This window comes from Paraglaciecola arctica BSs20135 (genome assembly GCF_000314995.1).
In the GTDB taxonomy this organism is placed as follows: Bacteria; Pseudomonadota; Gammaproteobacteria; order Enterobacterales; family Alteromonadaceae; genus Paraglaciecola; species Paraglaciecola arctica.
On the sequence record NZ_BAEO01000060.1, the window covers coordinates 57672 to 115342 of the forward strand.

General features: G+C 39.4%; 54 protein-coding genes (1 of these 54 only partly in view). 38 read left to right on the forward strand and 16 right to left on the reverse strand.

Annotation, left to right across the window (positions count from 1 at the left end; genetic code table 11):
- Positions 1-119 precede the first annotated feature (119 nt).
- From GARC_RS19870 to GARC_RS19880, 3 genes are all read right to left on the reverse strand, one after another.
- Positions 120-1124, reverse strand: coding sequence for a YhdH/YhfP family quinone oxidoreductase (locus tag GARC_RS19870; RefSeq protein ID WP_007623660.1), 1005 nt, complete (start codon positions 1122-1124; stop codon positions 120-122).
- Positions 1125-1332: 208 nt separating this feature from the next.
- Complete coding sequence (locus tag GARC_RS19875; protein ID WP_007623662.1) at positions 1333-2661, reverse strand: MFS transporter; 1329 nt, start codon at positions 2659-2661, stop codon at positions 1333-1335.
- 431 nt (positions 2662-3092) lie between these two features.
- The gene (locus GARC_RS19880) at positions 3093-3452 is read right to left on the reverse strand and encodes a hypothetical protein (RefSeq protein WP_007623664.1); all 360 of its coding nucleotides are present in this window, start codon (positions 3450-3452) and stop codon (positions 3093-3095) included.
- A 113-nt stretch (positions 3453-3565) separates the two neighbouring features.
- On the opposite strand from GARC_RS19880, the gene GARC_RS19885 reads away from it, so the two are divergent.
- From GARC_RS19885 to GARC_RS19905, 8 genes are all read left to right on the forward strand, one after another.
- Complete coding sequence (locus GARC_RS19885; RefSeq protein WP_039990118.1) at positions 3566-4468, forward strand: LysR family transcriptional regulator; 903 nt, start codon at positions 3566-3568, stop codon at positions 4466-4468.
- Positions 4469-4621: 153 nt separating this feature from the next.
- Positions 4622-4936 (forward strand): DUF2956 domain-containing protein, encoded by a 315-nt coding sequence (locus tag GARC_RS19890; protein ID WP_007623669.1) that lies wholly within the window; start codon positions 4622-4624, stop codon positions 4934-4936.
- A gap of 166 nt (positions 4937-5102) precedes the next feature.
- Positions 5103-5279 carry a hypothetical protein gene (locus GARC_RS27060; protein WP_007623675.1) on the forward strand — a complete coding sequence of 59 codons (177 nt, stop codon included), beginning with the start codon at positions 5103-5105 and terminating at the stop codon, positions 5277-5279.
- Positions 5280-5327: 48 nt separating this feature from the next.
- Positions 5328-5450 (forward strand): hypothetical protein, encoded by a 123-nt coding sequence (locus tag GARC_RS27600; protein WP_007623676.1) that lies wholly within the window; start codon positions 5328-5330, stop codon positions 5448-5450.
- Between the two features lie 96 nt (positions 5451-5546).
- Entirely contained in the window at positions 5547-6143 is a 597-nt protein-coding gene (locus GARC_RS19895) for a helix-hairpin-helix domain-containing protein (RefSeq protein ID WP_007623677.1), read from the forward strand.
- A gap of 107 nt (positions 6144-6250) precedes the next feature.
- Positions 6251-6343 (forward strand): cold shock domain-containing protein, encoded by a 93-nt coding sequence (locus tag GARC_RS27430; protein WP_085948801.1) that lies wholly within the window; start codon positions 6251-6253, stop codon positions 6341-6343.
- 222 nt (positions 6344-6565) lie between these two features.
- Complete coding sequence (locus GARC_RS27435; protein ID WP_007623679.1) at positions 6566-6835, forward strand: DUF1294 domain-containing protein; 270 nt, start codon at positions 6566-6568, stop codon at positions 6833-6835.
- Between the two features lie 149 nt (positions 6836-6984).
- Positions 6985-7380, forward strand: coding sequence for a hypothetical protein (locus tag GARC_RS19905; RefSeq protein ID WP_007623680.1), 396 nt, complete (start codon positions 6985-6987; stop codon positions 7378-7380).
- Between the two features lie 64 nt (positions 7381-7444).
- Here the strand turns inward: GARC_RS19905 and GARC_RS27640 are convergent, their stop codons facing one another.
- Positions 7445-7951 (reverse strand): prepilin-type N-terminal cleavage/methylation domain-containing protein, encoded by a 507-nt coding sequence (locus GARC_RS27640; RefSeq protein WP_007623681.1) that lies wholly within the window; start codon positions 7949-7951, stop codon positions 7445-7447.
- Between the two features lie 235 nt (positions 7952-8186).
- On the opposite strand from GARC_RS27640, the gene GARC_RS19915 reads away from it, so the two are divergent.
- Positions 8187-9701, forward strand: a complete 1515-nt coding sequence (locus tag GARC_RS19915; protein WP_007623682.1) for an Hsp70 family protein — start codon at positions 8187-8189, stop codon at positions 9699-9701.
- A gap of 163 nt (positions 9702-9864) precedes the next feature.
- On the forward strand, positions 9865-10224 hold the full coding sequence (locus GARC_RS19920) for a DUF2750 domain-containing protein (RefSeq protein WP_007623683.1): 360 nt from the start codon (positions 9865-9867) through the stop codon (positions 10222-10224).
- Positions 10225-10405: 181 nt separating this feature from the next.
- Here GARC_RS19920 and GARC_RS19925 read toward each other — a convergent pair whose 3' ends face one another.
- From GARC_RS19925 to GARC_RS19940, 4 genes are all read right to left on the reverse strand, one after another.
- Positions 10406-11932, reverse strand: coding sequence for an alkaline phosphatase D family protein (locus GARC_RS19925; RefSeq protein ID WP_007623684.1), 1527 nt, complete (start codon positions 11930-11932; stop codon positions 10406-10408).
- A gap of 88 nt (positions 11933-12020) precedes the next feature.
- On the reverse strand, positions 12021-14609 hold the full coding sequence (locus GARC_RS19930) for a TonB-dependent receptor (RefSeq protein WP_039990120.1): 2589 nt from the start codon (positions 14607-14609) through the stop codon (positions 12021-12023).
- A gap of 152 nt (positions 14610-14761) precedes the next feature.
- The gene (locus GARC_RS19935) at positions 14762-15757 is read right to left on the reverse strand and encodes a FecR family protein (protein WP_007623686.1); all 996 of its coding nucleotides are present in this window, start codon (positions 15755-15757) and stop codon (positions 14762-14764) included.
- Positions 15754-16314, reverse strand: a complete 561-nt coding sequence (locus GARC_RS19940) for an RNA polymerase sigma factor (RefSeq protein ID WP_007623687.1) — start codon at positions 16312-16314, stop codon at positions 15754-15756. Before GARC_RS19940 ends, GARC_RS19935 begins: the two co-directional genes overlap by 4 nt.
- 543 nt (positions 16315-16857) lie before the next feature.
- On the opposite strand from GARC_RS19940, the gene GARC_RS19945 reads away from it, so the two are divergent.
- From GARC_RS19945 to GARC_RS19970, 6 genes are all read left to right on the forward strand, one after another.
- Entirely contained in the window at positions 16858-19554 is a 2697-nt protein-coding gene (locus tag GARC_RS19945) for a CHASE domain-containing protein (RefSeq protein ID WP_007623688.1), read from the forward strand.
- 95 nt (positions 19555-19649) lie between these two features.
- Entirely contained in the window at positions 19650-19841 is a 192-nt protein-coding gene (locus tag GARC_RS19950; protein WP_007623689.1) for a GFA family protein, read from the forward strand.
- A gap of 346 nt (positions 19842-20187) precedes the next feature.
- The gene (gene katG / locus GARC_RS19955; RefSeq protein WP_007623690.1) at positions 20188-22464 is read left to right on the forward strand and encodes a catalase/peroxidase HPI; all 2277 of its coding nucleotides are present in this window, start codon (positions 20188-20190) and stop codon (positions 22462-22464) included.
- Between the two features lie 194 nt (positions 22465-22658).
- Complete coding sequence (locus GARC_RS19960; RefSeq protein WP_007623692.1) at positions 22659-23594, forward strand: glutathione S-transferase family protein; 936 nt, start codon at positions 22659-22661, stop codon at positions 23592-23594.
- A gap of 180 nt (positions 23595-23774) precedes the next feature.
- The gene (locus GARC_RS27445) at positions 23775-24302 is read left to right on the forward strand and encodes a hypothetical protein (RefSeq protein ID WP_007623693.1); all 528 of its coding nucleotides are present in this window, start codon (positions 23775-23777) and stop codon (positions 24300-24302) included.
- Positions 24303-24358: 56 nt separating this feature from the next.
- Positions 24359-24766, forward strand: coding sequence for an ACT domain-containing protein (locus tag GARC_RS19970; protein ID WP_007623695.1), 408 nt, complete (start codon positions 24359-24361; stop codon positions 24764-24766).
- Positions 24767-24857: 91 nt separating this feature from the next.
- Here the strand turns inward: GARC_RS19970 and GARC_RS19975 are convergent, their stop codons facing one another.
- Positions 24858-26351, reverse strand: coding sequence for a CotH kinase family protein (locus GARC_RS19975; protein ID WP_007623697.1), 1494 nt, complete (start codon positions 26349-26351; stop codon positions 24858-24860).
- 285 nt (positions 26352-26636) lie between these two features.
- On the opposite strand from GARC_RS19975, the gene GARC_RS19980 reads away from it, so the two are divergent.
- Both GARC_RS19980 and GARC_RS19985 read left to right on the forward strand, forming a co-directional pair.
- Positions 26637-27548 (forward strand): M14 family metallopeptidase, encoded by a 912-nt coding sequence (locus GARC_RS19980; RefSeq protein ID WP_007623698.1) that lies wholly within the window; start codon positions 26637-26639, stop codon positions 27546-27548.
- A gap of 74 nt (positions 27549-27622) precedes the next feature.
- On the forward strand, positions 27623-28150 hold the full coding sequence (locus GARC_RS19985; RefSeq protein ID WP_007623700.1) for a hypothetical protein: 528 nt from the start codon (positions 27623-27625) through the stop codon (positions 28148-28150).
- A 43-nt stretch (positions 28151-28193) separates the two neighbouring features.
- Here the strand turns inward: GARC_RS19985 and GARC_RS19990 are convergent, their stop codons facing one another.
- Positions 28194-28721 carry a mechanosensitive ion channel family protein gene (locus tag GARC_RS19990; protein WP_007623702.1) on the reverse strand — a complete coding sequence of 176 codons (528 nt, stop codon included), beginning with the start codon at positions 28719-28721 and terminating at the stop codon, positions 28194-28196.
- A 200-nt stretch (positions 28722-28921) separates the two neighbouring features.
- Here GARC_RS19990 and GARC_RS19995 point away from each other — a divergent pair, with 200 nt between their 5' ends.
- The 4 genes from GARC_RS19995 to GARC_RS20015 all read left to right on the forward strand — a co-directional run bounded on the left by GARC_RS19995 (position 28922) and on the right by GARC_RS20015 (position 35914).
- Complete coding sequence (locus GARC_RS19995) at positions 28922-29137, forward strand: hypothetical protein (protein ID WP_039990121.1); 216 nt, start codon at positions 28922-28924, stop codon at positions 29135-29137.
- 337 nt (positions 29138-29474) lie between these two features.
- Positions 29475-33614, forward strand: a complete 4140-nt coding sequence (locus GARC_RS20005; RefSeq protein WP_039990125.1) for a hypothetical protein — start codon at positions 29475-29477, stop codon at positions 33612-33614.
- Between the two features lie 517 nt (positions 33615-34131).
- Positions 34132-34782, forward strand: coding sequence for a signal peptidase I (lepB, locus tag GARC_RS20010; RefSeq protein WP_007623717.1), 651 nt, complete (start codon positions 34132-34134; stop codon positions 34780-34782).
- Positions 34783-34933: 151 nt separating this feature from the next.
- Positions 34934-35914 (forward strand): SDR family oxidoreductase, encoded by a 981-nt coding sequence (locus GARC_RS20015; RefSeq protein WP_007623718.1) that lies wholly within the window; start codon positions 34934-34936, stop codon positions 35912-35914.
- Between the two features lie 98 nt (positions 35915-36012).
- Here the strand turns inward: GARC_RS20015 and GARC_RS20020 are convergent, their stop codons facing one another.
- Complete coding sequence (locus GARC_RS20020) at positions 36013-36852, reverse strand: DUF2797 domain-containing protein (protein ID WP_007623719.1); 840 nt, start codon at positions 36850-36852, stop codon at positions 36013-36015.
- A gap of 194 nt (positions 36853-37046) precedes the next feature.
- On the opposite strand from GARC_RS20020, the gene hpf reads away from it, so the two are divergent.
- The 7 genes from hpf to GARC_RS20055 all read left to right on the forward strand — a co-directional run bounded on the left by hpf (position 37047) and on the right by GARC_RS20055 (position 43643).
- On the forward strand, positions 37047-37403 hold the full coding sequence (gene hpf, locus GARC_RS20025; RefSeq protein ID WP_007623720.1) for a ribosome hibernation-promoting factor, HPF/YfiA family: 357 nt from the start codon (positions 37047-37049) through the stop codon (positions 37401-37403).
- A 198-nt stretch (positions 37404-37601) separates the two neighbouring features.
- The gene (locus GARC_RS26065) at positions 37602-37916 is read left to right on the forward strand and encodes an EF-hand domain-containing protein (RefSeq protein ID WP_007623722.1); all 315 of its coding nucleotides are present in this window, start codon (positions 37602-37604) and stop codon (positions 37914-37916) included.
- 92 nt (positions 37917-38008) lie between these two features.
- On the forward strand, positions 38009-39028 hold the full coding sequence (locus GARC_RS20035) for an oxidoreductase family protein (RefSeq protein WP_007623724.1): 1020 nt from the start codon (positions 38009-38011) through the stop codon (positions 39026-39028).
- Positions 39029-39706 (forward strand): hypothetical protein, encoded by a 678-nt coding sequence (locus GARC_RS20040; protein WP_007623726.1) that lies wholly within the window; start codon positions 39029-39031, stop codon positions 39704-39706.
- 169 nt (positions 39707-39875) lie between these two features.
- Positions 39876-41597: an ABC transporter transmembrane domain-containing protein gene (locus tag GARC_RS20045; protein ID WP_407636172.1), complete on the forward strand. Its 1722-nt coding sequence runs from the start codon at positions 39876-39878 to the stop codon at positions 41595-41597.
- 197 nt (positions 41598-41794) lie between these two features.
- The gene (gene def, locus GARC_RS20050; protein WP_007623733.1) at positions 41795-42313 is read left to right on the forward strand and encodes a peptide deformylase; all 519 of its coding nucleotides are present in this window, start codon (positions 41795-41797) and stop codon (positions 42311-42313) included.
- A gap of 67 nt (positions 42314-42380) precedes the next feature.
- On the forward strand, positions 42381-43643 hold the full coding sequence (locus GARC_RS20055; protein ID WP_007623734.1) for a lytic murein transglycosylase: 1263 nt from the start codon (positions 42381-42383) through the stop codon (positions 43641-43643).
- A 56-nt stretch (positions 43644-43699) separates the two neighbouring features.
- Here the strand turns inward: GARC_RS20055 and GARC_RS20060 are convergent, their stop codons facing one another.
- The 3 genes from GARC_RS20060 to GARC_RS20070 form a co-directional block, all read right to left on the reverse strand.
- A complete protein-coding gene (locus GARC_RS20060) occupies positions 43700-44872 on the reverse strand; it encodes an alpha/beta hydrolase-fold protein (protein ID WP_007623735.1) in 1173 nt (390 codons plus the stop codon).
- Positions 44873-45053: 181 nt separating this feature from the next.
- Positions 45054-46631, reverse strand: a complete 1578-nt coding sequence (locus GARC_RS20065) for a M56 family metallopeptidase (RefSeq protein ID WP_007623736.1) — start codon at positions 46629-46631, stop codon at positions 45054-45056.
- Positions 46632-46638: 7 nt separating this feature from the next.
- On the reverse strand, positions 46639-47028 hold the full coding sequence (locus tag GARC_RS20070) for a BlaI/MecI/CopY family transcriptional regulator (RefSeq protein WP_007623738.1): 390 nt from the start codon (positions 47026-47028) through the stop codon (positions 46639-46641).
- A gap of 170 nt (positions 47029-47198) precedes the next feature.
- On the opposite strand from GARC_RS20070, the gene GARC_RS20075 reads away from it, so the two are divergent.
- The 7 genes from GARC_RS20075 to GARC_RS20105 all read left to right on the forward strand — a co-directional run bounded on the left by GARC_RS20075 (position 47199) and on the right by GARC_RS20105 (position 52553).
- Positions 47199-47702 carry an RNA polymerase sigma factor gene (locus GARC_RS20075; protein ID WP_007623745.1) on the forward strand — a complete coding sequence of 168 codons (504 nt, stop codon included), beginning with the start codon at positions 47199-47201 and terminating at the stop codon, positions 47700-47702.
- Between the two features lie 2 nt (positions 47703-47704).
- Positions 47705-48151: an anti-sigma factor family protein gene (locus GARC_RS20080; RefSeq protein ID WP_007623753.1), complete on the forward strand. Its 447-nt coding sequence runs from the start codon at positions 47705-47707 to the stop codon at positions 48149-48151.
- Positions 48148-48486, forward strand: a complete 339-nt coding sequence (locus GARC_RS20085; RefSeq protein WP_007623755.1) for a YbjQ family protein — start codon at positions 48148-48150, stop codon at positions 48484-48486. Before GARC_RS20080 ends, GARC_RS20085 begins: the two co-directional genes overlap by 4 nt.
- A 13-nt stretch (positions 48487-48499) precedes the next feature.
- The gene (locus GARC_RS20090) at positions 48500-49276 is read left to right on the forward strand and encodes a CPBP family intramembrane glutamic endopeptidase (protein WP_007623757.1); all 777 of its coding nucleotides are present in this window, start codon (positions 48500-48502) and stop codon (positions 49274-49276) included.
- Between the two features lie 285 nt (positions 49277-49561).
- Complete coding sequence (locus GARC_RS20095) at positions 49562-50764, forward strand: porin (protein WP_007623759.1); 1203 nt, start codon at positions 49562-49564, stop codon at positions 50762-50764.
- Positions 50764-51192 (forward strand): hypothetical protein, encoded by a 429-nt coding sequence (locus GARC_RS20100; RefSeq protein ID WP_007623760.1) that lies wholly within the window; start codon positions 50764-50766, stop codon positions 51190-51192. Before GARC_RS20095 ends, GARC_RS20100 begins: the two co-directional genes overlap by 1 nt.
- Positions 51193-51317: 125 nt before the next feature.
- Entirely contained in the window at positions 51318-52553 is a 1236-nt protein-coding gene (locus tag GARC_RS20105) for a hypothetical protein (RefSeq protein WP_226989243.1), read from the forward strand.
- A gap of 87 nt (positions 52554-52640) precedes the next feature.
- On the opposite strand, the gene GARC_RS20110 is transcribed toward GARC_RS20105, so the two are convergent.
- Positions 52641-53846: an NnrS family protein gene (locus GARC_RS20110; protein WP_007623772.1), complete on the reverse strand. Its 1206-nt coding sequence runs from the start codon at positions 53844-53846 to the stop codon at positions 52641-52643.
- A gap of 16 nt (positions 53847-53862) precedes the next feature.
- The gene (locus GARC_RS20115) at positions 53863-54084 is read right to left on the reverse strand and encodes a hypothetical protein (RefSeq protein WP_007623774.1); all 222 of its coding nucleotides are present in this window, start codon (positions 54082-54084) and stop codon (positions 53863-53865) included.
- A gap of 108 nt (positions 54085-54192) precedes the next feature.
- Here GARC_RS20115 and GARC_RS20120 point away from each other — a divergent pair, with 108 nt between their 5' ends.
- Positions 54193-54630, forward strand: a complete 438-nt coding sequence (locus tag GARC_RS20120) for an Rrf2 family transcriptional regulator (RefSeq protein ID WP_007623776.1) — start codon at positions 54193-54195, stop codon at positions 54628-54630.
- Between the two features lie 456 nt (positions 54631-55086).
- A protein-coding gene (locus tag GARC_RS20125; protein ID WP_007623778.1) for a restriction endonuclease crosses the window boundary here: on the forward strand, positions 55087-57671 show its 5' portion. Its footprint extends 514 nt past the window's final position; 2585 of the gene's 3099 nt are visible here — the first part of the coding sequence; its start codon is at positions 55087-55089; its stop codon lies beyond the right edge, outside the window.

The window sequence follows — 57671 nt, forward strand, 5'->3', positions numbered from 1 at the left end:
AGCAGTTAATCATACTAAATTTGAGCCCATGGACTTGCCATGACACTATTTGTTGAAGGGCAGAACAGACTTAGGGTGTGAATATTCTGCTCTTCCCATAACAACCCGTTAAATTGTTTCTAACTTTTTAGATTGACCAAATACCGGCCCACAACCTTAGACTGCATAAAACGTTGCAGATATTCTGGGGTTTGTTCTAAGGTGATTTCTTCACATAGACTTTGCAGATTAGGGAGTTTCATATCACTAGCCACGCGTTGCCAAATATGTTGTTTATCACTAAGAGGGATATAAACCGAATCCACGCCCAGTAAAGACACGCCACGTATAATAAAAGGATATACAGAAGAAGAAAATGAATCAGAAGCTGCCAATCCACAGGCTGATACGCCGCCACCTGATTTAATTTGTTTTAATAGGTTACTCAGGTAGTCACCACCTAAGGTATCTATTCCATGAGCCCATCTTTCTTTACCCATTGGTAGATCAGCCACTTCATTGAGCACATCACGATGTAATACTTCATCAGCCCCCATTGCCTTTAAATGCTCAGTTTGTTCAGGTTTACCCGAAAAGGCCACCACGCTATAACCTAACTGCTTGAGCAGGGCAATACTGGTACTGCCGACTCCCCCAGTTGAACCCGTAACAGCAACAGGGCCATCTTCTGGACGTGCGCCCATCTTTTCCAGTTTTTGGATGCAAAGGGCCGCCGTTAAACCGCCAGTTCCATAGCTCATTGCTTCTTTTAGAGATAGGTTTTCTGGACGTTTTACTGCCCAGTTAGCGGGAATAGAAATCATCTGTCCTAAACCGCCAGGAGTATTCATGCCTAAATCATAACCAAAGATCACCACTTCATCTCCAGGGGAAAAAGTGCCGGATTTATCCCGCACAACCACGCCTGCAGCATCTATACCTGGAGTATGTGGAAAATGACTGCTAACCCGTTTATTGCCGCTAGCAGATAATGCATCTTTATAATTTAAGGATGAATAGTGAACGTTAACGAGTAAGTCATTGTCAGGTAAGTCACTTACCGAGCGATTGGCTATATTCAAGGTAAATTGTTTGTTTGCTGTTTCTTCAACTAGTAATGCTTTAAAAGTATTTTGCTCAGACATAGTTGCAAGTTTCCATGATTATTCGTATGTGTCATAACCTTAACAAATGGGGATTGTTACGGCCAGAATAGTTGAAGGGGCCTTTTACATAGGAGGTGTAGCTGATAGTTGACTCCGATACAGGATCCACAATGCCAAGGTGTTGAAAAAATCTAAGAGCAAAAGCTGATTTGAGCATGTAAAAGAAGGTTGTTACTCGCCTAAATCCTCAAATTGACTCAGGCTCATGTCGCTCACCACTAAGTTCTTCTGATGTAAGCGGAACTTCATCAGAAGTAGGGTGTACATCCAAAACCTCTTCAGATTCTGGATGCATAGGTAATACATTTTGCGATGTGCGTACCATGGCAACGTAATGACTTTCATGGTCGTCTGGTATCTCAACAATGCGCGAGCGAATTAGCTGCATGATGAGAACCAAGCTAGAGGTTGCCAAAACAACCAGATAATAGGCGGGTAGGGCGCTGGCCCCCATATGTTCCAGTGCAAATCCAGCAATAGTTGGTCCAACAAAAGATCCCAAACCGTAAATCATTAAAAGACTACTGGAACCTGCAACTAGATTATCTTTGCTTATACGATCCACTAGATGCACCACTGAAATAGGGTATATCGCCAGCACTATTCCGCAAAATATTGTTGATAGGGCTGTAATTAATCCTCGCTCAACGGGGTAGTATTTAGCGCATATAGCCATAGCGAATGCCAGTAAACTACTCAGTATAAAAGTAACTAAAATAACCCGTCGACGATCCATGCGATCAGACCAGCGGCCTACCGGATATTGGATGAAAGCACCGCCTAGTATAGAGAGCGAAATAAAGGTGGCCAGCTGATTTTCTGTATAACCTAAATCGTTTACAAACAAAGGCGTTAGCCCCCAAAATGGTCCCATGATTAATCCAGATACTAAGCAGCCTGTAACCGCTACTGGAGCTGCATCAAACACCTTCAAAATACTCATTGATGGCATATCAACATTCACATTGGGCTGTTGCAGTCTAGTCCAAGAAATTGGCATGATCGCAGCTGTGACAAGTAAACTGGCTATTATAAATAGGGTATAACCAGTGGCACTGTCGATAAGCAGAAGTTGTTGCGAAGCCGCAACGGCTAATAAGTTAATCAGGGTATATATGGAGAACACCCGGCTTCTATAGGCATCTTGTGTTTGACCATTTAGCCAACTTTCGACCACTGTATACATAGCAAAAACGCCAAAACCAGTCACAAAGCGAATGATTAGCCAAGCGTAGGGTGATATAGCCAATGTATAAGCAAGAGTGCAACAGCCGAGCAAGGCAGTACAAAAAGTAAAACAGCGGATGTGGCCCATGCGTTTGATCATTCTCGAAGCTAGCAGCGTGGCGACGAAGGCACCCAAAAAATAAACCGAAGTGAGTATACCTAAAAACTTACCTGAAAACCCCTCTGCAACCCCGCGTAAGATCAGTAATGTACTGAGTAAACTGTTGCCTAATAACAACAAAAAAATAGCCAAAAATAAGGCCGTAATAGAAACAAGAATTGAACGCATGGCGTTTCCAGCAATAAATGGGTTAAATGGGTAAAGTTGGCGGAATGGAGTATGCCATGGGAGCAATCTAACACAATGGATGATAACCACAAAGGTCCTAATGCGCTAGGCAAACAGCATCCGTTTTGTGCAAAAATCGCCTAGTCTTTGCTCGGCAAGTATAAAGGTTTGAGCGCTCAACCTTTATACTGCGCTGCTAGTCAGCCTAACACTCTAGTAACGCAAATGTGTTGAAGTAACGCATATGTGTTGAGGAAAACGCAGAATATACAATGTTGCACTTTAAATTTCAGTAAACTGCAGAAAAACAATGTACCCATGAATCGATCTCTGACTTTAATTCCAACCTGTAAGCAGTAATTAAGCATTGCAATCATAGGCTCAATATCTTTTTTGTATAACTGTTAAACGCTGTTAATAATTACCAGGCTTCATGTATCAGTGCGCTGCTCAGGAGTAAACATTGCAAGGAAATCTTGCGGTAATCTCGGCTCTGGTAATGCAAGGATATAGACTACGCGATCTTTAATCGCGCCTTCTGCATGAAGCTCTCCCATAGGCACAATAATTTTGTCCCCAGCACAGACCATTGTCTTTTTGTTGGTTTCAGCATCTAAAAAATCTGTTTCTCCTTGCATGATATATGCGTGTACTTCATCTTTATGCCAATGTACTGGCGCAGCTTCTGTGGCGCCTGATACAAAGGTGGTTGGCCAAGTATTATTTTTTTCTATATCTGCTAAAACTTCAGCCTTTGTTGTGAAAAACTGCTTATAAAACTTTAATCCCATTTGAAATACTCCATTTTCTAAGTTTGAGTTACTAACACCTTGCAAAGAATACAGCTGGTTACTTGCGCAGTAAATAGGCATATAATCATTGCATTAATGTAAGGAGTGCACGAATGGATTTGAACAATATCCAGTTATTTGTTGAAGTAGTGAAGCGAAACAGCTTTGCCGAGGTGGCGAGAATCCGAAATATTGACCCTTCATCAGTATCGCGGTCTATTCGGAAACTTGAAAATTCATTAGGTTTTCGACTGTTTCAGCGAACGACACGAAAGTTATCACCAACTGAGTCAGGAAAAGCCTATTTTAGGCAAGTAGAAGGACTGGTCGCCACATTTATACAAGCAGGAGAACGGGCTTTAGATCTATCCAATGAGCCTATCGGCAATCTCAGAGTGGCGGCTTGTACCTCTTTTGGACAAAAAAAGTTAGTTCCTTTATTGCCAGTAATGCGGAAAAAATATCCCAAATTGGCCATCGAATTGGTGCTGTCGGACAACCAAATAGATATTGTAGAGCAACAAATTGATGCCGCTATTCGTTTTGGAAAAAAACCTACTGATGATTTTATTTGTAAAGAGTTAGCACCCAGAAAATTTGTTGTTTGTGCCAGCCCCTCTTTTATCAAATCTAATTCTATTACAAAGAGTCCCCTATGTTTAAGTGAATTAGAATGTCTTAGGTTTTCAATTCCTGGATATCGAGAAGCTTGGAAGTTTCGGCAAGCTAATAAAAAAGAACTAGTTGTTCCCGTGACAGGACATTTACTGATCTCCCATGGCATGACTATGACAGCTAGTGCTGTTGCTGGCCTAGGCATAGCATTACTTCCTGATTGGTTGTGTCGAGATGAATTGGCCGATGGTAGCTTGGTGGATCTGTTCCCAGATTATGAATGTGCTGCAGCAGATTTTGGTACTTCTACCTGGTTAGTTTACCCTAGCAGAGATTACATGCCGTTAAAACTCAGTGCGTTTATCGATTGTTTGAAAAGTGAAATCCCAGAATTTGCTTAAACCAGTAAAAAAATTCTGGATCACCAGTACTTCTTTGAAAAAATGTACTAGGTATTACCTGATAGATAACTGCTCTCGGGTTCAGGTTAATTAATCCCATCTCGTTACTAAACTGCTAATATTCCAGCTACGTTTTAATATGTAAATTCAAAAATGAAAAATAAAGTATCACCTGAAGTTGAAATACAAGCGATGAAAATAGCTAAAGGCACCCAAAAAATGGGGCAAACTAAAGAGCAAACCAAGTTGATTGCTCAAGGTATTGAAAAGGGCATCGCTGAATTTAAAAAACAGCAAGGTAAAAAGTTACGAGAAATAGATAAACAGCGTAAACAAAAGATAAAACAACGAGAGCAAAAAGATACCGAAACAGTAGAAGAGGAATCGGTTAATAATCCTATGCCATACCTACCATGGATATTGCTGTTGTTAAGCTGGATAGGTTTTGTTGTTTTTATTGCCCTGTAATCTTTGGGCAAGGTACAAATAAATGTAGCGCGTAACTGGCCTTGAAACAAAAGGTTATATTTTCAACGGAATTTGACAGTGTTTATATTTTCGTATATTGTTTGTATATACGTTGCATAACATGTTGAGTGTTCCTAAATCTCTTCCTATCAAGCATATAAATTAAATGATTAAAAAACAGCGGAATAAGTTAGGAAAAAAAGATAGCCAATTGGTTATCCGTATCAATGGCGAAGAAAGAGACGAGTTTGTATCACTTTGTGAAGACTTGGACACTAGCGCTGCACGAGAATTAAGAAAATTTATTCGTCGCTTTGTGGCTGAACATAAAGCGGTAAGTTGAACAGTGCAACTATGCAATAATGCAGTTGCGCGCTTAGGAGAAAGTAAAATGGCTAAAGCATCAAAAAAAGTGACTAAAATCAAAGATGAAATCAAAGTAAGAAAATTGAAAATGAAAAAACAGGAAAGTAAAATTAAAAAACTTAAAAAGGCCTTAAAAAAGACTTCTTAAGTTTGTATTTTCTTAACTAACGATAAGGCAGAGTATCTCAGTATTTTTGTGACTCTGCTTTTTTGTTAATCCCTCATGCCTATTGAGAGCTTTGTAATGTCTAAAAAAACATCAAAAAAAGAAGCAAAAAAAACGTTTAAGAAATCCATAAGTGACGCGGCGTTAAAGAAGATTAACCGCAAACTTATTTCCACCAAAAATGCCCTAGAAAATCAAGTTGAAGATCTAAGTCTTCAAGTTAAAAAACTTGGCAAAAAATCAGGTAAAAAAGCATTAAAATTGTTTAATGAGTTAGACGCCAACTACCACAGAAAATTAGTTGATTTGCAGGATGAATTCGAGGAACGCTTAGCGTCATTATCTAGTATGCAAGACAAAGTAGTTGAACTTATGACTGAAAAAGTGACAACAACTAAAAGTGCAACTGCCAAATTATCTAAACCCGTAAAACCAACAAAGACTAAGCCTAAGTCAACACCTCAACCCAAAGCAGCTATTAAAACTGCAACTATTGCATCAATAAATAGTATTGGGCCAGTGATGCAAAAAAAGTTAGCTGAAAAAGGCATCACTACCCTTGATGATATTGCTAATACTCCAAAAGACAAAATTCAGATATTAAAGCAGTTTGAAAATGAACGAGGGTTTAGTACCTGGGAAGGACAAGCGAAAACACTTTTAGCTGATAGTTAAATTTGTAAAATGAATCGTTGCGGAGCTTATGGATTTTTGGGATAAACCCATAAGCAACAGTCTCCGGCTTTTAGGGAGCTAGTCTATTGAGATATAAATGAAAACTAATAAAATGGCATGTTGATAAAGCCTTCGGTTTTATTCAGCCAAACGAAGGTGGCGCAGATGTTTTTATGCATAAAACCGCATTATGTAAATAGAAAACGTACACCACAGATTAAAGACATTATTACTTTCTCAATTTCAAAAGATAAAAACGGCAGGAATAGCGCAATTGATGCCACTTTTTCGGGTGAAAAGCTAAAGGTTAAGAAATCCCCAAGAAACCATTAGTTTTCAGTTTATTTGTCATTGCTGTTTTAACAGTTATCACTGCGGCTTACTTCATTGGCCAATTTCCTCAAAAGTTACTATTTTGGTATTTGGGTTTCAGCGCCATTGCTTTTTTTGTTTATGCTTTTGATAAAGCAAAAGCGCAACGGGGAGTATGGCGAATTCAAGAAAGTACTTTGCATTTGTTTGCACTTTTAGGTGGCTGGCCAAGGGCAGCCGTAGCGCAACAATTATTAAGACACAAATCTAAAAAACGAGAGTTTCGGACTGTATTTTGGGGCACTGTAATTATTATTATCGCTGGTCTGTTATGGCTTTATTTAGAGTCAGATGGAGAATATCTTAGGTTCTTGTTTTAGATGTTATCAGCTGAGCTTAGCTGCTGGTAAAACAGACTTACTAGTGGGCAGTTATTACCTTTGCTCCAACGCTTTGTAAAGTTGACGCAACGAGCTGGAAGGTTTAACGTCACTATTTAAACTCTATAATTAGTTTAGAGGTAGTATTTTTGTCTAAGTCCATTCCTACTAAATTTTTCGATATGTTGCCGCTACCTATTGTAGTTTTAGAGATTGTTGAAGAAACGCAAAATCAACCTCTTGTTTATTTAAATGCAAGTTTTAGTCAAGTCATTGGCTGGAACCTCGAAGAAATCCCAGATTTAGAAAATTGGTGGAAAACTGCATACCCAGATCCACAATATCAAAAAGTGGTTAAAAGACTTTGGAATATCAGTATGGAATCTCAAGGTACCTACAACGATAATTTTGTTATTGTGACGGTTAATATTATGACAAAGCACGATGGCATTAAGCGCTTTAAAGTATACACCGAACTGAAGAGTGCACTATTGGATGGATATAATGTTGTGGCTTTTGAAGAAATCAGTGAACCCGTATTGTAACTTACGACAGATTACATTAAATACAATTGGGTGTAGTTAAACTAAAACTGTGGCAAATTTTTTATTAACAGTCTACTGTCACTATTTCAACGGTGCAGTTAGGGAAGCCAAAGGAATCATAAATCAGGTAACACCCTTCAGTAGTAGGTGTGCCCGAACTAGGAATTTGATAGCCAATTAAGGTATATTGATTATCAACACGAGTTTCAAAATCATCCGAGATATCCAAAAAATCAAGCATATCTAACTTATCTCCTCCCTCTCCCTGACTCTCAGGGCATAGATTGCGCCAATCAATTTCGACACTGCCAAACCCAAAATCAACTATATAGTCTGTCTGTATCCCATTAGGGTTGGTAGCTGCAGTTTTTAGCCCTTTCACTCTTGCTTTCATTTGTACTAGAGTTATGGTTGACTTGAATTGGCCACTTAATGAGTTAAGTACTGCTATTTTTGCATCAGAAGAAATGTCGATAAATTTTGGAGCCGCAACAACAGCCAAAATACCTAAAATGACAATGACAATGATAAGCTCAATTAATGTGAAACCTTTATTTTTATTTTTACTCACAGTACAACCGCCTAATTTTTACTTTATATTATTAAAAATAATCAGTGTGTGTTTATTTAAACAAATTTCATCTAGAGCATGAGTCTATAAATATAAACGCAATAAATCAAAGCTTTAGATCCATTAAAATCAATTCGTCATTCCGCCGTATGAATTGGGATCAAAACAAGTAATGAACTAGCAGGCCTTTTACATTACAATCCTCGGCCTTATTTTTAGGTGACGAACGGCGGATATGGCAGCAATAGGTATAGATTATGGGACTTCGAACTCCGAGGTGGTGTATTTTGATGGCCAACAGCATCATTTTGTTAAACTCGATCCAAGTCTAGAAGCAGCAAACAAAATTCGGTCCTCGGTTTTTATCTATTATAAAGAAGAACTGCCTAGACCTCCTATCCCAATGATTGAAGCTAAAATAGCGCAATTAAAGCGTGCTATTTCTGACCAAATTGAAAAAGCCAAAGAAGGCTATTATGAAGCGCCAGACCCAAGAGAACAGCGAATACACAGCAATAGGATAGATGAGCTGCGCGCTGAATTTCATAACCTACCCGTTTTACAAGAACGAGCTATTGAGCTTTTGTTAGAAAACATGACTGTGCAAGATTTACCATTGCAACAGCTAGTTGCAACGGGCGAGTTTGCCTTTGGTGAAGAAGGTTTTAGACGTTATTTGAAAACCCCTGAAAAAGGGCGGCTGATTTATTCACCGAAAAACTTTTTGGGTGCCAACTTGGTGGCAGGTCAACAAGAGGCCTTTGTAGGATTGATTGCCAAACAATTAGAATTCTTTCGTTTAAGTGCTGAGCAGCAATTAGGCCAGTCTGTGGATACCGCTGTAATTGGTCGCCCGGTGCGGTTTCATGGCACCAGAGGGCAAGATGGCAACAAGCAAGCTATCGATATTATGACCCAAGCGGCAACGATGGCAGGTTTTAGCAAGGTTGATTTCCTCGAAGAGCCTATAGCCGCAGCATATAAGATTGAACGCACCCTAGATAAACACACTAACGTGTTAGTGGTCGATATTGGCGGTGGTACCACCGATATTTGCTGTATTAAGTTGTCACCAGAAAAACTGGCGAATGTAGACCGTCAACAAGATGTGATGTCGGTCACAGGCACGCGCTTAGGTGGTATGGAGTGCGACAAAAATCTGATCATAAAATCTATTGCGCCGACTATGGGTCAAGGTTTATTGATGTATAACGGTTTGCCTGTACCACCCGCCTATTATTCTGATATGTGTGCGGTAGATGATATTCCGAAGCTCAACCGATTTTTTTCAGATGACTATTGGTTGGATATTTCTAATACCAAGTCTTTGCTCAAAGAGCCCAAGTTGTTAGAACGATTGTTAGAAGTACAAGAAGAAAAACTCTCAGCTAGGCTAGTAAACTCATCACGATTAGCCAAGGAGTTACTTTCTTCAAAAGATGAAATTATTTTACCTCTGCATTATATCGAGGAAGACTACGACGTTAAGCTGAATGTTGATGAGCTTAAGCGCTCTATGCAATCTTGGTTAGCCAGAGTGAAAAGTTTAGTGACCGAATGTTTAGAAAACAGCTCCGAGCCACCAGAAATGTTGTTTATTACTGGCGGTATGAGCTTGTCACCTATAGTCAAAAAAGAGCTATTAGACTTGTTACCTGGTTTGCCTGTTATGGAGGGCGACGCATTTAACTCTGTATGCGAAGGTTTGGGTATTCAAGCGGCCAAATTATCTAATAGTATTCCCTCCTAACAATTGCCCACTTACAACCCCCTAGCTGATTGATAAGCTAGGGGGTTGTTATTAAAATAACCGCATTACTAATCATAGCTGCTTACAAACTTAAATTTAGCGTTGTTCCTAATTGGCGAACTCCGTATGATTGCCTGTACATATAGACAAGGTAATACTTACCATGACAGATACCAATCCTGCACCCGCTGATTTTATGGCGCAAGTTCAAGCCACCCAAACATTATGGGCATTACAAGACCAAGCCAGCGAAGGTTGGGTAGTCCTCGATTCCGTTAATTTTGAAAACACCGACGTAATGCCAGTTTGGTCAAGCATTGAACTAGCCAAAAGCCATTGTATCGATGAATGGGAAGATTATGTGCCTAAAGCTATTACCATAGGCGATTGGTTGGAATTCTGGGTAGAAGACTTAGCCGAAGACAATGTACTCATAGGTGTGGAATGGCGTGACGGCGGAGAATACCTAGAGCTAGAGCTAGCAGAATTTAGTCAGATAATAGCTAAGATAGAAATGCTTTAATATGTGAATTTAAAGGGGCTGATTGATTGGCCCCGAGAGTTTAAATTAAAATGAAGCCACGGGCTAAACAGTATATGTTGAATTAATCTATATCCTATAAGCCAATGGTTATTTGCATCCGTGTTACCTAGCGATGCAAGTTGATATCATTACCGAACCCCCTGTATCTTTTTGTAAAGAACTAACCTAAAGGTTGTAGTTTGGTTGACCACAGCTTTATTCCTTGGCGATTATAATGACTGACTTGAAGCTCCTCGGTTACACCATCAATATCTATCTGCCCAAAAAACTGATAATTATCCGAAGGGGGAGAGCTAGGTTCTAGATCGTCAGGCACACCACAAAATACCACCTGAGGGCCAAAGGTATTATCCATGCTATTAGAGCTAAAAGTGCCTGCGTGTAAAGGGCCACTGACAAACTCCCAAAATGGTTTAAAGTGTGTGTATTGCGCTTTATTTGGATCATAGAAGTGCGATGCGCAGTAATGTACGTCAGCAGTAATAAAGTGCACATTGTCTATATCATTGTCTTTAATAAAACTCAGTAAATCAACAAACTCTAACTCTCGTCCAAGGGGCGGCCCGTCGATATTTGCCATATTGTCAGCAATATTTGTCCCCCAATCGGTGACTTTTACACCTATTGGCATATCAGCTGCGATTATCTTCCATGTTGCCTTTGACTGTTGCAGTGCGTTCTTTAACCAAAGGAGTTGTGCGTTGCCTAAAAAGTGTGTTTTTTTAGTTTCTAGGTTATCTGTGTTTGGTCCGCGAAAACTTCGCATATCTAACATAAAGATATCTAATAATGGACCGTATTCTATCTGCCGGTAAAGTTGCTTTTGAGTAAAACCGAAACTGATTGGGTTACAATCCTGCATGGCTTTTTTAGAATGTTCAGCTAACCAGGTAACTTCAGTGTATTTGTATCGACTGTCATCAATAATCTGCCCTGGATACCAGTTGTTTTTTACCTCATGATCATCCCATTGTTGATAGGTCACAACATTTCGGTGTAAAGCTGCAAGGTGTTGATCAAGAAAATTGTAATAATAACGCTCCCTAAATTCCTGAATACTTTCTGCTACTTTGCTCACTGAGTTATGCTGAATATTGCGCCACACAGTGCCATCGGCGAGTGTTTTTGTTGCAGAAATAGGGCCATCAGCATAAATCAAATCACCACAATGTATGAAAAAGTCGGGCTGTTGTTCCAATATCGCACAATATGTCAACATGCCGTCTCGGCTAGGATCTATGCCATAACCTTGGCCTGCAGTATCTCCAGACCAACAAAAACGGATGTTATCTTTAAGTGTTGGTGTGGTTTTAAATTTTCCTGCCACTTTTGCACTAAAAATGCCTCTAGTAACTAAATCTTCAAAAAATACTCGGTAGTACCAAGTTTGCCCTGGTAGTAATCCACTGAGAATTGTTTTTGCATTATAATCTGTTGGGGCTAAAGCGTAACCTCCAGTAAATTGAGTTGTATGATGAAAGAGAGGATCAGAACTGACCTCTACATGCATAATCGCTGGGCGATCACATCGACTCCAAATAATAGCTCCGTCAACCGATGCTTCCCCAGAACTGATCCCAGTAATGACATTGATGTTTTTAGTGTTGCCAATGAATTGATTTGGTAATGGGCTGCAGGCAGACCCCGCAATCGCAAGGCCACTTAAAATGAAATCTCTTCTTTTCACAATTGATCCTATATAAATGAATGCTTTACTAACAGGTTTATTAAGTTCCCCCTTGCTAGAAAGTAAGGGGGAGAGATTTTGTTATGGGTTAAAAGTTATAACGGCCTTTGAGAGTAATTATTCTTGGCGATAAATATTGGTCGCTGGTAAAGCCCAAGCCGAAGGTGTCGGTATGACGTGAAGCTATAGCTACTTTATCAAATAGGTTTTGAACATTAACTGCAACATTCCATTTTTCACTATATGGTGTGTAGCTTAAATTCAAATTATACAAGTGATAACTTGGCACAATATCCCTTTGCGATGAATTAAACACTCTAGAGAAATATTCGTCTCGGAAGGTGTATCCTAGGCTAGTTTCAAAAAGACCATTATTCATCTCAATAAAGTGATTTAAACGAATATTAGCGGCCGTTTTAGGTATTTTAGCTAACTTATTTCCTGTTAAATCTTGCGCTGTTGATTCTCTAATGGCATTGATTTCATCACTGCTGGCGCCATCAATAATTAGACCAACTGTTAAATTTTCTGCTACAGCGCGATCGATGGCTTCTCGACCTTCAATGATTTTTGAATCCATCATGCTGAGGCTGACATTTAACGTTAAATTGTCATGTATGATTATTTCAGATTCCATCTCAATTCCATAAACCTCTGCCTTAGGAATATTAGAAGCACCTGAATCAAAGCGACCGATACCACTAGATTCAAATAAATAATCTTTATAATCATAATAAAAACCTGCAACGTTAAGTCTTACTTTTTTATCAAAAAGGTCGGATTTATTACCTATTTCATATGCAACAAGGGTTTCTTGCTCAAACACTTCAGGGAAAAAGCGTATATCAACACTGCTATTTGAGCCCGCAGGTTTGATCCCATTTGCTAAGGTGAAATAAGTCATGTTCTGTTGCGACCACCTATAATCAAGACCAAATTTACCTGTGAGATTGTTATTTGATTCACTGGGATTACTCGATATTGGCTCCCTGGTTGGAACACAATTATAGGAACAGCGCTCATCTTCGAATTGATTTTTGGTATAGCGTAATCCCGCAGTGATATTCAAATCTTCTATCAAAGGGTAACTAAGTTGACCGAATAGGGCGTGAGATTTAAAATTACGAAAATCAGAGTTGATGAAATCGATATCCGCATTGTTGGCAAACACGTTTGGCCCTGCAATGGTTTCGTTTAAAGGTTGCCCATCACGACCATCGTCTACAAAATTAGAAGTGCGACTGAAAATCTGAGTATCCAACCAGAAAGCCCCAACTACCCATTCTATGCCCGATTCATTTGGTTCAGAAACGAGGTTGATTTCTGCCGTATTAGAGTGATCAATTTGTCGAAGGTTACCCACAAATTGTGGAATAGGAGCTTCACCAAGTAGGTCTAATACACCTGTCATTTGAAGCGGTGCGGGATCATTAGCCGTAAGATCCGAACGGTCAATGTCAAACTTGCGGCCCATGTCATATTTTTGTTTACTAAAAATGCTATTGAGTTTTGCAAAATCTAAGGTCCAATCAAGGTGTAGGCTGGTTACAGCTGTACTTAGATTGTAAAATTCTGCTGTATCATGATAAACCACCCTGGGGTCGGTCGATTTAGTATCAAAACCTCCCTTTAAAGCGGGCCCATGAGTATCACTTTTGAAGTACTGATGTTGCAATAATAAGGATAAGTTGTCATCTGGTTGCCAACTTACTTGCGCCCTGAATGTTTGATTGTCTACATCATCGAGGCGATAGTTATCTAAGGCTAAGTTTTCGGTATACCCTTCATTTTCACGATGCGACACAGCCACTCTGGTGGCTATAGTGTTACTCAAGGGCAAGTTGAGCATCGCTTTGAGTTCTCTTTGCTGATAACTGCCCATTGCCGCTTCTGCAAAACCATAAGTTTCCGACAACTCCGGGCGTTTAGTTATCACATTCAAAGCGCCACCTGTGGAACTATTACCATATACAGTGCCATCAGGTCCGCGAGTTAATTCTACTCTTTCTATATCTTGTAAATCTGCTAATAATGCATAGTCATTGACCATGAATACGCCATCTACATGATAAGCAACGGCTTGTTTGGTACCCGCATTATCTGGAATTTCATTTCCCACACCTCTAATGCTGATTGTAGGTCGATACCCTTGTACACTCGATACAACAAAGCTTGGTATTTTGTCACTCATGTTGAATACATTATTGATGTTGTTACGTGAGAGGTTATCGCCACTTAACACTGAGATGGATGTGGCTAAGTCTTGCATACTCTTATCTGACTTATGGGCTGTGACCACTATTTTCTCAATGCCAGCTCCCTCTTTGTTTAATGTTTTACCCTGTAGATTGGATGGCAGTTCGTCGGTGACAACTTTTTCAATAACGATAGTATTTTGTATATTTTCTGTCGCTTGGTAGCCACTGCCCGCCAGTGACGCATTTAAAGCATTTAAGACACTGTCAAAGCCGCTAACCACTTTTAGAGTAATACTTTTATTACCCAGATCACGAACAATAATCACTTTGCCGTATTGCTTAGATAAAGTATCAACGGCTTCTTGAATACTTATTTTATCTATTCCAATATTGCCTTGTTGTGCCTGTACAACCGAGCTCATTACTAAACCCAAAGCAATGCCCTTTACCAGCTTACTGAGACTGAAATTCGTGTGCATAAAATACCCTATAGTCTTAAAATTTTAGTTAAACGTGACGAACAAAATCGTTACTCTACAAAGACGTTTGGTATAATAGGATTTTCCAGAAAACAGCTAGGTTTCATAAAAGCTTCATATAACTTAACTTAAAGTTTCGGCCATTAGCGATGCTAAAAAGAGATTTCAGACTCGTTAGTTTTAATATGTATGTTTCCGTACACATCTTTATGCCAGCTAAAATTATGTATGCTGGATAAACTATTTAATAACTGTTCAAGTTGATTTAGCTGAAAAGCGGCGGTAATGGGGATGTCACCTAAACTAGGATCATCAATGTAAATGATGCTTTTATAATATCGATTCAACTTATGAAGCACGTCTTTTAATTGAGTATTAACAAAGTGAAATCTTTTTGAACGCCATTGTGCAAACGACTCGGGGTTAATCTTGGAAGGCAATGGTAATACTTTGTTTTTCTCGAAATGAATCGATTCATTCATCTCAAGGTATCGATATTGATTTTGAGCGGCAACACGTACTTTACCTTTCGCTACTTTTACGAGTATTCCTGAATTCCTTTTTTGCACTTCAAATATAGTACCTAATACTTTGATGTCAGCATCACCCGCCTGTACATAAAAAGGTAATTGTGGGTTTGGGTTAATGTCAAACATCGCTTCCCCTATTAGCAATTGAGTATGGCGCGACGATGACCCTAGCTTAACCAGTAACCGGCTCCCAGCACCAAGCCAAACTTTTGATCCATCAAGGAGAGTAAATTGCCTAATTTCATCTTTAGCCGTACGCAGCTCCAACGTAGATACTATTTCAGCTTCTGAAGGCGCTGTAGGTTGTTCAAGCTCGGGCATCAAGGTAATGAACATACATATCACCAAACTGGCAGCTACTGCATACCAACTGTTTATTTGCCTCTTTTTTCGAAGCTTCTTTTCCGGTTCAAGTAATTTTGGCTGTTCAGATAAGGTGGGAGCATAAGCTAGCGTTCGCCACAATAAAGATGCTTTTCGAAATGCTTTATGGTTATCATCTGATGCTTTCAGCCATATTTTAAAATTTTGTATATCGGCTTCAGAAAGTCGACCAGAATTTGTTTTAATCAACCAAAACAACGATTGCTGTTCCGTATCACTTGTTACTTTCTTCATACTCGCTTCCTACTTAAACTGGCGTTCGTTGAGTATTGGTCTGCTAGGCTCTCTTGTTCCAAAAAATCAGAAGTCAATTTTTCAATCGTTAGATGAAGTGTTCTGCAAATATCGGAGACTGAATAACCTGTTTGCTCAGAAATTTGTTGGTAGGTTAATCCTTCAATTCTACTTGCACGCAACAGTATCTTTTGCTTTTGATTGAGGCTATTCACAAACTCATCAAGCTGTGTGAGGGTTTCGTCTCTTAACATGATAGTTTCTGCTGAAACCTGTTCAATGGCATCTAAGTTGGCTTCTAAAAATATGCTATCGACTAATTTTTCATGGCGAGACTGTTTACGAAAATGATCAATACAAAGATTTTTAGCGAGAGAAAAAAGAAATGCCTTAGGATTAGCGATAGGCTTTTGCAGTTGAAGTTCTGAAACCTTCATAAAGGTTTGTTGAACAATGTCTTCAGGATCGGGGGGCCCAGAGCCAAAATGATTTCTAACTTTTTGGCATAGCTCTAGTCTGTAGCCCTTAAAAAGCGAGTCCAATAACAGAGAATTCATGACTATATTGCCAATACAACAAAATAATAATTTTAATCTGTGTTTATTACAAAAATATGAATGCTGCTCGTTAAATGAGTGAACTCAATTACCAGGTTTAAGCTCGCATGATCAGTTCTTAATACGCGCACAAATAGTACCGTGTCACCTAAACCAGATCTTGTTGCATTGACTGGTGGTTATCGTAAAACACCCGTACTGCAGCATAAAAATCATATCAGTATAATATGGTGATGAGCTCTTTATTAGGGATCTTTAGAGACACTGCTAATGTTGTTTTTATATCCCAATAGACGTTTTATCGAATATATCTTCGCAGGTTTCTACCAATAATATTTGGGCTTAAGTTTTTTATCCTAGATTGTGACCTAGTGAATTTAATTTACATAAAGATATATCAACAGTTTCTGGTATCGTCTAAATCCATACTGCTCTACTATCTAAATGAAAAACATTGTATTTGTAATGTGCCACATAAGCGCTGACGAAAGGTGGCTATGTAAATTTTAAAACTACTCATCTATATGAAAATAAGGGAAATTAATGCAAGAAATTAAGCAAACTGCATTTAATTCTAAGCAACTAAAGCCAAAATTAATTTGGGTGCCATTGACTATTTTTATAATTGGGCTCTTAGTTGCAGTCTATTTAGATAAACAGCAAACGCTTGAAAACCAAAAACATATTCAAACTAAGTTAGATTCCAGACTTGATCAAATTGGTGAAGCCGTAGTAGAAACTTTAACTCTTTATCAGTACGGTCTTAGAGGATTGAGAGGCGCTATTTTGGCTAATAATTTGAATGAGTTTAATTATGCCAAAATGCAAGCCTACAGTTTGTCACGAGACATCGATAAAGAATTTCCTGGTGCTAGAGGTTTTGGTTTAATTCGTCATGTTACGCCACAACAGCAAGATGATTTTGTTGAGCAAGTACGGCAAGATAGGCCAGATAAAACATTTGCAATACAACAATTAGCCTCCCACCAAGATCATTTATTTGTTATTCAATACATTGAGCCTGAGAAACAAAACAATAAAGCAATTGGCTTGGATATTGGTTCAGAATCGGTGCGTCGACTCGCGGCAATGGAGTCGGCTAAATATAATGAAATTAGGCTAACCGCACCTATAACCTTGGTTCAGGCTAGTAACAAAATACGCCATGGATTCTTAATCATGATGCCTATTTATGGAACTCATCCAGTCCCGCAAAACATTGATGAAAGGATGGCCAGTCTCCAAGGCTGGAGTTATGCGCCTATATTAGTAGACGAAGTGTTAAATACTATCAGTGTTATTCAAAACGATGTGGTTTTTAGCATTAAGGATAATGACTCAGATGCCTCTACTACTTTTTATCAATTTGGTGTGTTGGATCAGCAAACTTCTGATTATCGGGCTAACCAATCAATCAACATTTTTGGTCGTAATTGGATTTTACAGCTTACTGCTAAACATTCCTTTATTGAGTCGCTTTTGCTTCCTACAAAACATCAAGTTTTTCTTGTTGCTATGGCCGTCACTATTTTACTCATGTTGATTGTTTTTAGTATTCTATTAACTATGGCCAAAAGGGATCAAGTGTCTGCGCATAAAGCTGAGTTATCCCAAGTAACTGAGAAAGCCCTTAAACAGGCTAATCAGCAACTCGAACAAGAGGTGACGAAAAGAATCAAACAAATATCTCAAGTTAGTGTGTTGCAGCGAAGTATTTTAGAAAGTGCAGGTTACGCTATTATTGCAACTGATGAGAATGGCAATATTACTGTTTTTAACCCCGCCGCTGAGAAGCTCTTAGGATATAAAGCCGAGGAGTTGATAGGCAAGGTTACTGCAGCGATATTTCATGTTGCTGATGAAGTGATAGCCAGAGCAGAAATTCTATCCAAGGAAATGGGCTACAAAATTGAACCAGGATTTGAAGTGTTTGTAGCAAAAGTACGTCTCGGCGGATCTGATATTTATTTATGGAATTACGTACATAAGAGTGGACGGCATATTCCGGTTCGCTTAAATGTTAGTAGCTTACTCGATAACGAGGGAAAACTGTTTGGGTTTTTGGGCATCGCTTATGATTTAACGGAACAACTTGAACATGAAAGTATGTTAGCTGAAGCGTTAGAACAGGCAGAGCAAGCCAATCAGGCTAAATCAATGTTCTTAGCCAATATGAGTCATGAAATTCGCACACCGTTAAACGGCATCTATGGTGCTTTACAGATTATTAAAAAAGAAATCATCACTGCACAAAGCCATAATTTGTTGGATAAAGCGCTGTATTCTACAAAAAATCTGAATATCATCATTAATGACATTCTTGATTTTTCGAAAATTGAAGCTGGCAAGTTAGAGTTAGAAAAAACCGCGTTTAATTTAGCCGAGCTAGTTGAACATTTACGTTCGGACTTGTCTGTATTGGCTAGTCAAAAAAACATAATATTTTATCTATCGAATCAAGTCGATCATCTATTTTGGCAGGGCGATCCTACAAGGATACGGCAGATAATGCTAAATCTCGGTTCGAATGCTATCAAATTTACCGAGCTGGGTAGCGTGACATTTACTGTTAGCTTTGATGAGACTCAAGGTTATTTGATCTTCATAATGAAAGATACCGGTATTGGCATGGATCAGAAACAACAACAACGACTGTTTCAACGCTTTGAACAAGCGGATAGCTCTACCACTCGCAATTTCGGAGGTACCGGATTGGGATTGTCTATTACCCATTCTTTAGTCACACTTATGGGCGGTAATATAACAGTTGAAAGTGACGTCGGGCTGGGCACCATTGTTACCGTAAACTTGCCATTGGATAGTGCAGTTGCTCCAGTGGTTGAGCGGAAAAATTATCAGGCTGATGCAATCAACTTTGCAGGAAAGACGATTCTGGTAGCTGAAGATAATGAAATAAACAGAATGGTAGTTGAAGCCATGCTTGAGCCCACTCAAGCTAATATTATATTCGCCGTTAATGGACTTGAAGCAATAGAAGCACACAAGGTCAATTCTCCAGATGTCATTTTAATGGATATTCAAATGCCAAAAATGGATGGAATAGAAGCGTGCCGACAAATAAAATTCACTCATCCTAATACACCTATTATCGCCCTTACAGCAAACGCCATGAGTGAAGACGTTAAGCGATATCAACGCGAAGGATTTGATGGGCATCTTGCAAAGCCCGTTGAGTTATCGATACTTTTGGAAAAATTGCAGAACATCTTGTTAAGCTAGAACCAATAGGCCATCTTTAAAAGATGGTGTAGTGAATTTTTATATATCAACATAGTAACGAAACACGCCAAATATTAATTGGCGCTAGTCTGAAATTGGTGGTTACTCTTGATAATTCTGACCAACTCCCAGCAGATGTGCATATCTTTACCACAACTAAACAACCTTGGGTAAAATCACCTGAAAATGCCACTGTCTTCGAAGTATTTTATGATTATGTAAAAACATGGAGCAAAGAAAATAAAGCTCATCGGAAACATCTATTAGCTAATATTATTGATATTTAAAGGCCAATTAAAGCTAGTGCATTTATTGAGTCAAAACTACCCCTCCATTTAAGCTCTCTGAACGGTTTCTCTACAAATCCATTCTGAATTTAGTGTTCAAAAATACATCTCCTCACCTTTAGTTTTGGGCTCTTTTCTAAGCATATTTCTTCAAATTCTCTTTTTTCGATTAACCGAATCGTTTTTATGAACTCACTTTTTACATTTCGTTAACTAAACTATGTAGCAAGTTGGCTGATTCATTCATCCAATTATTAACTCGTTTTTAAGATGCGAGTCAGTCGTGGCATTTATCTGGGTCGTCAACATATTGATGGCTCTCTACCGCAGAGTATGGGGAAATAAAATGAACAAAAAACCGATATTTATTAAAACCACATTAGCTGCTTTTGTGAGTGTATTTTGTCTGTCTAGCGTGGCTCTTGCTGGAGAGGAAAAATCTACCGAAATGAGCAAACCTAATGGGCCTGTTGGAATGGGGAAAGTAGTTGAGGGGCAACCTAGGTCCAACAAGTTTTGGTGGCCGGATCAGTTGGATTTATCAGCGCTAAGAGATCATGATGCTAAATCTAACCCTTATGGTGCGAACTTTGACTACGGAAAGGCATTTAATACCCTTAATTTGGATGCCGTTAAAGCAGATATCGATAAATTGCTGACAACCTCACAAGATTGGTGGCCGGCGGATTTTGGTAATTATGGACCATTTTTCATTCGTATGACATGGCATAGCGCAGGTACTTATAGAACGCTCGATGGCCGTGGTGGAGCTGGTGGTGGACAACAACGTTTTGACCCTCTTAATAGTTGGCCAGATAACGGTAACTTAGATAAAGCCAGACGTTTATTATGGCCAATCAAACAAAAATATGGTGAAGCACTTTCTTGGTCAGACTTAATTGTTTTGGCTGGCAATGTAGCACTGGATAACATGGGCTTTAAAACTTATGGTTTTGCTGGTGGTAGGGCTGATGATTGGGAGCCTGACATAGTGTATTGGGGGCCAGAAGTGGAAATGTTGGCTAGTGATCGTGAAGACAGCGGCGGCAAACTGCAGCGTCCCTTGGGTGCGACACATATGGGTTTAATTTATGTTAATCCAGAAGGTCCTAAAGGCAAACCTGACCCATTAGGTTCAGCCAAAAACATTCGAGTAGCCTTTGAACGTATGGCCATGAATGATGAAGAAACCTTAGCTCTAATTGCTGGTGGTCATACATTTGGCAAAATGCATGGCGCGCGAAAACCAGCAGAGTGTCTGGAGCCAGAGCCAGCCGCAGCAGGTATTGAAGAGCAAGGCCTAGGTTGGAAAAATAAATGTGGTAAAGGTCATTCCGAAGATACCACTACTAGTGGACTTGAAGGAGCATGGTCTCAAGCACCAACACGTTGGACGTCTCTTTATTTGAGTAACTTATTAAACTTTGAATGGAAACAAACCCGCAGCCCAGCAGGTGCTATTCAATGGATACCTACAGATGAGTCGTTGCATAAGGTGGTACCAGATGCCCATATTGAAGGTAAATTTAATCCTCCTGTGATGACCACTGCTGACTTGGCATTGAAGTTTGACCCGGCATACAAAAAAATTGCTGAGCGATTTTTGGCCGACCCAGAAGAGTATCGTTTAGCTTTTGCTAAAGCTTGGTACAAATTAACCCATAGAGATATGGGGCCTCCGCGTAATTTCCTTGGTAAAGATGTGCCAAAGGTTATACATATTTGGCAAGATCCTATTTCCCAGAACAGTCAATCAACTATCGATGCAGACGATGTAAAAGAATTAAAAGCTAAGATCTTAGATTCAGGACTTACTCCTGCTGAATTAGTCCGAGTGGCCTGGGCCGCTGCTGCAAGTTATCGTGATACCGATATGCGCGGTGGTGCTAATGGCGCGCGTATCGCGCTTGCTCCGCAAAAAGATTGGCAAGTCAATAATCCTGCAGAAGTCGCTAAAGTGTTAAAAGTCCTAAAAGACATTCAAAAAGATGCTACTAGTGGTTTTTTGAATAATGACAAAGTGTCATTGGCTGACTTGATTGTACTGGGTGGGTCAACTGCTATTGAAAAAGCAGCAAAAGACGCGGGATTTGACGTCAAGGTACCCTTTATTCCGGGCAGAGGTGACGCGACTCAAGCACAAACTGATGTGAATTCATTTAGCCTGCTAGAGCCCAACTCAGATGGTTTCCGCAACTACTTTAACCCTGAGGCTAGCTATAAGTCGCCTACAGAGATGTTGGTTGATAAGGCTGATCAGCTCACCCTTACCGTGCCAGAAATGACAGTGCTAATTGGTGGTTTACGCGTGATGAATGCTAATCATAGTCAAACAACACATGGTGTTTTAACGGACAATCCCGGCACATTAAGTAATGACTTTTTTGTAAACTTACTTGATATGTCTACTATCTGGAAACAATCAGAGACTGAAGGTGTATTTCAGGGCGTTGATCGCAAAACGAAACAAGGCAAATGGACAGCCACTTCTGTTGATTTAATCTTTGGCTCTAATTCAGAACTTCGCGCTGTTGCAGAGGTTTATGCATTTGATACGTCTAAGGAAAAATTTGTAAACGACTTTGTTAAAGCTTGGACTAAGGTGATGAATTTAGATAGATAATTTAGATTTTTATGGGGTTATGGTTAAAGGAGTTAACCATAACTTAATATTTTGTTCACCATCACCATCACCATCACCAATAGCAATAATCCATTATTCAATGTTTAAATGAGAGTTCACAGAATGCTCAGGTTATAGTCAAACACAAATTTAGCATTTTGCTAACTGCTAGAACCTCCATAAGGATGCCATCGATGGAAGATTTCATTTTACACCACTATGACAACTCTCCCTTCGCGGAAAAAATCCGTGCGCTTTTAGGTTATAAAAACGCCCACTATAAAGTGGTTAAAATTCCCATTATTATGCCCAAACCAGATCTTGTGGCGCTAACCGGTGGTTTTCGTAAAACCCCAGTGTTGCAACAAAACAATCATATCTATTGTGATACGCGTTTAATGGCTAGAGTGATTGACGAACAATTTTCCGAAGACAGTATTTTTCCTGCTAATTTATCTCTGACCGCCAATGTTACTGCTCAGTGGGCTGACCAGCATTTGTTTAGTGTTGCCGTGGCGCTGGCGTTTTCTCCAGCTGGTTTTGCGGCTTTTCGTCAAGCGGTACCAGAAAAGTTTGTTGAAGCCTTTGTAAACGACCGAGCAAAAATGAGTGAAGGCGCTAGTGGATTATCTATGGAAGCTAATACCGCGTTTCAGCTTTTACCTATTTACCTAGAACAAATAGAGCAGCAGCTTAAAAGTGTAGGCCCTTTTATTTGCGGCGAACAAATTACAATTGCAGATTTTTCAATTTATCACTGTCTCTGGTTTATTAACAATAATCCCGGTGTGAGTGCATTATTGGATGGTTACCCAAAACTGAATCAGTGGTTTGAAACTATAAAGGCAATAGGGCACGGTTCGCAAACAAGTATTGATGCAGCAGCTGCAATTGATATTGCACATTCAGCTAAGAAGACGTTATTTACCAAGGATGGCTTTTTAGTGGTTAACGACTTTAAATTTGGTGACCTTGTTGAAATTGTACCCACAGACTATGGCATTACACCTGTAACAGGTGAATTGGTGGTTTCTAAGACGGATGAAATCGCCATTAAACGAATCGATGAAAAAGCTGGAGAAGTATACGTACACTTCCCCCGTGTTGGTTACAAAATTACCGCAGCATAATATAACCAAGAATGTGATCCTTGGGCTAAATTCATAAGAAGAATGTACTCATTAGCTATTTTTCGAGTGGATAGCCCAAGATATATGCCCCATTGACTAGATTCTATGTATAATTTTAGTTCACAATCCTTTTAGATTATTCAAAACAACACTCCCGCCTTATAAAATTGAGATACAACAATGAAAACGTTATTCGCACTAAGCTTAATATTTTTCTGTGCCCAAGGTGTCAATGCCCAAAGTGTGACTGACCAGTTGATAGTGGCTTTAGTGGATAAACACTTGCCCCAAGTTCTGCACCAAGAAAAAGCGACACCTTGGCAAATGGGGACTTATGATTTGATAGTACATAAAACGGCTGGCGCAAAGTTCTCTAGTACCCATAAATACTTAAGCCTGACGGTGCCAATTAAAGTCATAATGACGGGGCAGGTTAATAAAGAGTTTTTAGGCCAAAAAATCCTACTTAATTGTTCATCTGAGTTTGTGACTGAAGCTAGATTGGATATTGAACCTGTAATCAATCCACCTGAATCTAAGGCCGATGTTGAAGTATCGGTGCCTGTGCCCGAGGCTAATTTAAATTGTGATGGCTTAATATTGCCTATCAAGCCATTGCTTGAGCAATTGGTCGCAACTAAAAAGCAACAGTGGCAGCAGCAGCTTGAAAAAGACATTGTTATTATGTTTAAACAAGTAGGAATATAAGTTTTGGATTACGAGTTACTTAGCGTTCTTGAAAATTAAGTATGGGAAGAATAATTATGTCAGGTGAAACAGATTTAAATAAACTGCTTGGCTCAATGCAGCCAGTTTTGAGTGAGTCAGAGTATGTGTTTGCTTCATTGCAAAAAGATAGTCCGGTTTCTGTTACTGAGTTAGCGCCCCTTGGTACTTTCTACGAAAAAGAAGGCTTGACGGTTATAGTGTCTAAAACTAATGCGGATATTTCAGGCCTTGCTTATGAAGGTGTATTTCAGTGCATCACACTCAATGTGCATTCTAGTCTTGACGCAGTTGGGTTAACGGCTGCGGTATCAACTGCACTTACGGGGCAAAATATCAGCGCCAATGTTGTTGCGGCTTATTATCACGACCATATATTTGTGCCTATTGCTAAGGCGAGTCAAGCCTTGTCCTGCCTGCAAAAATTGGCCAATGATAGTAAGTAACCTAAGTTAAACAAAAGTAACAAAAAAAGCCAACTGTTGAGTTACGGTTGGCTTTTGAATTGCTAATTTTGATTGCTAAGTAATGGTTATATTACTGATTGTTTAAATAATCACTGACCGCTTCTGCCCTTTGCTCAGCATGTTGATCCAGTGCTTCAACCTCTTGGTAAAAGTCATTGTCACTTGTTAGGAATGAATAACCTGTCACTTCTGATGTTGCTTCGGGTTCGATCAGTGCCGAATATTGATCGTAAGTTGCTTGAATACTATTGGTTTCAAAGGCACTACTTATGACTTCTAATAACAATTCGTTGTAGCGTGCTTGGTATACTTCGTCAGCATAAATTTTGCCAATTAGTGGCCAGCTGTCAGAGTTTAAGCCAGAAAAATCTAGTGCTAACGCGCCGCCTTGTTTACCTGTTTGTAACGCTTCATTGTTATCCCAAGGGATCCACGTTAGTAAGCCTGTATCAGGATCGTTGTACAGATAATAATTGTGGGGCATACGACCGTAAGTGTCCCAGTTTTGGATGATACCGTTTACCGCTAAATAAGTGAGGAAAACATCTACATCAAAAACGGCTTCAAGGTTGGCTCTCCAAGTCGCGGGATCGCTAGTTCTTGTGTCATCATGTAGTGCATCAAAAAGTGCAAGTATGTCAGACCAATCTTCATCATCTTCGTTGGTCTTTTTCTCGAAACTTTCTTGACTGAAACTACCTTCGGCAAAGGTTGCACCATCATCTTCTGGTTTATATAAATTACCATCATTATCGTTGAACTGAGTATCTATCACAGTGTCATCTATCTCTTCGACAAGTGTATATAGACCAAAATATTCTGGGCCGTTTCCGTGATCCACATACAATGAATAGAAAGCGGTATTTGATATCGCCATACCGGCATTTCTGAATACATCGGCTGCCACTTTTTCGCGCATCAGTGATGCATCGTCATAGTTGTTTTTTAGACTAAATTTTTTGAATCCATAAAACCGCTGGTTATCAATTTGCGGATAGTCGTCTTCAAATTCGTCGAAGTCTAATTTAAATGACAACTTGAGTATGCCTGCTTGCCAGCTTGTTTGAAGCGATGAGTTGCCCTTAAACCGAATACCTACGCGATACCACTGGGTGCCGTTGTAGAAAACTTCGGCAGGCACAAAAATAGGATCTTCGTCAGTATCTAATAATGTGTTGCCTGATCTTTGACCAAAGGTGCTATATAATCCTGTCATATCATCGAGCATACTTTGCCAGCGATCTTCGGTAACCACAAAATCCAAACGTTTTACTTGGTTATCGTCAAACACTTCGGCGAAGTCTGGATCGGCACTTTTACTATGTGTCGCGTCAGTCCAGTCGGTGGCTTCAAAGTCTGCATCTGTGACTTCGTTAGAATCGTTGTCTGGATCACTCTGCTCTTCTACTATAACTTCCTCTGAAATGACTTCTTCAATATCACTGTCGCTGCTGCCACCGCAGGCACTGAGAGTTAAAAACGCGCAGAACGGCACGATGAATGTAAATTGTTTTATCACTTGGCTAACTCTTTTTGTTGCTTGAGTATCAATTCGATTTTGCATAGAAAACCCTATAGTCCTGTTATTGAAAAAGTACTTGTTGGAAAATGTAAGTACTCGAAACATGGCTAATCTTAGGCAGTAAATGTGCAAATAATGAGGAAGGAATGTGGAAGTAATGCGCAACGAAGTTGCAATAAATACGGGAGCAGAGAATGATCGGTCATAACGTAAACTATTTGACACTGCCTATAAAAAATACCCAGCAAAGAGTGAAAGCAAGAGGTTGAATTTCAACTAGCTGAGCGACATAATTCCGCCACACAATTTGATATAAAGAGCTAATACATGACAAACACCCACTCATACCCAATTGGTCAAGCTGGACAAAAATGGCAGGATGCTGAAAAAGCCCAGTGGTTGGCAGTGCAAAATGTTAAACGTTCTTATGCTGATGATGTGCTAAGTCAGGTGGATGTATTGGCTAACCATTTTGATATTGAACAATATGCAAGTTTGAATTACGCCTCGGGTACTTTTCCGCTGTTTACCTTGAAGAGCCTGAATTGGGATAAGTCAAAGCCCAATGTGTTGATAACGGGCGGTGTTCACGGTTATGAAACCAGTGGGGTGTTTGGCGCACTGAGGTTTGCTGCTACAGCTGCGCAAGACTATCAGGACAAATTTAATTTTTTGATCGTGCCTTGTGTCAGCCCTTGGGCTTATGAAACCATCAACCGTTGGAATCCTGAAGCTATAGATCCTAATCGTTCTTTCTATGCCAATAGCCCCGCACAAGAGTCTGCTGCTTTAATGCAATTAGTCGCAGACGTAGAATTTCTCATGCACATTGATTTACATGAAACCACAGATACAGACAACTCGGAATTTAGACCTGCACTAGGTGCAAGAGATGCGGTAGAGCACAAAGAATGGGCCATTCCAGATGGTTTTTATACTGTGGGGGACACTCTAAAACCTAGCCCTGAATTACAGAAAGCCATTATTGAGTCTGTTGAAAAAGTCACACATATCGCTCCAGCTGACGAGAGCGGCAGACTTATTGGAGAGGTTTTACAGCAAAAAGGCGTGATTAACTATGCCACCAAAGAGTTAGGTTTATGCGCAGGGGTAACCGATGCCAAGTTTGTGAGTACCACAGAAGTGTACCCAGATAGTCCTAAGGTGAGCGCAGAAAACTGTATACAAGCACAAGTTGCTGCCATCACAGGCGCGTTAAACTTTGTTTATAAAAATTAGTTTTAGACAAATGAATCCTTTCGGACCTTTTAGCCGTATATAAGTGTAATTAACTAATCTAAATGAAGGGTAAGATGAAACAATTTTCTATAGGTTTACTGTTGGTATTGCTTTTAAATAGCTGTGCTAATTATGAGTACCCTAGCCAAGTTTCGATTGGCGACAAGATGATTGAAGCCACAGGTGAGAGTTTGGAAGGGAAAACTGTGGTTATGCCACAAGAATTTTCCGGTCAAGAAACCTTATTGCTATTTGGTTATAAACAAGACTCGCAGTTTGACATTGATCGTTGGTTAATTGGTTTAGATATGACCCAAACTCAAGTGGCAGCATATGAAATTCCTACCATTCAAGGCATGTTACCACGGATGTTTAGTGGCTTTATCGACAGCGGTATGCGTAAAGGAATTCCAAAAGAATTGTGGAAAGGTGTGGTCACCGTTTATGCCGATGGCGATAAAATTCAGCGTTTTACAGGCAACCTAAACCCTAATAATGCTCGTGTAATGTTACTCAATAAAGAGGGGACTATTGTTTATTTTTACGATCAAGGCTTTTCTGTAGAAGCCTTGAATGAGGTCCGTGAAGCATTAGAAAACTAAGCATTAATCTGAGTTGGCATTGACTGTCGCCAACTCAGACTGTTTATTCGTTATGTTCCTCTTCTTCTTTTGGAGCCTTCAAATGTTTGGTTTTTAATTTAATCACTGGCGTTTGCAAAATAAGACTGTTCGGATAAGTAATCAGGTCGCCATCAGCATGTCTAATAAGCACATGAAAAGTCGTTATTTCTTCAATCATACCGGTTAAGTCAAAGTCTTTATTGGCGATCCGCACTGTGTCACCCACCCGGTATGGAAAATTAAAGAAAATTAAAATTCCAGCGGTTATGTTACTCAATATTGACCACTGGGCAAATAAAGCTATACCTAAGACCGCAAAGGCTGAAGATAGAAATACTGTAAATTTTCCGTAATCTATACCTAATGTAATGGAGCCGATAATTAGAAAAACCACAAGATGAATTACCAACAGAATTTGTCGCACCATCAACTTGCGTTTTAAGGTTGCTTTTTTATTTTTAACAACACGTTTAAAAGCTGACTCTACCCATTTTCTCGTGATTATAAATAGAACAATTATTAAACCTAATAAAAGCCAGTTGTTTGTCATCAAAATTGTCCTTTATCCATTTAAGTGGTGGAATTAGCTGCGTTAACCGTTAGCATTAAAAAAGCAATCATCAGGCAATTTTTGCTGTACGGCAAGTAAATCTCTAGCTAAGTGATTATAGGCCCTTGACTCTTTAACAAAATTCCTCAAACTGCCCAACCATTAAAAACTGCATTATTGAAGGAATGCTGAATAATATTATGCAAACAGAAATTTGTTATCGTTTTGAACGAGCACCATTAGCCAATCGATTTTTAAACGAACTCAAACATTGGTCAGTGGCAGAGGTGAAAGCCAAATTATTTAATGGTACAGATTCAGTAAAAATAACCTATGAATTTGATGGCAAAGGCTTTGATTATACTTGCTCTGAATTGGACGATTTGGCGAGTAAGTATGGCGGTGAAGAGGTGTGATATTTCTACCCTAATTGCTTTAATAATGCTGTGATGCAAATAGGTTAAAATGGCAGGCGCTGGTGCTCAAACCAAGAATTAAGCTAATGGGTTTAGAGGTGAAATGGCAACCCAAGGTTGTCCAACCTGTAAATCTGAAATATACAGTAACCGCTATTTTGGCTAACACCCATCTACCCCAAAAAACTAATAGTTATAAACCAAAAGCCGCTATTATTGCGTTTTTTCTATCTATCTCGTCAAACCCCTCCTTTTTCAGACAATTATTTGCAATCCTTGCATATTGTACAATAACTATACATAGGTAAATTAAAGTAACGGATGCAAGTACCTTCAAATGGAACCTACGGAGCAAGTTAAACGGCCGCCTCGATTCGCAAAAATTTGGGTCATTGTTATCATTGGCTTACTGGCCGGTGGAACCTATTTGTATTACCAGTACAGCGTGGAACAAAACAAATTCTCCAACGCCAATTTTTTCAGAATTTTGTCTGAGTCGGCCTCGCGGTCCCACGAAAATTTACTGCAATTGGAGCAGTTACTTACACACGGCAATAGTGAATCCTCTATCCGCGCCATTTTTCCGAGTTATGAGCAAAATCTCTGTAAGGGAGATCGCAAAAATGTAAATAATCCAGAATCCGAATGTGTAGACGAGAATGAGAAGGTATTTTTTGATTTAGAAGGCGATTATTTTCAAATTTATTTAGCAACAGCAAAAATTGACCTGCAAGATCTTAGAAAGAATAAAAAACCCTATGCAAAAGTCAAAATAACGGACATTTTGGAAACTCCAAATAATGGTTTTAAATTACACCTATATATAAATAACAACAATGAAGTGGTTGCCAGTATTGGTGATAAGTCCGTTTTGTCTATTGTTAATGTCAATAACATTAGCCAAATAATTGCGTCCCAACAAAATTTAGATTGGAGCAGTTTAACCTCTAAAGGTAGCCCATCTACTAGCAGCAAATCTGAACCCCTACCGGGTTATAGTAATTATGTTGATTTTAAACTCACGTCTCATGACTACCGCTTATTTATTTACCCTATACAGCTCAATAGCAAATTAAATTTCCTGAATGAGAAGGAGGTAAGTAACGCAAATAACGTATTTATCATAGGGGTTTTACCCAAAACTTTATTGAATACCCAAGCTAATCAGCGCTGGAATATTAGTTTGCTGGCAATAGTGCTGATATTACTGCTCTTTGCCTGGATGATGTTACGCCTATTTTTATTGTCAAATCATCAACCGGTTGGCAAGTTATTCTTTTGTTGCACAATGTTTTGTAGCTACATGTTATTTGTGATGATGGTTTCATTTTATATTGCACTAAATGAAAAAAGTATTGAGCAAGAAAACAAAACTTCGTTAGCTGGGGAGTTAATGAAAAGTGTTAGCTCGCAACTAGAACAAGAGTTATGGGACATTCAACAACAAATTGAATCTTATCATCACTATTACGGTAACTTGTTAGACTTGGAGCAACAAAACACTGCTCATGACATAACTAATGCACTAGTAACTTTCCCAGTTTCTGACAATTCATCGAGCTGTGATGTTCCGTCTGTGTATAGCACATTGATTAATGGCTATTATACAACCAATCTCATTGGTACAAGTATTGCTGATTCAGCTTTAATAAATGATTCTAGCTCTATTAACTTATTCTCACGTCACGCTCGTAACAAAAGTAACAAAAGTAACAACAGTTATGACATTTGGTTTGATTACGACCGAGTAAACTCGGACTCATATATACTCAGCACATTGTTGTTAGATGATAAAGGTAAGCAGCTATTTCCCAGATTATATAATATAGAAAGTAATAAAAAACCTAAGTCGCAGACACTAGCCAATCGTGAATATTTTAAACATGTTCGTGATCAACAAGGCTGGAAGGTCGGTTTAAGATGCTTTTATTGCACTTGTCCTACAGACTCTCATCACATTGACTTAATAGAAAATTATGAAGTAAGTAATTTTTATATTCAGCGCTTGCGCAATATTGGCGACGGGACTAAAGGCACAACTATTGCCTTACCCTTAGCGGTGAGTGAATTGCCTGCACTTAGTGACACACAATACATTTTTACCGCAGATATCGAACTCCCGTCGTTAAATCTAATGGAAATAGATGAGGGTAAACTACAAGACTTCAGTTTAATGGTGGTGAATCGAGACAACGGCAATGTACTTTTCCATTTGGACGAGAATCGCTCTTTGATTGAAAATCTTTTTGAATTTGGTCAGGGTACTGAAAAGATTGCCCACAGGATACGCACTGGAATTAGCAACAAAAATAGCTGGATAGACGGTTTTTATCATGGTGTCGCTGGGCAATTTGGATTACAAAAATTAGTTATTGATCAGTGGGTATTGGTGATATTTATCCCTGATGAAAGTTTGAACACCTATATGACTAATATTTTTATGTTTAATACGATTAGCATTTCAACTTGTTTACTGGGCATATTTTTAGTTCTATGGTTATTACAACGATTTAATGCCACTTACAAACTGAAAAATTGGTTAGATATCCCACTAACCATAGACTTACGCAAAGTCATGGTTTTTAATTCCGTTTTCATTAGCACTATCTTTATCGGGTATTGGCTCGGACAAGCACTTGACCGAGGGAGTAATCACTCACAATTTCAATTATTCGATTTACATAGCTCTTTTTTACTTAGCAGTGCCTTTGCAATACTGTGCTTACTCTGGGGTTTTGGCGAATATCGACGATTTTATGTTAATTCTCGGCAGGCTCAAAAACGCCCTATCAACATAGCCAACGGTGCTAAGGTACTAGTGTTATTACATCTGTTTATTGGTGGTTTATGTTATTCGTATTTAGACTCGGTAGGCATGACCTCAGCCTCTGGTCTTAAGTGGTATTATGAAAAAAACGTATACCCTGCGCGACTTAATAATGAATATATAGAGCTAAATAAAATTGCCTTAAGTCGTTATCCGAATACCATTACTCAACATAAAACTAATGCCCTTGATTTACTTCCTATTTCACCTGAGTGGAGAGAAAGACTCAGTACTGAAAAGCGTAAAGCCTATACTAGTCCCGTTGATGTTAAGAGTTACAGTCACCTTATCAGTACAGGCAATGCGCAAAGTTGGTTTAATCGCTATTTGTTTAAGTCTACGGCTAATACATCCAAGCTAAAACGGCTCCAAGCAGTAACATTCAGTAGCATAGCGCTACCCATGCTTACATTTATCCTCTTGTGTTTTGTTTGGGTTCGTTTTAACCGACGAATATTATCAGTACGTTTGTACGGCTCCCCACAATATTTGCGACATTTGTATCAAATGGCAAAAACACCAAGCAGCCAATTTAAACCTTCTGAAAACTTGGTAATGAATTTAGTGGAAGAGCCTGAAGGCGGACATAATCTAGCTATGCTGTTGCAGCTATATAACTGTGACTCTGAACAACTTCCAAAAGAATTTGCTACCTTGTTTAATGCTAGTCCGTTATTTAAAGAGCTCGCCAAAGAGCAAAGAGAAACAAAAACAGACTTACTGCCCAATATGAAAATTTCTATGCAAACGTTGAAATCAGCTAATCATATTAAACTTTGGGATATAGAGATCAGTCTGCAACAAGTTAAACACCGCGCGGTATTGTTGCGTATTCTAAATCACTGCAAATCACTGCTGCTGTCTGGCCACTTAAAATCATTGACCCTCTTTGGTGGTTTCCATAGTCTGCAACGTTTATGTATAAAGGACAGTATGCTCACTCAGGATTTATTGCCGGTGCGACAAATGGACGCGGGTGAATATTTCGCCTGGGCGGAATGTCTGATGGATTTTTCGGTAGAAATTCCAAATCAGCTAACTCAGCAGCTCGATATCAATTTTATTCAGAATGAAATTAAAGCCTTTCCCATGTTGGCATTTATGCAAAAAGATTTAGGTGATACACAAGATCAAAATCCCTATGATTTTGCACGCTGGCTTGACCTAAAAGAATGGCAAAAAAGCCATCAAGAATGGGCTTCCATCAACTATATTTTACTAAAAGCTGAAGCCCTGTATCGGTTCAAATGGGAGTCCTGTTCTTCTGCCGAAAAATTAACCCTTTATCATTTAGCACTCAATAAACGCATCAATCCAGCCAATGTACAAATGTACGAACATCTCGCACTAAATGGACTAATTGTTGTAAAACGGGGCAGAATACGCATTGTAAATCAAAGTTTTGCGTACTTTGTTAGATACGCCGAAGATAAAGAAACACTCAAAAAACTGATCAGTCGTGGCGATGTGGGTAAATGGCAGGAATACCGACTACCCATTACCTTATCCATATTAGCCATAATTGGTGGAATTGCCCTCACATCAGGCAATTCACTCTATATGATAGTGGCTTCGGCTATGGGAGTATTAGGCACTATTGGCAGTTTAACTAATAGCGCCAGTTTGATACGCAGCAATTTACAAAAATGAATATTATTAGGTAAACCTAAGTTCGACATAAGTTGTGCCACTCAATACTGCTACGTATTTATCTATCTTCGTTTGGCTTTATAGTATTAGCTCGCTATCACGTACAAAAACCAGTCTCTATAAACCCAAAAATTTCGATCTTGAGTCACACTAGGGCATTTTAATGAAAAAGGTTGTGATTATAGCTTGTGCTGAATTGGATAATTTGGCGAGTAAATATAGAGTGAGGAGACGTAACCTTGGTTACTTATTTGTCAGCTGGCATTTCATACAAAAAAAGAGACCCTCAGGTCTCTAAAAGTGTTCCAGGGAAGGAACCACACACATCAACATAAAATGAGAATATATCAATTCACGAGAAGTATCTTAACGATAAGATATTGCAGTCTTATTACAAAAAGATAAAAACTGACACCTATTGTTTCGCAAAGTGCTGACACATAGGGTTACAAACTGCATCTAAACTTAGCGGTATTATCTTGGTCTTAAGTCGAGTTACTTTTACAAGGATTAAACTATGAATATCAAAATTTCAATTAACAAATTCCTAAAAGAAAACTGGGGGATTGTGCTTTTTACTTTAGTATTATTTGCCTCACGTAGCAGTTTTGCTGATTGGTATGTGGTGCCTACTGGGTCTATGTTGCCAACCATAGTTGAGGGCGACAGAATATTTGTTGATAAGATGGCGTATCGCTTAGAAGTGCCTTTTACTGATATTGAAATTATGCAAACTGGTCAGCCAAAACGGGGTGATATAGTAGTTTTTAATTCTGAAAAAGCTGGTAATAGACTAGTTAAAAGATTGATTGGTGAGCCTGGCGATAGTATAGCTATGTTTGATAATAAGCTGATTATCAATGGTGAACCCATCCTCTATCAAGATAGTAAAAATGCACTTCGAAAAACTGAGTTTCTGGGTAACGTAGCGCATTTTGTGCAATTTATTCCTATGGCTGAAGCCCGTGATAATTTTGCTGAAGTGATAGTGCCAGAGGGGCATTATTTAGTTTTGGGTGACAACAGAAATAATAGTGCTGATTCTCGATATTATGGGTTTGTACCTGCCATTGAAATTCAAGGTAAGGCCAATAAAGTATTAGTATCACTTGATCCCGAAAATTATTATTTACCTCGTAAAGAGCGTTTCAATGAGCCGTTGATTTAGAAAACGGCAACTAGCCTAAAATAGCTATTGCTAATGTTTGCCAATAGTAGATGTAAATGTAGCAAGGCCGTTCGTTGTCATATACTGATAGCGATTACGGCTAATTGGGTCGAATAATCCATCCTAAATATTAAACCAAAAAGGGATCTCCATGAGACGACTCACAATTTTCTTAGTTAGCTTGACTTTATTCATCAGTTTTAATGGGCACAGCGCTCATCACAGTGAAGCAAAGGCACATCAAAAAGCTGTATTAGTAACTGGCTCCAGCTCAGGTCTTGGATTAAAAATGACCCAAGAATTAAGTGAAAACGGCTTCTTTGTTTACGCCGGTGTTTTACATAAAGACGAAATGCAGGCCATGAATGCGATGGAAAATGTTACCGCCGTGCAATTTGATGTGCGTGATCAAAAGCAGATAAACGCTGCTGCAAAATTTGTTAAAGAACAAGGCAGAGGTCTGTATGGTTTGATTAACAATGCCGGTGTAGCTGTGTTTGGTCCTATGATCGAACTGCCCGCTGAGCAACTGCAATATCAATTTGATGTCAATGTACTTGGGCCTTTTAAAGTCACCCAGGCTTTTGCACCGATGATCATCGAAAGTAAGGGGCGTATTGCTACCACAGGCTCTATTGCAGGTATTCTTTCAAGCTCAATGTTTGGAGCTTACAGTATGAGTAAACATGCTATTGAAGCCTATACCGATGCATTGTCTCAAGAAATGAGCCGTTTTGGGGTAAGTGTACATGTGATTGAACCAGGAAATTATGCTTCCAACATTGGAAATGCTGCCAACAAATTGATGAGTGATACCAAATATTGGAAAGATGACAGTCAATATAAAAAAGAACGTGATGGGTTAGTTGCAGGACTAACTCAGGTAGAAAAAGGCAATGATCCCATAGACGTTGCACTTGCCGCACTACACATTATGCAAAGTGACACACCTAAGTCTCGTTATATGGTTACCGCTACTGTTGAGCAAGCTGATGCCACTGTTCGTCGTCAAATTAGCAAAATGTTAGAACTTAACAATGGCCAAGTTCATCAGTTTGATCGCGCTAGGTTGATTGAAATATTGGATGAAGAAATCGACAAGGTTTCAGAGAATAAACTAGTAAAAAAATAACCAATAATAGTAACAGTAACAACCTTATTCCTAATTGCGCGCATACTTAATTTAGTATGTCGCGCAGTAGCAATAGATACTTAAATAGAGTTGTTTTTTTAGGCGGTTTCAATCTGCAAATTATAACCAGAGTATTTACGCATATTGATCACTCGGTCGCCGTCTAACATCAGATACTGACCTTTGATACCCAATAGGGTGCCTTCAAAGGCTAAGTCTTTATCTAAGTTGATCGATTTTACTTTTTCGGGGTATTGCTCAACAGGGTAATGAATATCAATGGCTGGGGAATCAGTAATATCAATCGCCTGAAATCCGTACTCTTCAATAATTTCGTCTAGATCACCTTCTACTTGTTCCAATAACGATTCTTTTAGTGCCACTAAGTCCACTTGTTCAGGTTGGCTTTTGAGCATAGTGCGCCAATTGGTTTTGTCGGCAATGTGTTCTTTAAACGCCATTTCAACCAAACCACTGGTTAACCTATTTTGCACGCGCATAATAGCAATGGCTTGAGTGGCACCTTGATCTATCCAGCGGCTAGACACCCCATCTGTTACATGGCGAGTAATACCAACTTTTATGGTACCTGTGTTGGCTAGATACACAAAATGGTCTGACAGGCAGTTAGCTTCGCCCCAAGCTGGTTCGCGGCACGTGCCTTGTTCGTAATGACATAGTTCAGGTTTAATTATACAAGTATCACACTGTGCCAATTTCATTAAACAGCGGTAGCAGTATCCTTGATTAAAGCTCTTTTTGGTTTTTGTGGCGCAGTGTATACAATGTATTTCGCCACCATAATTAACCTTTAGTGATTGGCCAATCAAAGCATTCATATTGATTTGGTTATCGCCAATGGGCAGAGCATATTGAGCTATATTGTCTGAATTCGTACTTACTCGCATCTTGCGAGTATTGCCTTGGTACAAGGTCATAATATTTTATCCAAGAATGGTCACATAAATATGTCGCAAATTTAGCACAGAATTGCGCTGGTTTACCTTTATGTAGGGAAAAATATCAAAGCGTATGAGTTTTTATATTGGATGTTCCTTGTGTTTTGCTTATATTGTCCCAAGCTATATATTGAAGACAAAAAAAACTGTAATCAGAGCAAAGAGGAAAATCTATGAAAATAAATGTTTCAGGTCATCATTGCGATATCTCAGAGTCAGTTAATGAAGATATTCAACAAAAGTTCATTAAAATAGCCAGTCATTTCCCCACCCTAATCGCCATAGATATCATCGTGACTAAAGAGCATGGTGAATACAGTGCAGAGGTAGCCACTAAATATGAAGGCACCAGTATCGCAGTAAAAGGCAAAGGTGCAGTGATGTATCCTGCTATCGCTCAAGCAAGTAAAAAATTGGATGCAGCACTTAAACATCGTAAAGGACAGTTAAAAGGTGATTTGCATGATAAACCTACTGTAACCACCCCAGAAATAGCCCATGAAATTATTCAGGGTATGGATTTAACCTAGTCACCAATAGTCTTAGCAAATGCGCTCAGGTTAATTTTCATAGTCTGAGCGCTATCTCATAAATACACTTTACCTTCCCACAATTTATTCATATTTCTTTGCACTTTCTTTGCACATTTTTTACCTGATTCTTGCACACAGTTTGTTTGAATTGTCGGTAAGCTTTACCTGAACTTAAATAAACAAGCAGGTTATAAAATGAATTTAATTAACGCGGTAAAAACCAATAGCTCAGTAAAACTATTAACACTTTGTTGTTTGATTGGAATGTCTATTAGTCTGTCCACTCATGCTCAAGAGCGAGGAGGGAGAGATATGCCTAAAAACGAACGTCCTCAATTTTCAACATTGGATTTAGATGGGGATGGTTCAGTTACCTATGCAGAGTTTGAACAGAGTAACGTACCAAACAATGAGCATGCTACTATTTTTGGGCATATTGATGCCGACGGAGATGGGGTAATAACTGAGGAAGAATTTACTAATCATAAACCGCCACGTCGAGAAAGATAAGCGATGTTAGCCCAAAAAAGCGATTCATTTAGAATCGCTTTTTTGATGGCACTTTTAAGTGTTTCTGTATAAGTTAGGATATAGTTTCAATTTTGATTGAGTTGATACCCAATATCAATGTTTTAGCCCAACTCCAGTGTCACTTCTCTGATCCCGATCTTAGTAAACTGCATACATTGCAATCCCTTTGGAGTGGATATGGTGAGATCGCTCGTTATATCAGTCCTCGGCTCAATAACACTTTTATTGTTAAACAAATTTTACCGCCTTTAAAGCAAGCGGAGCAGGTTCATCCCAGAGGTTGGAATACACAAACTGGCCATCAACGTAAATTACAGTCTTACCAAATAGAAGCCAATTTTTATCGAGATTACGCTTCTATTTGTGATGAATATTGTTTAGTACCTAAATTGTTGGCTGAATTCTCTGAAAACCAACAACAAATATTAGTTTTACAAGATTTAGATCAAGCGGGCTTTTCGTTGCGTAAAGAAAAAGCATCGATAGCAGATGTGATCTTAGGTATTAAGTGGTTGGCGTATTTTCACGTTAGGTTTTTGCAACAAGACAGTGATGATCTTTGGCCTGTGGGCACTTATTGGCACCTCGCTACTCGTCAAGAAGAGCTGGAGGTGATGCAAGCAGGTAAACTAAAAGATGCTGCTCAAGCATTAGACTCAACACTGAATAATGCCCAATTTCAAACACTAGTACACGGCGATGCAAAGTTGGCTAATTTTTGTTTTCCCGATGATAATAGCCTTGGACACTTAGCTGCAGTCGATTTTCAATATGTAGGTAGAGGAGTAGGAGTAAAGGATCTCGTTTATTTTTTGGGAGCCTGTCTAAATCAGCAAGACTTAGCTAAGCACGAACAAACTCTATTAGATGAATATTTTTTACAATTTCAAAAAGCACTTCATCAATACCAAATAGACATGGATTTTATTCATTTACAACACGAATGGCGAAGCTTATATGCAATAGCTTGGGCCGACTTCTACCGATTTTTATTAGGTTGGAGTCCAGGGCATTACAAAATCAATTCTTATATGCAAACACAAACGGATAATGCTCTAGCTAGTTTGTACAATCTATTCAGGGAAAAATGAATGACATCCAATAATACTAATGCCACGCGTTTAATTAGTAATATAAAAATGGCTATAGGTGCAAACTTGTGGCCAGGTTTATGTTTGCAACTTTTCGCTTTAACCATAGGCCTAAGTTATTTCTATTGGCCAGCTTCGCAGCAGACTTTTCAATTTTTTGCCGATTTAAAGGCTGAGTATGGTGTGTTATATGCGGCAATTTCCACTTCTTTGTTTGGAGGCCTGTTGCCTTTTATAGTTATGTTTCTGAATGGCAAAATTAAATTTATGCCAATTCAACAACTGATTTTTTATATGCTAATTTGGGCCTTGTTAGGTAGTCTAATAAATGCATTTTATACTCTCCAAGTTGTGCTGTTCGGAGACGGAAATGACTGGCTGACTATAGTGAAAAAGACCGCGTTTGATCAGTTTGTGTTTTCTACATTCTTAACTGGACCTTTCATTGCCTTGGCTTTTTTATGGAAAGATCAGCGGTTTAATTGGATGCAATCAAAAAAACATTTTGATGATCTCATCAAAGTACAAATTCCCACTACTGTGGTAACCACTTGGATTATTTGGATCCCAGCTGTCAGTGTTATTTATATGATGCCAACCAATCTACAAATTCCGTTGTTTAACTTAGTGTTATGCTTTTTCGTATTGATATTGGCTATTTTGAATGTTGATGACTAAGCCATTCTTAATATTGATTGGTATAAGGGCTATGTTTAAAAGCCTGTAACAGTTTGATACTTTTTACTTTGGCTGACCTGTCGTAATCACAACCTAGTGCCCCCATACTCAATCTACTTAACAAATTTAAGAGAGAAACACTTTGCAATCCCCTAAAACCAGCACAGTAATGAAATGGCTATTCGGGCAACTTGGTCCTTACAAATCGAAAGTGGCTTTTGCCATATCAGCATTAATTGTAGGTGCGGCGTCTTGGCTAATATTAGGCCAAGGCATTAAAGCTGTGGTGGATGAGGGGTTTGTAGCAAACAACGCCGAGAAGTTAAATCAAACTATGTTTTTGGTCATGGGCATAGCTCTTGTAGGTAGTGTTGCTGCTTATTTTCGATTTTATTGGATGATTTGGCTGGGTGAAAGAGTCAGCGCTGATATTCGGCAAAAGGTATACGGGCACTTATTGACGTTATCGCCGGCATTTTTTGCTAAAACTCGTACTGGAGAAGTGATTTCTCGGTTTACCGCAGACACTACCTTATTACAGTCTGTAGTTGGCATGGGTTTATCTATGGGGTTGCGCTCATGTATTACTTTTATCGGTGCATTATTTTTAATGCTTTTTTCTAGCCCAATGTTGACCTTGTATGTACTCATTGCGGTGCCGATAGTATTACTGCCCATTAGGATTTTTGGCGCCAAAGTCAGATTTCACTCTAAAAATAGCCAAGATAAAGTTGCCGATGTGGGCGCTTATGTAGATGAAACCTTACATGAAATCCACACTGTGCAGGCATACTCCCATGAAGAAATAGACAAGACATTGTTTCAATCTCGTATCGAAAGTGTGATGGGAGCAGCGCAATTACGGATTAAATACCGTGCCTTGCTGGTGGCTTTTATTATGGCAATTAGCATTATTGCTATCACGGCAGTGGCGTGGATTGGTGCCCAGCAGGTATTAACAGGTGAACTGAGTGCAGGTGAGTTAACCGCCTTTATGTTCTACGCTGTGATGGCGGGTGGTGCTGTGGCCACCATTAGTGAAGTGATTGGTGAAGTTCAAAAAGCAGCAGGTGCGAGTGAGCGTTTAATGGAACTGCTCAACACTCAAACCAGTATTGAATCGCCCCAGTCACCTATTGCCTTACCTAATAAAGTCAGTGGTGACATTGAGTTACAAAATGTGAGCTTTTATTACCCTCAAACTGATACTGTTACAGTGATAAAAGATCTGAATCTGAAGATAAAAAGTGGTGAACGTGTCGCTTTGGTAGGGCCAAGTGGGGCAGGTAAGTCTACATTGTTTCAATTATTGCTACGTTTTTATGATGTTAGCAGTGGCCAGATAGCATTAGAAAACCAAGATATAAAATTGTTAGATGTATCTGACTTGCGTGATCAATTTGCCTTGGTGCCGCAAGAATCAGTAATATTTGCCAGCAGTGTGAAAGACAACATTGGTTATGGCCGTACTAATGCGAGCCAGTTAGATATTGAAAACGCTGCAAAAGCGGCTCGCGCTCATGACTTTATAATCGAGTTGCCAGAAGGATATCAAACTAACTTAGGTGAAAGAGGTGTACGTTTATCTGGTGGTCAAAAGCAGCGTATTGCCATTGCTAGAGCTATCTTGGCTGACAGACCCATTTTGCTGTTAGATGAAGCCACTAGTTCTTTAGATGCATCTAATGAGCAGCACGTTAAGTTAGCGCTAGAAGAATTGATGAAAGACAAAACCACTTTGATAATCGCCCATAGACTAGCTACGGTTATCAACGCAGACAGAATAGTGGTGATGGATAAAGGTGAGATAGTCGCAATAGGCACTCACCAAGAATTAGTGGAAAGTAATGCCTTGTATCGAGAATTCGCACAATTGCAGTTGGTGAGTTAAGAGCAGCGTCGAGTTTCTAGTTACTAGCTACGAGCGAACAGATAAAAACGAAAAGAATTTTTACCACAGGGACACAGAGATCACAGAGGAAAAGAAGATTAAGTTGATATTTTTTTCCTCTGTGTAGCGAAGCGCTCTGTGTTCTCTGTGGTTTAATGCTTTTTAGATGTCAGGTTAATGATAAAGAAGGACAGTTTATGAAAATTGCGCAGGTGGGGGAGGAGATACTTAGGAGGCCAGCTAGGCAGGTTGAGTTGGCTGAGTTTGGTCAAGGGTCACTGACTTCATTTGTTGATGAGTTATTGGGGACTATGCTCGAGGCTAATGGCATTGGTATTGCTGCGCCGCAAGTTTTTGATCCTAGAGCCATTATGATTATTGCTTCACGACCTAATCCTCGCTATCCAGATGCGCCAGATATGTCGCCTTTGGTTATGGTTAATCCGCTGATTAAACACAGTAGCGATAACAAGGTTTGGGAGTGGGAAGGGTGTTTATCTGTGCCGGGATTACGTGGCCGAATTGAACGCCCAGATGCAGTTGATGTGGCGTATTTGGACATCGAGGGTAAAACACAAAATATCAAACTTGAAGGTTTTGTGGCACGCATTTTTTTACATGAGTTTGACCATTTAATTGGCAAAACCTGGCTTGATCATATTGCCGATACAGAAAATATTATGGCAAATGATGTTTGGGTAGCGAAATTCACTTAAGGATTTTTACTAAGTCGGTTAGCATAAACTTTAGAACAACAAACTTTAAACTTTTTGGATAGTGACATTGATATCTTTTTCTTCATTTAAAACTGTACTTATCGCCGCAGGCTTAACATCAGTGGCTTTTGTTTCCCATGGTCAGCAAAGTCAAGAAGCTGAAATGGAAACATTTCCACAATGTATTGAACGTTTACAGCAACAAGCTCGTAATGCAGGTGTGTCAGAAATCACCACTGTAGACATTCTAGGGCAAGTGAAACCCTTACCAAAAATTCTAAGTTACGATCGCAATCAACCAGAATTTGTACAAACCTTTACGGGGTATTTTTCGAAACGAGTGACTGATTGGCGCATCAATAAAGGTCGTGAAAAATTAGCAGAACATCGTGAATTTTTAGCCAAACTTACCCAGCAATATGGTGTGCCAGCACATTACTTAATTGCTTTTTGGGGGCTAGAAACTAACTTTGGTGGCTACAAAGGTAAAATCCCCATTATCCCTGCTTTAACAACCCTGGCTTGTGATCAGCGCAGAAGTGTTTATTTTTCTGCAGAACTTATACAAGCTTTGTTGTTACTTGAGCGCGAAAACCTTGAGCATGAAAATATGATTGGCTCCTGGGCTGGCGCCATGGGACACACCCAATTTATGCCAACAGCCTATATGAAATATGCTAGAGATGGTGATGCAGATGGAAAAGTTGATCTGTGGAACAATGAATTAGATGCACTGGCATCTGCTGCTAATTTTTTGCAGAACTTAGGCTGGAAAACAGGCTTTAAATGGGGGCGAGAAGTTTTGTTGCCCGGAGACTTTAACTATCAATTAGCCGGTAAATCTCATCCTCAAACTTTGTCTTTTTGGTCACAACAAAAAGTGACTCAAGTTAGTGGCAAAACTTTAGGTGATAGTGACTTAAAAGCTGCTGTGTTAATTCCCGCTGGACATACTGGACCTGCATTTATTGTTTACCCCAATTTTGAGGTGATCCTTCGTTGGAATAATTCCGAATATTACGGCATTGCAGTAGGCCACCTGGCTGACCGAATAAAAGGCCAAGGTACGTTATCAAAACCTTTACCTGAATTACCTAACTACACTATTGTCGAAATGCAGCAATTCCAAGAAAAACTTAATCAGTTAGGTTATGAGGTAGGAGAAGCTGACGGAATTTTAGGCCCAGCGACACGCCAAGGTGTTCGTGCATTTCAATTGTCTGTGGGTTTGATTTCTGATGGTTATCCATCACAAGAAACGGTTGCAGCTGTGATGAACGCACCCACTATAGAAGGTATCAAAGACTCTAAAGGTCTTGCTGAATTATAATCTGTAAGTCTTTGCTATCTCGTTCGCTGGTAACGAGATAGTTCACTGTTAGATAACTAGGGAATAATGGCTTCTTGGTCTTTCCCAATCGCATCATTAATACGTTTTAAATTTAATTCAAAACGTGCTACTTCTGAAGGGTTATTCTTACGACTAATATTCAATGCAATTTCAAAGCTATTTTTAGCGTCATGAAGATGACCTGTTTTTTCTTCTGCTAATCCTAAAGTTTCATAAGCTATAGTTGATGAAGGGTAGGTTTTGGTATTCCATTTAAACAACTCAAGTGCTTCGTCGACTCTATTCAAATGCATTAACCACTGTCCGTAACCATTAGCTCTGTCTTCAGGCAGAACAATTTGGCTTTTCAGTTGGTGAGACATTTTTCTATATCTACTGAGTAATTGTTTTAAGTTTTGAGGGGCTTGTTCAGGAATGCTCCATCCATTAAAAATACTCTTTAATCCGTAATATTGACCCAACAGAACAGCTGTATTGTGCGTCTCATCACTTATTTTTTTAGTCATCCAGTTGACATTGTCAGTTGGATTTTTTTCTAAAACCGAAACAAACGAATTGAATGCGTTCGTCATTATCGGTTGTTCTTCGGCTATTGATAGAAATAAGGTACCTTTTGCTTTACCCGCAGAAAAAAGCCCTTGCGCTTTGTGAAGCATGACTTGGTCATCCCAATAAAGTGAAGGGCTGATTGCGATAATCGCATCGAATACATTGGGTTTAGTGATAAACGCATTGACGGCGAACAAACCACCATAAGACGTCCCAGACAATACTTTATATCCTAATGTCCGATAACCTTTGTCTATTGTTTGTATTACTTCATCAGTAATAAACGTTAGAAAACGATCGGCTCCTTCATCAATTTCTAATTTTTTGTCTCTAGTTAATGTGGGTCTCAAGTCACTATTTCGATCAGTATTAATTATACCTACGACAATCATCTCAGGAATCAGTCGAAACTTTGATAAATAATCTACGGTTCCGCTGCTATGTTTTGTATGAACTTCACCATCGGTCAAATAAAGCACAGGGTAAGATTCTGAACTTTTGTCATAACCCTCGGGTAAGTAAACAATAACGGTTCTTTTTTCTGCCAAAACATTACTTTCAATAGCAATTTCTTCTATAGAATTTATAGTGGATTTGTTTCTAGCAATTAAGGAATTTGAAAGTAGTAATAAAAAAAACAATACGATTGAGCTCTTCATTTTCAATCCTTTTTTGTTGTCTATGATTTTATTGAGTGGGGAGCAAACCCGTTGAACAAAGCCTAAAAATAACCGATTTAGACTTCACAATACTCAGTATTTTGTGAATTAGTTATTTAAAATAGCAAAACACATAAGGAGTTTTTAACTCGTTATGTGTTTTGTATTTAAGTGGGCATTATTAAAGTATTTGAGACATATTCTCTAGTAGCTTTTGGTTTTTCTCACTTGGGTACAACATTGCGATTTTTTCTTGTACCGCAATCGCTTCAATGGAATTTTTAGTCGCGAAATGGTTGGCCATTAGGAGATTCAACCATTGTTCCTGAGGTTGAAATTCTTGAATTTCGCTGATTGAAACTAACTTATTTAATGCTGCGACTGCGGCGTCATATTGCTTTAAAGAATAGTGTGAGACTGCTGTTAGAAATAATAGTTGTTTGTTATCTACGTTGTTGTCTGCGATTTCAAGCCACCTTTTTGCATAGTCGAGCTGTTTATCCCATCGTTCTTGACTCGCTGCTATGCTCTGTGCCATTTGCAGGTTGGCTAAAGTTTCTGTGATTGTTAACTCATCCTTTAAGGCCAGGGCCTTATCCATGTAAGTTATTATTTGTGGGTTTTTGGGGTCTAGCTGCAGTACTACACCAGCGTAAAGTTTCCAAATGGTGGATTGTCCTGAGGCATCATGGTCGTCAATTGAGTTTACTAATTTATCTAATTGTGTTTTTGCCAGAGTATAGTTTTGCTCATGCGTAGCATTCATTACTGTGACTATACCTACAGATTTATCCTCATGGCTAGCAGGTTGTTGTGTATTAACAGTTGCATTAGAAAAGCCAATCCAACCCGTTAGCGACAATAACGCCGCCATCACTAGTACATATCGTTTTTTCATTTTATGTTCCTTATTGAGTTTATTAATTCGCTGTAAATTAAATGCCGGTGTACCACTCATTTGTAACACAGCTGGCATTTTCAGCGGTTGTTGCTGCTTATTCACCTGTAATGTCAGTTTAATCAACTGCAGTTGATAACTGCCTTTGGGTAAATGCTTTTTGCACTGCTCATCGCAGCTTAATTCGATTTGTTGCCTTGCATAATTTGCGGTAAACCAAATCAGTGGGTTCCACCAAAACAATCGTTGTATTAGGGTGATCGCCCATAACCAATAGGGATCATGTTGGCGAATATGGGTGAGTTCGTGCAACACAATAGTGCGAATTTTATCGGTGTCATGCTGGTCGCTGTCTAGCCAAATAATGGGTTTAGTTAGGCCGGTTGCCATGCCTTGGGAGTGTGACTTGATACGGCGAATATCACAGTTAGGCTGAGCCATTTGTGCTGTATTCCATGTTTGGTTGTCTAGTGTGGAGTGTTTTATCCAGCGTTTATGTAACGTTACATAACTTACTAAATCTTTGAAAAACAGGAGTAAACCTATGGTAAATGCAGCCTGCCATAACCAATCAAAGGTTAGCCATTTAAAAGATGATTGTTCAGTTAATGGGGCAGCTAACGAAGTGTCTTGAGTTACGGCTGCGGAATTACCCCAATTGAAGTCACTCAGAATATTTAATGGTAATGCAAAGTCGTTTGATACCATCTGAAATTGCAATAATTGCCAAGGGGTAAGCCAAGTAACCAATAACATTAAGCAAATGTAAAAACGCAATCTGGCTGGCGCACTACCTAATAACACAATGGCTAAGCCACAGAGACCGCTGATCAATAGGGTAATAGTTAGATAAGTTGTCATTATCGCCTCACTTGTTATTTTTTGCTTTGTGCGCAGCTAACATGTTTTCTAGCTGTTCAATTTCGCTGTTATCAAGTTGTTCGTTGGCAAGTAATTGCGCCACCATTTTGTGTGGATCACCTGCAAACATACGTTTTAGAAAACCTTTGAGTAAAGGGGGAGAGAGGGCTTCACGTTCAATCGCTGGGGCATAATAAATGGTGCGCCCTTGTTGGTCTGCCCGAGTGACCGCTTCTTTTTGTTCGAGTCGGTCGATAATGGTTTTAACTGTTGAGTAACTCACGTCTTTGTCTAACTTGATTTTTTCATGCACCTCAGGCGCAGAAGCTTTACCGGCTTGCCAAAGTATGTTCATTACATCTAATTCAAATTCACTGAGTTTTATGTCGGTTTTCACATCTATCTCTACGTTTGTCGAGCTAATATCTACAAATGTAGAGAAGGTTAGTTATCTTGTCAACAAATGTGTGAAATAAATTTATTTTGCAATCTATGGAATAAACCACAAAGCTGGGGCGTTATAGATATAGTTAGGTAAATGTTTGTTCGTTTTAAGTAGGGAATGAGATGCAAGACACATTAGCAAAGGTTACCCAAGGGGCGTTTAAATTAGCCTTGCAAATACTTGGGCAAACAGCTGATGCGCAAGATGTGCTGCAGGACTCAGTGTCGATTGCCATTGTTCACAAGAGTGCGCCTAAATCGAGCAGCGTCGATTTTAAACCTTGGTTTTACCGCGTTGTACGTAATAAATCGATAGATAAATTACGAGAGCAAAAACGCCATCAAAGCGATGAATTTGATGATCACGTAGATCATGAACTTGATTCAAAACTTGCTCTAGATCCCGAACAAGCCGCAGAAACAACACAATTAAACCTAAAAATAAAAGCAGCCTTGGCTGTTTTGCCACAACAGCAGCGGGAGTTAGTGTTGTTAAAGGATTACCACCAAATGTCGTATTTGGAAATCGCTGAAGTTTTAGATATACCCAAAGGTACAGTGATGTCTGGGTTACATCGCGCTCGTTTAGCATTAAAAACGCTGTTAACCGAAACAGTTGGAGACTAACCATGAAAAACACCAGTTTATGTGAACATATTGGCGAGCAAATATCAGGCTTTTTGGATGGGGAATTAAGCCAGCAAGAGAGTCAGCGTGTATCGGTACACCTTAGTCAGTGTGAAAGTTGTAGCCAAACCTATGAACAATTGAAACAGATACAAGGCGCGGTGAGTCAAGCCTATTATCCTAATATGGAGCAACAAAAAATGAATGCAGTTTTACAGGATTTGACCTCAAAGCGAATGTTTGATTTCGCTTGGTTTGCCATAGTCAGTGGTGTGTTAATAAGCGTGGTATTTGGTGTTTATCATTTCTGGCTGGATAGTAGTATTCCGTTATACAGCAAAGTTGTAATGAGCCTTATTTGGGGCGGCGGTATTGGTTTGTTTTTAACAGTATTACGTCAGCGTTTAATCATCAGTAAAACCGATAAATATAACAAGGTGGATTTATGAATAACATGTTAGTTGTGCCCAGCAGCCAAATTGCTAATCGAGAGATAACTCAACACTTAGGATTAGTACGTGGTAATACCATTCGTGCCCGGCATATTGGTAAAGATATATTGGCCTCACTGAGAAATCTTGTGGGTGGAGAAATTCATGAATACACCAAGTTAATGGCCGAAAGTCGCGAACAAGCCATAGACCGCATGATAGATGAAGCCAAAAGTTTAGGAGCCGATGCCATTATAGATGTACGTTTTACCACCTCTATGGTGGCGCAAAGTGCCGCAGAAATTTTGGTGTTTGGCACGGCAGTGAAACTTGCACCTGAAGTAAAAGGTTAATTGGGAGTTCTCCATGGCATTAACTCTGGGCTCAGATAAACCTAAATACTTGGTTTTATTTGTACTGGGTTTTGTGGGCATATTATCTTCTGTTTCACTTGTACCTCAGCTTATCTCGTTGTCGCCAGAGCCGCTGCCTATATCAATATTCTGGGTACAAGTAATATCCGTTATTCAAAGCAGTGTGTTGTTAATGTTGATGGTGGTGTTGGGCGGCGTTTTTGCAAAACGAGTGAATTTAACGACTCCAGTTATTGATAGATTATGTGGCGTATCGACACATCTGCCAAAGTTCACTGATATTCTGGTACCCGCTATATTCGGAGGTGTTTTTGGTGGGTTTTGTTTACTTGGTTTTTTCTATCTTATGGCAGGTTTTCTACCAATAGATTTTTTGCAAGCAAGCGAACGTTTTATTCCTCCATGGCATACTAAGTTGCTTTACGGTGGCATCACTGAAGAGATATTAGTGCGTTGGGGGCTAATGTCATTTTTTACTTGGGGCTGTTATAAAGTCTGCCAAACACATGGCAGTAAGATAAACGAATACAATTATGTGTTTGGTATCTTGTTATCAGCATTGTTGTTTGGTGTGGGGCATCTGCCTGTTGCACAGTTGTTGACCGATGAGCCTAGTGTTTATCTTTACCTGTACATCATAGTGGGCAATGCCATTTTTGGTTGTATTGCAGGCTGGCTATTTTACAAGCGCGGGCTTGAATGCGCTATATTGGCGCATATGGTTGCCCATATAACTGTGATAAGTTTTGGGGGATTTGGGGTTCAGTAACATGGTTGGATTTTTAAGGCCTGTCATTACTATTTTTCAAAGGTATTTAACCAATAAACTTGATTTCCAATCCATAACTGCTACCCCTATGACAAGCTCAGCGATAATAAATTTGTTGTATTTTTACTAATGTAGCGAAGAAGAATATGGGGATGTTGGATAAGTTAGATTAAGTTAAGCCATCCTTTTTATACTGGTATTAGATTTAGCAAAAAGTATTGACTCAGCATAGTCCTGTAGTATGTTTACGGATAATAAACACGCCTAAAAAAAGCTATTCGTAATTTGAACGTTCGATTTTTAACTATTACCTCCAGTGCTCTACTTTTTTTGCTGTGTTTCAGCCCTATTACATATGCCGGAAATGAAGATAACTTACAATTTTCTGGTTTTGCTCGTTTGCTAATGGGCTATGTGGACGATAAAAATGTCGAATATGTTGGGTATGGAAATAATGTTAGTTTTGACCAACAATCGCTGCTAGGTTTTCAAGCTGACTATAAATTGAGTGAGGAAATTTCCGTTACAGGTCAGCTGGTTGCATATACAGAAGAGCAACGTAATTCAGGACTTGAATGGTTATACCTCACTTATACACCCAATAATGCCCTGCAAGTTAAATTAGGTAGATTACGTATTCCGTTTTTTAATTATAGCGACAGTCTTGATATTGGTTTTGCTTATCCTTGGTTGACTCTACCGCAGCAGTTTTATGACACCGCTTTCTTTTCTAGTTTCGACGGTGTGTTAGCTAATTACCAATTTTCAGTTAATGATTGGTTGATCCACTACGAAGGTTATTGGGGGCGGTTTGACGACAAAATATATTTGGCTAGTCAAGAGATAGACACTAAGGTAAACGACCTTTTTGGGGTTAATGCTAGTGTAGGGTATAAAAATCTCACTTTTCGCGCCTCCTATAATCATGGCGATGCTAAGGTTGCACAAGAAGAGGCAAACCAGTTTAGTCAGCTATTACGTCAGCTGGGGTTTACAGATAATGCTGATTGGCTTAACGCTAACGGACTTATCCAGTTTTATCAATTAAGCGTTAATTATGAAAATTTGGATTATTTTGTGCGTAGTGAAGTCGCCAAAATGGTTGGTGAAAGTGGTTTAGTCGCAGACATTGATAGTTATTATATTTCGGCTGGGTATAACTTTTATCCATATACTGTATATCTCTCCTATGGTAAAAAAAATCTCCATTTTGATCACCTCGCCAATCAAATTCCATTTGGTTTGTCACCCGAACTAGATACTCTTGCCGCTACTTATCTTGGGGTATTAGCGGCCTTTCCTGACGACTCTTCAGTAGGTAAAAAACTAGGTATACGTTGGGATTGGCATTATAACTTAGCGCTCAAAGCCGAAATGACACTGGTGGAAGCTTATGACGATATCAGTAATGATTATGCAGTTAAAAACCTAGGAGGTTTTGATGGCCGAGCCATCTTGTATCAGCTTGGCTTAGAGTGGGTATTTTAATGAAAAGTCATACTACATTTATGTTTCTATGTTTTTATTTTGTTATGTCTGGCGTTTTTGCAAATGAGGAAAATAATGCAATTGTGGTGGTGGCGAATACACAAGATAGATCAATTCAACTCACTCGTCAGCAAGTGCGAAATTTGTTTATGGGTGGAACAGTACCTTTTGATTTACAAGCTATTGCACTGCCACCCGACAACCAAACCCGAGTGCTATTTAATACAAAAGTAGTAGGTTTAACAGAATCTCGTATTCAGTCGTATTGGGCGCAGATGCGTTTTACCGGACGAAAACAAGCTCCTAAAGAAGCTGATAGTGAAAGTATGGTGTTGAAATACCTTGAAAAACATGAAGGTTCAGTAGGGTATTTACCAGCAAGTATTTCCATTCCTGATGGATTAACTGTCATTTATTCCATTCGCTAATCGAGTATGTATACCACTGTGCCTATTTTTATATTTATACAAGCAACGTTAACTAGTAAAACCAACAGAGATTGGTTTTTACTTTTTAGTGCAAGGCTGTTGAAACTAACCTTAGTTATAACATTATGTTCAACCTCGCAAAATACGGCGTTATTAAAGTCATGATACATCGCATTCTTTATTTCATTTTTATGATTAGTTTGGCTCAGCTCAGCTGGATAGCGACACTACGAGCAGAAACTATCGATAAATTGCAATTTTCTGGTTTTGCCCGAGTAGTTATGGGTTACTTAGATGATAAAAATGCCGAATACCTTGGTTACGACAATTCAGTTAGTTTCGATCAAGAAAGCCTGATTGGTGTGCAAGTTGATTATCAGCTTCTAGACGAGCTAGCATTTACCGGCCAGCTAATTGGGCATACCGGCAAAGAACGAGACTCTGGTGTTGAATGGTTATATTTGACCTACGCCCCCACCAATAAACTAAAACTTAAACTTGGGAGACAACGAACGCCTTTTTTAAATTATAGTGATGTGATTGATGTAGGTTATGCCTACCCTTGGGCAACATTGCCACAACAAATTTACCCTAGACACTTCTTTTCAACATTTGATGGTTTGATGGCAAACTATGAAATTACCGGCAAAGAGTTTGTTATGAATATCGAAGGTTATTGGGGATATTTTGAAGATAAAATTGTTGTGTCCGAGCGCGTTATGAACGCTAAAACTAATGATTTTAGTGGTGTGATCAGTGTTGTTAACTATAAAAACTGGACTTTTAGAGGTTCATATCACCGAGGTAAAACGAGTATAGAGCTAGATGAGTTAACCGAATTTAGTGGGCTATTAGGACAACTTGGTTTTATTCAAAGTGCTGAATCTTTAGCAACGGCTGGTTTAACCGAGGTTTTTCAATTGAGTGCAAATTATGAGAACCTCAATTATTTTATTCGTACAGAGCTCAATCGTATTCAAGCCGATTTTGTTTTAGTGCCTGATACTGACGGTTATTCCATTTCTACTGGTTATAATTATTTTCCGTTTTCTACCTATATTGTTTATTCAAAAAACAAAACTCAATATGAGCAACCAGCTAGCGATATACCTGTGGGGTTGAGTCCGCAATTAGATGTAATCGCGTTTAGTTATCAAGAAATATTTAATCAGTTACCCGTAGATAGTTCAGAAGCTTTTACCATTGGCACTCGATGGGATTTGAAAGCGGGGTTAGCTCTAAAGGGAGAAGTAAGCTGGATTAACGGTGAAGAAACTGACAGAGCTTACTTTTCAATTAATGACCCAAGTTTCGATAGAAAAGCCACACTTTATTTACTAGCCCTAGAGTGGGTGTTTTAATATAAAAGTATCAAATTATTAGAACTTGGTATTCAGTCAGTTTTTAGTTCGTTGTTTATCCTTTTCACTAATTTAGACACCCCTGGTCTAACCCTTCTTACCATCAGGTCTTGCACTGGTGAGAATCGGCGCATAAACAACAACATATATGCTAAAGGCTATTGCCCACAACACCGCAGATAACACATTTAGGTTGAAGCTAAAATAAGTCTGAATATGAGGAGCGGTAAGTCGAATACTGCCGGCTATAACTATCAAGGCAAAGGCATATTTCATTATCCAATGTGGTGTCAGTGGCCTGCCTGAGTGACCGAGTGAAATACGCGCTATCATGGCTAATATCAGAGAACTCATTGCCCCTGCGGTTAAACCGTGTAACGCATTTGATGTGGATATGTTCACAGCAGCATAGTGTAAAGCGAACAATAAAAAACTGATTGGGATAAACCAATAGGCTAGATGTAATGACCACACTAATGGTGTTTTAAAGGTTACCTGAGGTCGCCAGCGTATAGCTCGAATGCTGTGGGCTATCGAACAAAGTATAAATAGTAAAACCATTAATTTGCTCGATATCATCTGCTGTAATCCGCAGAAATGGATCAGTAATATTATCGCAGTTAAACCAATTGTAGACTTTTCCAACCAAGGCAGATTATCTACTTTTTTTGTTTTAGTGCCATTTGCAGTGAACATGGGGAACACTCGACCAGCCACAACAGTCATTATCAAGGTGATAATCATAACCGTGCTGTAAATACCTTGAGTATAAAAATGTATCTCGCCAGTGATAACGGATAAATGTGTGAACAAGTTGGCCGTTGCCAGCAAAAGCAGTATCGGTACAAAAATAAGGTTTCGGTATTGCTTAACTTTTAACACTAGCTTTGCCATAAAAAACGCCGCTAGCAGTAAAAAACTTATGTCAAAAACAGCGGTGATCCACTGCAGCGTAAATATGTCGATTAACATAAATATACGAGCTAATAACCACAGAGTAAAAAGCACTATTAGCGGCTTTCCATGTGTGGCTCTTAGTCCTGTCCAGCTTTGTACTGCGGTAAGCAAGAAGCCGACAATAATAGCGGCAACAAACCCGAACAACATTTCGTGGGCATGCCAAAAAGTAACTCCACCGTAAGGCATAAAATAAAGTTCACCAGCCTGTACCAATGCCCAAGCACCGATTGACAGTATTGAAAATATACAAGCAAATAAGAAAAAGGGCCGAAACGCCTGTCGCCACAGAGGTGTTATTTTTAGTTCTTGATGTGGTTCTGAAATATTAATCATTATTCATTCCCAATATTTAACGAATGGCTAGGCCGAGTTGTTGCTGAGCGACTAAGCGCACCACATAAGACAACTTAAAAAGCCCAGCAAGGAGAATTTGCACAACGTGTAACATTGTAAGGCCAATCAGAGGGAAGTGGCTATCAAATCCGTATGCGAGAACAGCACAGATAACAAATATCACCAATGTTGTCAGCATAGAGGCGTTTGCTAATTTAAGTAATAAAGTATTATTCATAACATGCCTTTAATAAGTATCTTTTGTAAGGTGCATATTAGATGTATTATATATGGGTGTCAAACAGGCTTTTAATTTAAATCAATCATTGGATCACTAAGACTATTTATGCAACTCACTCGCTACACAGATTACGGGCTTCGAACCCTTATTTACCTTGCTTTATTACCTCAAGGAAGACGAGCGAGTATCGATGAAATAAGCACTACCTATGACATATCCAGAAATAATGTGAATAAAATTGTGCATCAACTCGGCAAGGCCGGGATCATCGAAACCAAAAGAGGCAAGGGCGGTGGTTTCTATTTAAAGAAAAAACCAGAAGAGTTAAATATTGGTGATTTAGTAGTACTGCTTGAAAACACTCTACAAGTGGTTGAATGTAAAACACCCCAGTGCCGAATATTACCTGCCTGCAAACTTAAAGGTATATTAGGCCAAGCGACCCAAGCATTTTTAGACAGTTTAAAAGCTTACACTTTGGCCAATTTATTAGAAGATGAGGCTAACAATTTGATTCAAATCTTGAATATTCAATCAGATTAAATTGAGCTTGATTTGGCGTAATCTATTTATCAGCATATTAAAAACAATAGAATTTTTCACCACTGAGGACACAGAGAGCACAGAGGGAAAACAGGTGAAAAAGAGAGTTGTTATTGGGTTTAGGAGCTAGAGCGGAATGGATCTAATGTGCTAAAAGCGGTTATTGTTGCACCTTTAATTATAACTTCGGCTTCACGCCCATAGCGGACTAAACATATCCAAATGAATTGAGAGGTAAATAAAGTGATTTCCCCCCTTTGATTTAGACTCGCTTAATTTTAAACTGACCCTATTATTACGATGTAGTGCCTATGCTCATGCACAATAATGATGGCGAACGCCCCCTCTCAAAGTTATTCTCGGTTTACTAGTCATTGCCTTTTCTATAACCTTTATCCCAATCAACAACATAAGCTGCTTTCATTGAGGCCAAATTTGGAACACCACAATAGATAAATGGAATTTAGAGCAAAGCAGATAGCTCCACCGAAGAGCTGGGATCGATTTGAAGATTTATGTCATTCTTTGTTTAAACAAGTCTGGGCAGATCCACTCGCTCAAAAAGAAGGCAGGCGAGGACAACCCCAGCATGGCGTGGACATCGTAGGCTCACCACAGGCTGAAAGAAACTGTTATCACGCAGTGCAGTGCAAAGGTAAGGATGCCAATTACGGCAGTTCGGCAAACTGGGATGAGGTACTCGCTGAAATTGGCAAGACTGAGCGTTTCTCTCCAAAACTAGACCATTGGATTTTCGCAACCACTGCGCCTGTCGACGGAAAATTGCAAGCTGCGGCCAGAAAACTATCCGTAAAGCGCTCTGAGGCCAACCAGTTTACGGTAAGCGTTTTAGGCTGGGAAGAAATCCAAGCTTTAATGGCGGAACATCCATCTGTTGTTGAAGAATTCTACCCCGAAGCGGCATTCAATCTACCTGCCATTCTTCAGGTACTCCAAGACATAGCTAACGCCCAAGACCATGTGTCAGAATACCAAACAACTCTAAATACAACCCATTACACTGAATGTAGTAGCACAGTTTGGCATGACATATCCTTTCAAGGAGGCCGTGATCTAGGGCCCGCCCTAATGGGACGACCTTTAGGCCCCTCAGACACCGCTGCCTGCCCACAACTAAGCGAAGTCAACGTAATCGTCAGTATGCTTCAATCAGCATATAGCTCTCGGCTATTCGGTATCCCCGGTGCAGGTAAATCTATATGTGCTTATCAAGCCGCCTTGGGACTTTCGAAACAAGGTTTTTCAGTTAAGCGCTTGGTAAACCCAGAAACTCGGAACATCAGGCTTAACGGGAGCGATTCTTCAGAGAAAACCCTTTATTTGATTGATGACGCTCACTTGATGCCCCTTGAAACACTTGAACTCTTAGAGGATTCAACGAACACAACCACATTGCTACTGTCTATTCACAATGCCATCGAGAGGCAAACCATTCCTAGAGGGGCTGTATTTCTCGACCATGAAAGGGCGGTAAAAACAATCGCTGCAAGCTTACTCAGCCAAAGAGAAAAAACTCTTGAGGTAGTTAGTCGAGCCGATGATAATATCGGCGAGGGAATGATGGACACCAGCCTTGAGCATCGTATCAATGATGCCGAGGCTGCTGCAACAATGCCCTGGCAGTTTTGCTTCATACTTGGTGGTGGCTGGCGTCGAGCAAAGCAAGTGGTAGATGCTGCCAAATCCGCTGAAGCTGATTTCGTGCTGGCAGCAATTGCAGCTAGACAAATTGCCTCTCGTGACGAAATTGTAGATGACGATGAAATAATAAGCTTGTGCCAGCCACACGGGCTGAACCAACAAGTAATCAAAACAGCCATCAAGTGGTTAGCCAGCGAGCGCCTCATTCTCTCAGTACAGGATTGCCGTACACCACATCAACGGTTTGCCGCTGTGACACTACATCAAATACTCATCAATAGAGGCAGCGAAAAGCGCGGGGAAATATTCAGACTTATAGAAACAATTCTCTGTGACTGCTCCTACCCACTGCACGGTATCCGCAACCTTCTGCATGAACTTCGGTTCGGTCATGGCGACTATCGTTGGAACCGGATGAAACCGCTCCAAACGACAACGATACAACTAATTGCAGACCGTTGCTGGCGTAGCGTGACACACGAGGAGAGAAACGTCGGTTGCATTACACTTAATGAACTCGATGGCTTTGATGAAGATTGGGCAAACAATTTAATCGAGCCCCATTCACAGCTTTTATCAAATTGGATCAGTGATCCCGGTACAGCAGGAAATGGACTGGGTTGGCTACTCAACAATCTCCGAAACACCAATAAGAATTTGCACAGCCAAGTTGTATCTCGATCATCTCCGGAAAAACTCGGCATTGCTTTTTCTACCATAACACCCGAAACAGCGTATGGAATGTCCTCTCTATTAAGCTCTGTTGACAGTGACCGGCACCCGGATTGGCAAGCTCAACTAACCAGCGCTTTAGAAAAAGACAAGCTGCTATTGATAGCGACGCAATGGACAGATACGGAGCAGGCCTTTATTTTCGCTAAAACATGCCACACGGTGAGCTATTGTGATGAGACTCTGGCTCTTGATATGTTGGATAAGTACATTCCTATTGCCCAAGAAGTGCTTGTCAAAGACCCTATAAATGGCTTTCATGAGTTGGATGATATCGCTATGCACGTCCTGCGTATCTTTGACCCCTTAGGAATATACAACCGTAAGCTGAAAGCTGATGCTAGACGATGGAAAATTGGTCGTAGAATATGCACCAAACTTGACGCAGAACAACTCGCGATTAGATTATCAGAAACACCAAAACGTGAGTTTCAACAAGCAGCTTTTTTCCTGAACTTCTTGTTCAAATGTGCACCGAGGAAGTTCAATGCTGTTGTTGGAAAACTTAACTGGGAAAAAATATCAGTCACTATCGGCAAAGATTGGGAAAACCCTCCCCATGAAGTTGAAGTTTTACTGGGCACATTGCATGCTGAAAAAACCGAAAGGCCCGCAGTAACCAAATTTATCGAAGAGAACGCCAGCCA

Excerpts from the sequence above, each read along its gene's own strand:
- GARC_RS19960 (WP_007623692.1), top strand. The coding sequence starts at position 22,659 with ATGGAAGATTTCATTTTACACCACTATGACAACTCTCCCTTCGCGGAA.
- GARC_RS20060 (WP_007623735.1), bottom strand. The coding sequence starts at position 44,872 with ATGAAGAGCTCAATCGTATTGTTTTTTTTATTACTACTTTCAAATTCC.
- GARC_RS19915 (WP_007623682.1), top strand. The coding sequence starts at position 8,187 with ATGGCAGCAATAGGTATAGATTATGGGACTTCGAACTCCGAGGTGGTG.
- GARC_RS19970 (WP_007623695.1), top strand. The coding sequence starts at position 24,359 with ATGTCAGGTGAAACAGATTTAAATAAACTGCTTGGCTCAATGCAGCCA.
- GARC_RS20005 (WP_039990125.1), top strand. The coding sequence starts at position 29,475 with ATGGAACCTACGGAGCAAGTTAAACGGCCGCCTCGATTCGCAAAAATT.
- GARC_RS20015 (WP_007623718.1), top strand. The coding sequence starts at position 34,934 with ATGAGACGACTCACAATTTTCTTAGTTAGCTTGACTTTATTCATCAGT.
- GARC_RS27600 (WP_007623676.1), top strand. The coding sequence starts at position 5,328 with ATGGCTAAAGCATCAAAAAAAGTGACTAAAATCAAAGATGAAATCAAA.
- GARC_RS20100 (WP_007623760.1), top strand. The coding sequence starts at position 50,764 with ATGAAAAGTCATACTACATTTATGTTTCTATGTTTTTATTTTGTTATG.
- GARC_RS19945 (WP_007623688.1), top strand. The coding sequence starts at position 16,858 with ATGCAAGAAATTAAGCAAACTGCATTTAATTCTAAGCAACTAAAGCCA.
- GARC_RS19875 (WP_007623662.1), bottom strand. The coding sequence starts at position 2,661 with ATGCGTTCAATTCTTGTTTCTATTACGGCCTTATTTTTGGCTATTTTT.
- GARC_RS19935 (WP_007623686.1), bottom strand. The coding sequence starts at position 15,757 with ATGAAGAAAGTAACAAGTGATACGGAACAGCAATCGTTGTTTTGGTTG.
- GARC_RS19980 (WP_007623698.1), top strand. The coding sequence starts at position 26,637 with ATGACAAACACCCACTCATACCCAATTGGTCAAGCTGGACAAAAATGG.
- GARC_RS19975 (WP_007623697.1), bottom strand. The coding sequence starts at position 26,351 with ATGCAAAATCGAATTGATACTCAAGCAACAAAAAGAGTTAGCCAAGTG.
- GARC_RS19995 (WP_039990121.1), top strand. The coding sequence starts at position 28,922 with ATGCAAACAGAAATTTGTTATCGTTTTGAACGAGCACCATTAGCCAAT.
- GARC_RS19930 (WP_039990120.1), bottom strand. The coding sequence starts at position 14,609 with ATGCACACGAATTTCAGTCTCAGTAAGCTGGTAAAGGGCATTGCTTTG.
- GARC_RS27445 (WP_007623693.1), top strand. The coding sequence starts at position 23,775 with ATGAAAACGTTATTCGCACTAAGCTTAATATTTTTCTGTGCCCAAGGT.
- GARC_RS19885 (WP_039990118.1), top strand. The coding sequence starts at position 3,566 with ATGGATTTGAACAATATCCAGTTATTTGTTGAAGTAGTGAAGCGAAAC.
- katG (WP_007623690.1), top strand. The coding sequence starts at position 20,188 with ATGAACAAAAAACCGATATTTATTAAAACCACATTAGCTGCTTTTGTG.
- GARC_RS20120 (WP_007623776.1), top strand. The coding sequence starts at position 54,193 with ATGCAACTCACTCGCTACACAGATTACGGGCTTCGAACCCTTATTTAC.
- GARC_RS20065 (WP_007623736.1), bottom strand. The coding sequence starts at position 46,631 with ATGACAACTTATCTAACTATTACCCTATTGATCAGCGGTCTCTGTGGC.
- GARC_RS19940 (WP_007623687.1), bottom strand. The coding sequence starts at position 16,314 with ATGAATTCTCTGTTATTGGACTCGCTTTTTAAGGGCTACAGACTAGAG.
- GARC_RS19985 (WP_007623700.1), top strand. The coding sequence starts at position 27,623 with ATGAAACAATTTTCTATAGGTTTACTGTTGGTATTGCTTTTAAATAGC.
- GARC_RS19895 (WP_007623677.1), top strand. The coding sequence starts at position 5,547 with ATGTCTAAAAAAACATCAAAAAAAGAAGCAAAAAAAACGTTTAAGAAA.
- GARC_RS20040 (WP_007623726.1), top strand. The coding sequence starts at position 39,029 with ATGACATCCAATAATACTAATGCCACGCGTTTAATTAGTAATATAAAA.
- GARC_RS20045 (WP_407636172.1), top strand. The coding sequence starts at position 39,876 with ATGAAATGGCTATTCGGGCAACTTGGTCCTTACAAATCGAAAGTGGCT.
- GARC_RS20085 (WP_007623755.1), top strand. The coding sequence starts at position 48,148 with ATGAATAACATGTTAGTTGTGCCCAGCAGCCAAATTGCTAATCGAGAG.
- GARC_RS20115 (WP_007623774.1), bottom strand. The coding sequence starts at position 54,084 with ATGAATAATACTTTATTACTTAAATTAGCAAACGCCTCTATGCTGACA.
- def (WP_007623733.1), top strand. The coding sequence starts at position 41,795 with ATGAAAATTGCGCAGGTGGGGGAGGAGATACTTAGGAGGCCAGCTAGG.
- GARC_RS20080 (WP_007623753.1), top strand. The coding sequence starts at position 47,705 with ATGAAAAACACCAGTTTATGTGAACATATTGGCGAGCAAATATCAGGC.
- GARC_RS20090 (WP_007623757.1), top strand. The coding sequence starts at position 48,500 with ATGGCATTAACTCTGGGCTCAGATAAACCTAAATACTTGGTTTTATTT.
- GARC_RS20020 (WP_007623719.1), bottom strand. The coding sequence starts at position 36,852 with ATGACCTTGTACCAAGGCAATACTCGCAAGATGCGAGTAAGTACGAAT.
- GARC_RS19990 (WP_007623702.1), bottom strand. The coding sequence starts at position 28,721 with ATGACAAACAACTGGCTTTTATTAGGTTTAATAATTGTTCTATTTATA.
- GARC_RS26065 (WP_007623722.1), top strand. The coding sequence starts at position 37,602 with ATGAATTTAATTAACGCGGTAAAAACCAATAGCTCAGTAAAACTATTA.
- GARC_RS19890 (WP_007623669.1), top strand. The coding sequence starts at position 4,622 with ATGAAAAATAAAGTATCACCTGAAGTTGAAATACAAGCGATGAAAATA.
- hpf (WP_007623720.1), top strand. The coding sequence starts at position 37,047 with ATGAAAATAAATGTTTCAGGTCATCATTGCGATATCTCAGAGTCAGTT.
- GARC_RS27060 (WP_007623675.1), top strand. The coding sequence starts at position 5,103 with ATGATTAAAAAACAGCGGAATAAGTTAGGAAAAAAAGATAGCCAATTG.
- GARC_RS19920 (WP_007623683.1), top strand. The coding sequence starts at position 9,865 with ATGACAGATACCAATCCTGCACCCGCTGATTTTATGGCGCAAGTTCAA.
- lepB (WP_007623717.1), top strand. The coding sequence starts at position 34,132 with ATGAATATCAAAATTTCAATTAACAAATTCCTAAAAGAAAACTGGGGG.
- GARC_RS20105 (WP_226989243.1), top strand. The coding sequence starts at position 51,318 with ATGTTCAACCTCGCAAAATACGGCGTTATTAAAGTCATGATACATCGC.
- GARC_RS20110 (WP_007623772.1), bottom strand. The coding sequence starts at position 53,846 with ATGATTAATATTTCAGAACCACATCAAGAACTAAAAATAACACCTCTG.
- GARC_RS19870 (WP_007623660.1), bottom strand. The coding sequence starts at position 1,124 with ATGTCTGAGCAAAATACTTTTAAAGCATTACTAGTTGAAGAAACAGCA.
- GARC_RS20075 (WP_007623745.1), top strand. The coding sequence starts at position 47,199 with ATGCAAGACACATTAGCAAAGGTTACCCAAGGGGCGTTTAAATTAGCC.
- GARC_RS19880 (WP_007623664.1), bottom strand. The coding sequence starts at position 3,452 with ATGGGATTAAAGTTTTATAAGCAGTTTTTCACAACAAAGGCTGAAGTT.